Here is a 52,714-nt window from a genome sequence, read left to right as displayed (position 1 = left end):
TTAGAGCGCCGCCGTAGCCGCCTCACATAGCAAAAAGGCTGCATCATGAAGGTTATCACCTTCGGATGCAGCCTTTTCACTATCCTATATCGATTAGAAGTTGAAGTTATCCGGGTCCGGACCTACGCGCTCGTCGCGGTTCAGGCCGTCCAGCAGCGCCATGTCCTCGGCCGACAGCTCGAAGTCGAAGACGGAGCCGTTCTCGGCGATCCGGTGGTCTTTGACCGACTTCGGAATCGTCACGACTTCATTCTGCAGATCCCAGCGCAAAATAATTTGTGCAACCGATTTGCCGTATTTCTCCGCCAGCTTCACGATCGTCGGCTCGTCCAGCAGCTTGCCTTGCTTCAGCGGCGACCATGCCTCGAGAACGATGCCGTTCGCACGGCAGAATGCGCGAAGCTCCGGCTGTGCCAGATGCGGATGGTACTCGACTTGGTCGACCATCGGCTTAATTTCTGCATCGGCCATTACATCCTCCAGATGATGCACGTGGAAGTTGCTGACGCCGATTGCACGGACGCGGCCTTGCTTATACAGCGTCTCCAGGGCGCGCCAAGCTTCTTTGTACTTGCCTTTGACCGGCCAGTGGATCAGATACAGGTCCAAATAGTCCAGGCCGAGCTTCTCCATCGTCGCGTCGAATGCGGCGAGCGTTGGCTCATAGCCGAGATCCGCATTCCATACTTTCGACGTAATGAACAGGTCGGAGCGGTTCAGACCCGTCTCTGCAAGCGCCTCGCGGACGCCTTGGCCGACGCCGCGCTCGTTGCCGTAGATCGCTGCCGTATCGATACTGCGGTAGCCGAAGCGGATCGCCGATTTGACCGATTCAACGACCGATTCGCCTTCCGCTACTTGGAATACGCCGAGGCCGAGCCAAGGCATTGCGACGCCATTATGAAGAGTTGTAGTGGATTGTAAGTTCTGAGCCATATTCGAAATCCTCCTGATTGGTTAGGTTAGTTTCCTATGCTATACCGATGTTTCCTGATGCATCAAATTGCTAAAGATCATTGTACCTTTGCTGGATGCAGTTTTCCAGTTGAGCGGCTGTCCCGCATTTCCAGCGACCGCATCCAGGCGGTCAGAAGGACTGCGCCGAATACCATGACAGCACCTATCCATGGGGTATGGATGAGGCCCAGATGCTCTGCGACAAGGCCGCCCGTATAGGCGCCGACCGCGATGCCCGCATTGAATGCGGCGATGTTGACGGCTGACGCAAAATCTTTCGCCTGGGGCGCATACCGCTCCGCCAGGATGACGACATACACTTGCAAGCCTGGCACGTTCATGAATGCGAGCAGCCCCAACATGAACACCGTGACCAGCGCAAGCGCTTGGTACGGAGCGGTGAAGCTGAACATCAGCAGTACAATGGCCTGCAGGATGAACATAATGAGCAGCGCGTGCACAGGTTTGCGGTTGGCCGCCTTGCCGCCGATAATATTGCCGATCGCGATGGCGACGCCGTATAACAGAAGAATCAATGCCGTCGTTCCTTCCTTGAACCCGGATACGTCCTGCAGTAGTGGGGACAAATAAGTGAAGACGACGAATGTTCCGCCATAGCCGAGCGCGGTAATCGCGAATGCGAGCGGCAGCCGGCCGCGGGAGACGAGCTTCAACTGTTCTCCGAGACGGGCCGCCTGCCCGCGCCGCAAATTCGACGGGATGAGCGCCCAATGCGCCAGCAGCGAGATGACGCCGACGATGACAATCGCGATAAACGCGGTGCGCCAGCCCCATTGCTGTCCCATATAAGTGCCGATCGGCACGCCGGTAACCGTCGCAACGGTCAGCCCGGAGAACATGATCGAGATCGCGCTAGCTCTGCGGTTCTCAGGCACGAGATCGGCGGCAATGGTTGAGCCGATCGACATGAAGACGCCGTGTGCGAACGCCGAGATGACGCGTGCCGTCAGCAGAACGCCGATGCTGGAAGCGACGGCTGCCAACCCGTTGCCGATAATGAACGTCAGCATGACGGCAATTAGAAGCGTTTTGCGCGGAATGCGGGCGGTCAGTGACGTTAGAACGGGGGCTCCGACGGTTACGCCAAGCGCATAGAGCGTCACGGTTAGGCCGGATGTTGCGACAGATATATGCAGGTCTTCGGCGATCAAGGGCAGCAGCCCAACGCTGATAAACTCGGTCGTTCCGATGGCAAAGGCGCTAAGCGCAAGCATAAGAAGCGCCACGTTTGCTTGTCTTGGATTCATTAAGAACACCTTCTTATTCAGTTGAGATGGTGCCGACCGGTCGGTAAGTGCTATTATGAATGCATTGGAAGCAAATAAACAGTACGCACTTTCCCGTAATATAGATACTTGAAGGTTATATAGTAACCCAGAAGTAATATAGGTACTTAAAAGTACCTATAAACTTTTGAGCATGGAGAGGAGCAAGCAAGCCTATGGCAGTCAAAAAATATAACATTTCCGTTGAAGCGACGCTTGAGGTGATCGGCGGCAAGTGGAAGTGCGTTATTTTGTGCCATCTGACGCACGGGAAGAAACGGACGAGCGACTTGAAGCGGCTTATGCCGGGCATTACGCAGAAGATGCTGACGCAGCAGCTTCGGGAGCTGGAACAGGACGGCATTGTGAACCGGATCAGCTACAATCAGGTTCCGCCGAAGGTGGAGTACGAGCTGAGCGAATACGGTCTTAGTCTACGCTCGATTCTGGATGCGCTATGCAATTGGGGAGAGAAGCATATTATTAAGGAGTACGGAGACAAGTTCGCCGTATTGGAGGAGAATGTGCTGAATCCGAGATAGCAGGACGCTCTTAGGCGCGTTCTGCTATCAAGGTTGCTTGCTAAGCCGACGCTGCGAAGCTAGTCGGCCGCCGGGCGGTGGCCGACATTATGCGCGATGCAGATTTGCGCCGCATAGTAAGTCGTCATGATCAGAGCGCCGGAATACGACAACTCTTCGATAAACATATTCCACGAGAGAATCGAATCCGATGCCAGGAACAGCAGGCTGCCGATGATCGCCCAGCGCCGTCCGGTCATAATCGCAGACCAAGTCATCACTGCAATGACTGTAATATAGGCGATGACTGGTATGACGAGGTTCGATTTGTCCTGATCGTTCAACGCTTGCACGAGTTGGGTCCCCATATAAGCGGCATACAGCGCGATCGGGATAATGGCGGCGAACCGAACGGCAGAGAACCGCCATTGTTGGAAGAAGCCTGTCATATAGCAGAGATGGCCGATCAGAAAAGCCGACAAGCCGATGACGAACCATTCGAGCGTGGCGTCGCCGACCATACAGAAGAAGAGGCCGATGATCGTCGCCCAATGAAAGCGCTTGCCATCATGCGGAATGCGAGAGAATGCGTACACAATCATTAGCGCCATCGGGATTACTTTGAACAGCAGTTTGACCGCAAGCGGGTCATCGGGAATAACCGTAATGTAGAGGATGCCCATGATGACAATGAGCAGAGGAAGCCCGAACGTTCTCAACAAATAACCGCTCCTTCGAGATCTTGAATGATTTCCCATCCATTGTAGCATGAAATGCAGGACACAACATGATTTCCATAATGATGACTTTCCCAAGGAGGTCGGCGTTCCAGATGAGCAGTATAACAGCATTAATCGACCGGCAGCGGGCGTTTTTCACCGCGGAGCGGACGAAGCCGGTCGAGGAGCGGCGCAAACGGCTGCTTGCGTTACGCGATGCGGTCAAGCGGCATGAGTCTGCGCTGCTGGAAGCCGTGAAGCGCGATATGAACAAGTCGGAGTTCGAAGCGTTCACGACCGAGATCGGACTCGTATACAAAGAAATTACGCATACCTTGAAGCGGTTAAGCCGCTGGGTGAAGCCGAAGCGGGTGCGGACGCCGCTGACCCACTTCGGGAGCAGCAGCTATGTCATGCCGGAACCCTATGGCGTCACGCTCATTATTGCGCCGTGGAACTATCCGCTGCAGCTCGCACTGCTGCCGCTGGTAGGCGCAGTAGCGGCGGGCAACACAGTCGTGCTGAAGCCGTCGGAGCTGGCGCCGCATGTAGCGGATGCGATAGCAGACGTTGTGGCGGAGTCGTTCGAGCCGGAATGGGCTACGGCCGTTCTCGGCGGCGTCGAGACGAGCACCGAGCTGCTTGCGCAGAAGACGGACTATATCTTTTTTACCGGGAGTACGGCTGTCGGGAGAATCGTCATGACTGCGGCGGCAAAGCATCTGACGCCGGTTACGCTGGAGCTGGGCGGCAAGAGTCCTTGCATCGTTCACAGCGATGCCGATCTGAAGCTTGCCGCGCGGCGGATCGCCTTCGGGAAGTTCACGAACGCCGGGCAGACGTGCGTCGCCCCGGATTACGTCTATGTTCAGCGCGAGGTGAAGGAAGCGTTGATCGCGCATTTGGGCGAAGCGATTAAGGAGTTGTACGGGGCAGAGCCGCTCCGCAATCCGAGCTACACGCACATCATTAGCGACAGACATGTTGAGCGGCTTTCCGCTTTCATTAGCGGAAGCGGAACGGTACGAATCGGCGGACAGACGGACGCAGCGCAGCGTGCAGTCGCACCGACGGTGCTCGACGGGGTTGATTGGAGCTCGCCCGTGATGCAGGAGGAGATATTCGGACCGGTGCTGCCGGTACTCCCATACGTCAAGATTGAAGAAGTATTCGAAGCCGTGCTGGCACGGCCGAAGCCGCTGGCGCTTTACTTGTTCAGCGGCAGCCGGGAGCTGCAGCAGCACGTCGTCGATAGGCTGTCGTTCGGCGGCGGTTGCATCAATGATACGCTGATGCATTTTGCCTCGCCGTTTCTGCCTATTGGCGGCGTCGGCGAGAGCGGGATCGGAAGATACCACGGCGAGAGCACGTTCGATACGTTCTCGCACCGCAAGAGCGTGCTCCGGCAGACGACGTTATTCGATATTCCGCTGCGGTATCCTTCGGCTTCGTCGTTCGGGCTGAAGGTGATTCGGAAGCTGATGCGGTGAGGACGGGCGGCAGTTCCTTTTTAGGTTAGAAATTTTTTTCGCTAGACGGCTCGGATATCTTAACAAAATTAGTTGATAATGCCGAAATATGTACTAGTATAAATTTCTAATTAAAAGGGAGCGTTACGAAAATGAAGAAGAAGTTTTCAAAGTTGCTGCTCATTCCATTGGGTCTGAGCTTGCTTCTGCCCAGCGTAGTTGCCAATGCAGCGACAAAGACGTCGGCAGATTTTACAGATTTGGCGGGTATCGATGCGGCACTCAAGGCTAAGATCGATGCGTTGTTGGCGAAAGGCGTATTCGATGGCGTCAGCAATGGCCAATTCGATATCGACGGTAATATGACGCGTGCACAAATGGCTAAAATTATCGCCAAAATTTATGACATCAATGTCGACAATTCGGTAACGAGTTCTTCTTTCAGCGATGTGGCCGCCGATGGATGGGCCCTGCCTTATATCGAAGCAGTGCGGAAAGCGGGATTAATTAACGGCATGCCGGACGGTACGTTCGATCCAGCCGGCACTACGACGCTGGGGCAATTCGCTACCGCATTGGTGAAAGGGTTGGGTGTACAGGTTGACTTAACGGGCAAGCCTTGGTACAGCGATGCGATTAGTCAAGCGGTTAAGAACAAGCTTCTTCCGCAGGGAACCGACGGTAAAGCTCTGGCAACCCGCGCGGATCTTGTCGTAGGCGCATTCGGCGGACAACAAGCTCACGAAGAGTTGCTCAAAGCGGCGGAGGATAAGAAAAAGGAAGAAGCTAAGAAGGCGGAAGAAGAAGCTAAAAAAGCAGAGGAAGCTAAAAAAGCGGAAGAGGCGAAAAATGCATATCAACCGTCGACGTCATATCCGTCTTCCCCAGGAGACACGACCGCGCCGAGCATCACCGCAGCTGCGGTTAACGGCAAGAACGTCACGGTGACCGACGGTGTGTACGGTACGGTCAATCTGAGCGGCATCACTCATTTGACTGGCGGAACGATCAGCGTGAGCGAGAATTCCACTCTTACGATTACTTCCATCGAAGGCATTGATTTAACGGGCTTCTCTTCCTTGTCGTTCACGCAATCGCTGACGGCTGGATTGAATTCGCTTGATTTTATTGCGAAGCTTGCATCGCTCGATAAGAAGGGTGACGGCGTGTCGATCGATGCGCTAGCCAAGTTGGATTCCGGCCACAACGGGTTGGAAGTGAAGGGAACGCTTCAGGATGCTGCGGGCAATACCGCTGCAGTTAAGCTAACCTTTATCATTGGGTAAGCTATACCATTAAATCGTGTCTTATGACTAAAAGGGGGTCTTTGCTGTTATAGCAAAGGCCCCTTTTTGCGTAGGAGGAGTGAACAAAAAAGCAGCAAAGCCTGGGCGGGCCTTGCTGCTTTCTCCTTAATTGCATAAAGACTCGTTAAACTTGCGGAGCAGTTCGCCGAACCGTTCCAATTCTTCCTCGTTCCAATCTTTGAGCCGGTCGGATATTCTCGATAATCTGCGCTGTTTGTATGTTACGAGGGCTTCATTGCCAAGCTCGGAATTATGAAACAGATAGGCTCTGCGGTCCTGCGGATCGGGCGACTTGCGAACATAACCTTTCTGCTCGAGTGCCGCAGTCTGCCGGCTGACTGTCGAAATGTCGAGATGGAGCTGTTCGGCTAACGTCTTGATCCCGACAGTGCCGATCGAAGCAATATGTCCAAGCAGCAAATAAGCGGAGCGGTCCAAATCTCCCAGCTTCTTATTGGATGAGAAAGACGTAATGCGCCGGGCGAGCAGAGTGAGCTCCAGCTCAATCGATTCTATGGATGATTCGTGCATGTCTTGTCCTCCCACTGGGGTGTTAAGCCTATCGTAGCATATCCAATCCTAATTTAATATGTCCGCTTCAGAACAGGGGCAGTCCCGCTCGCCATCCGGCTGCTGGACTGCCCCTGTTCCTTATTTCTAATGTAGAGGTTTGGTTAAGAGGTCTTCTGCCGCTGCTGCCGGCGTTCCAGCGCCCGGAACGTCATGCGCAGCAGCGGCGGTACGGCGAAATAGATAAACCATGTCCGGAATATCTGATAGACCGTCACGATCGAGATGTCGGCGTTGATCTCGTTGGCGATAATGCCCATCTGGTCCATTCCGCCCGGAGCCAGGCTAAGGAACGAAGTGGCGGGCGACACGTCATGCAGCTTCGTCAACAGCATGCTGAGTCCCAGGGAGCCGACAATGAGCGTGAGGCCGCTGAGCAGTGCAAGTGTAATGATGCGCGCCTTGTTCTTCAACTGCTCCGGCTTCAGCAGCAACCCGACGTAGGTGCCGACCAGGTATTGCGCCGCATCCAGCACTTCCATCGGCAGCGCCGGACTGCTCACACTGGACAGATGAAGGGCGGCGGTCGAGATCATCGGTCCAAGCAGGAAGGCGGACGGGAACCGGATCTTATTCGCCAGCAGGGCGGCAGCTACGCAGATCACAGCGAACAGCAGGATGCTGGCATCCATATCGCCCCAGCGGGCTGATATGCCGCCCATCGCCTCTGCGGCAGCGGATCCAGCGCCGTCAGCGCCGAGCAGCGGACTGAACACGATGGCCGGAACGCAGAAAATAATCATCAACAGACGCGACACTTGCAGGAAGGTCACAACGGTTAAGTCGATGCCTTTCGTCTCCTCGGCCAGAACGACGATCTGAGTCAGCCCGCCCGGAATGCTGCCCATGAGCACTGTTGGAAACGGCAAGCCAGATACTTTCGTGATGATCCAGGCCATAAGGACACAGAACAACAGCAGCAGCATCGTCGCCATGACCATTGTCGGCAGCTGATGGCCCATTTGATGCAGCGTCTCTACCGTAAACGACAGGCCGATGGAGTAACCGAGCACGATGAGCGCCGAATCCCGAAGCTGTCTGGGCCATGATGGCTGAATCGTCCGGACGAACCGGGTGCCGATTAGAATGAAGGTCATCGGACCGAGCAGCCATGGGAGCGGGATATGCAGCAGCGTGAAGACAATGCCCCCAAGCAGTGAGATGAGACTTGTGAAAATAAGGCGTACCGCAGGGTGTGAATACAAGCTGGTTCGTTTCATGATCAAGGGCAAGGGCGCAAGCTATGCTTGTTCAGCAAGCTCGGCGATCCGCTTGTTCACATCCCTGCTGTATTGGCCGCCATGGTAGCAGATGACGTTATCGATCGGGTATGCGGCGAATTTCCGCAGCGACTCGTGCGCTTGCTGTAAATTCGGTGTGAACGGCGGATTCGGTCCGCTCAGTTCGCTGCCGTTCATGACCATCGCGTCGCCGGCGATGAGTGTCCGGCTTGCTTCGTGGTAGAGGCTAATATGTCCCGGCGTATGGCCGGGGGTATGGATCACTTTCAGTCCGCCGCCGAAAGGCAGCGTCTCGCCGTCCTCGACCGTATGCGTTACGTTGGCATTGTCGCCGGAGAAGAACGATCTGAACGTCTCGCGCATGGATTCGGGCATTGCCTCTATGAGGCCTGCCATTCGTTCCGGTGACACTTTGAGCAGCGGCTCATTGCCGTCGATGGCGTTCCGGTCGCCTTCGTGCGCATACACGTCAAGTCCAGCCGGCTTCGCAGCCGACAGCCAGAACGGCAGACTGCCGATATGGTCGATATCCTGATGGGTCAGAATAATGCCGCGCAGCTTGTCCGGTTCGAGCCCTGCTTGTACAATAAGGCCGATTATGCTGTCACGGCTGCCGGGCATGCCGGTATCAATCAGTACATAGCCGCTCTCGTCATAGATGACGGTCGGATGAAGGAGCGAGTCTCTGCCGGGCACGCTAAGTTCGAGCATTTCAACGCCTGGTGCTATTCTCATTGTGAAGCGCCAAAGCTTGCATTGAAGCTTCGGCTCACCTCCTTGGCAATAGAATGGAATCTTGTGAGTTCACTATATGCCTGTGATTGGGCAAAGTCAACCGCAGCACTCGGAATTACTAGAATGGTGCAAGAGGCTCTCCATCGAAGGGAGCAAACTAGCATTAACGGCGTCATCCGAACAGCCGGAACAGCTTGGACCGATGGCCTTGGATGGCCTTGATGACAAAGGCATGGAGAGTCCGGCAGACGGCAGGGAGCATGCTATCATTTAGCGTTATTTGTCATTCCGACGGAGTGACAATCTGGCTTATGGTCCGGAATAAAGGGAGTGCGGGCGCGAAAAGCACTCGCACTTATTCTATTTATATAAACGTTAGGACAATAGTCCCAATTAAATTTAGGCACAAAGTCTCGTCTTGCCCTTTATCAATTCCTCTATAATAGAAATTAATAGACTTCGACAAAAAATGAATAATTTTGACATATCAAACTGAAAAGGTGATGAGCAGGACGTGATTTCTCCTTTCTTCCGCAAGAAAGATTCGCCCGACAAGCAGTCGGATAACAATGTGAATAAGATGGCCGTACAGCAGGAGCAGCCTGCAGATCAGGCGGAGAATTTGCGCGATGCCGTCGCTTCCATGCAAGAGGAAGAAGCACAGTCGATTATGACGTCTGTTAGCAAGTCTCATATGGATAAACGCTCGCTCGATCTTATTTTTGCTGTCGAGCAGATTATTCAGTCGAGGCAGCATGCCGATCGAAGTCTTCATGAGCTTCAGGACCGTCTGACGCATTCGAACGGCCATGTGGACCGTTTGAACAAAGAAGTGAAAACGCTCAACAAAGTAATTAGCGACCGCGAAAAAAACATACTGGATTTAGAGCACAAGCTGACCGATAAAAATCTTAAGGTCGATCAAGTAATGGAGGATTACCGCGAGCTGCAGGGCGCGATGACATCCGAAATCGACGAGCTGAAAAGCGCGATCGATCTGGAGCAACAGAAGTATGCAGGTTTGCTGCAGAAGCATAACGAGGCGTTGGCGGAGAAAGTGAAGCTGATTAACGACTTCGAGGACCGTATTGGACGGCTTGAGGTGGAGAACTCCCATCTGAAGCAGAAGTACGAAGCGATGCGCCAAGAGAAGACTTATCTGGCCAACATGATCAGCGACTTTACGAACCGGATGTCGGCGCCGCTAGGACAGAACAAAAACAACAACTAAGACTAGACATCATCGCATCCTTGAGTACACTTGATGACCGCATAGGCACTGACGGGGGAAAGACGAGGACGATATGGAAACCGAGACCATTCAGATGATAGAGCTGTTGTCGCTCAAGCAGTTGTCTGCCCGTTGTCAGATTGAAATCGCCATTACTTATACGGATGGAACCGTAAACAATGATGCTATTGAAATTGACCACTACACGTACAATCAACTGTTAACGATTCAGGTAGGACAACAATCGCGTATCCGATTGTCGCTGTATCCCAAATGGGACCCTTATCAGAAGGGGTACTACAGCACGATCATTCGAACGAACGGCACATTTAGCGAGAAACTATACTTCGCTTGTACAGAAGCATATGTTCAGCAGATTAAGCAATTGAAACAGCGTCCGCAGGACGCACAGCCGGCGGAAGCCGCTGTGCAGCCGCTGCCTGCAGCAGCAAGCGGAGCGCTGAAAGAGAAGACAGCGAAGAAGAAGGCAGCAAGCCGCAGCTCTGCTGTGCGCCGAACAGTCTATTCTTCATCGCGTTGGAAGCGGCAATTGGCGTGGAAGGTGATGGCGCTCAGCACGGCATTGATTCTGCTTATGCTGTGCAGAGTCGATGTGCTGTTGTTCATCGATAAGGTGGACGCAGTCGGGCAGCGATCGGCCACTTCCGAATCGGAGAAGATCGAGTCGGCGAGCATTGCGGTGGCCATGGGCAGTCAGCCTTCATCGGACGATGAGAAGCAGACGGCGTCTGAACCATCCGATAAGCCGGCTGTTGAACTGGCGGCGGGCCAGCAACCCGACAAGCCGACTGCACCGGACAAGCCGGGCAAGACGGAGCAGCAGCCTGACGGGAACGTTGCGGCCGACAGGCTGCCGGCCAAGAGCGAGACGAAGGCAGAGGACAAGGAAGCGTCCGGCTATGAAGTGTTTGCCGCTTCATCGGATGAGTATACGTACAAGCTTCCAAACGGTTATGTTGCATTAACGTTCGACGACGGACCGTCTGCTTATACGAAGCAGATTGTCGATGTATTGAAGGATGAGGGAGTAGCAGGCACGTTCTTCTTCGTCGGCAAGAATGCGGACCGATTCGAGGAAGAAGTCGGCTATGCCGTCGAGCATGGCATGGCAGTCGGCAACCATTCCTGGGATCACAGCCAACTGACGGATCTGAGCATTGATGCGGGGATCAGCAACATTTTGAAGACGAACAAAGAACTGACGAGCGACGGCGTGAAGAAAGTGACGCTGTTCCGTCCGCCATACGGCTTGATCAACGACGAGTTGGAAGCGCAAGTCGAGAAGCAGCACATGAAGGTGATCATGTGGAACCGCGATCCGGAGGATTGGGACGCCGATACGCGGGATGAAATTATAGAGTATTTCAAGAAGATAGACCCGTCTGGCGGTATCTACGTTCTGCATGAGAAGAAACATACGGTGGAAGCACTGCCTGCAATCATTCAATACTTAAAGAAGCAAGATCTGAAATTCGTTATCTTCCAATAACGCTATTGAGAACCGTCGCATTCTGTGCGGCGGTTTTGTTTTGTTCAGCTGCTGGGACGGGCCGCTTACGATTCAGATGATAAGAGTCGGCTTACGTAGCTAGGCAACTGGAAACAGGAGCGAAATAATGGCGCGTTGATGTATTGGGTATGCTCGCACTGCAGGCGGGAGAGGTCCGCCTCGAGCGGGTCCCAACGTTTCGATGCGATGGTGAAGCTCCAGACGCCGCCTGGGAAGGAGGGAATAGCGCACAAGTAGACGCGAACAACGGGAAACAGCTTCTTCATGCTGCGAACGGTATTGCGGAGACTCGCGGTGTTGTAGTAAGGCGATCCCGACTGGATAACGGCGATGCCGTCCTCCTTCAGACTGTCATGCACGTATTGATAAAATACAGGCTTATACAGAGGCGTCGCTGGCCCATAGGAATCCGAGCGGTCAATCAGCAGCACGTCGAACGCTTTTTTGTGGCTTTGAATCCAGCGGAATCCGTCCGCATAGACAAGCCGGACGCGCTTGTCCGCTTCAACGGCGGCAGCATGCGGCATCCACGTTTTGCACACCTCGACGACACGCTTATCGATCTCGACGATGTCGGCTTGTTCGACCGTGTTGTAGCGGAGCGCTTCGCCGGCAGGTCCGCAATCTCCGCCGCCGATCATAGCGATTTTTCTCGGGGCAGGATGGGTCGTCATCGCGATATGAGTAATCATCTCGTTATAAATAAAGCCGTCCTTCGTCGTAACTTGCGGCGTTCCGTCCAGCACGAGCATTCGCCCGAAACCTTTCGTATCCACGATACTGATTTCCTGATATGCAGACTGCTCGTAATGAAGCACTGCTTCCGCTTTGTAGCCTACCTCCATCTCGAGCTGAGGAAGGTCGTCCCACAGCCATAACTCGCCGTTCGGCTCCCTCTGGAAACCGGTTAACGAACTTTTGTGATTCGCCAATTGCTAACCCACCACCTGTAAGAGATTAATATAAAATGGTCATAACCGACGAGTACCCGGTAGGCTAGTCCGAGTAAACGGAGCCCTTGAAGCTTTCTGGACCGAACATAACGGGAGTGCCTTTCTCAAGTGGAATCGTAATCGAGCCGACGAAACTGGCGTGCTGAGACGTCCTGAAATCAAGCAGTTTGGTCAATCGATCACCTCCTAGTCGTACGTATTGCTCCCACTATATGACGGAGGAGGCTAGTACGTGTGGACAATCTGCCACGATGCGGAGAAATATCAGCCGCTTCATTCGAATGGAGACCTCGGGCAAGAAAAGTTCGTGTTCTAACGAATCGTAGCGGCGTTATTTGACCCCATTTCCGTGGTTTGCTATTGTAACGAATCCAGGAAACGCTATTAGTGTAAAAGGGGCTTAAAATTGCAGGATACAGCTCGAATAGCGCTTCTACGATTCGTTAAAACTTCAAAAGTGCCGAATCACGGCAAATAAGGTCTCCTCGATTCGTTAGCCGATTAGCAGGGGAGCTAGCCAGCCTTACCGCTGCCGTCTTACGCAAAAAAAAACGCCAGCGGCATTCGCCGCTGGCGTTTCGTGTACTGCGTTATTAATGAGCAACAAGTGAGAACAATCCGTGAATGTGCGACAGGTAACGGATGTTGCTGGCTTCTTTCATCATCGATGCTGGGAAGCCTTTCAACTGCGTACCGTTGCCGCCGATTTGGCCTACGCCGTCTTTGCGGCCGAGGCTTGCAAGCGTACCGGAGAATACCGGGTTGAATTTGTCCATTGCGCCGCCTCTGAGCTGAGCAGCCAGGTTGTAGCCGACCAGTTCGCCCATTTGCCAAGCGAGCTGAGCTGTTGGCGGGTAAGGACGGTCGCCCCCCTCTGGGAATACAACTGCGCAGTCGCCTGCGAGGAATACTTCAGGGTGCGAAGTCGATTGCAGCGTCTGCGTAACCGTCGAACGGCCGCGGTCTTCTGCGAGTCCGCAGCTGCCTACGATCGGGTTGCCTTTAACGCCGCCCGTCCAGATGATCGTATTCGATTCAATCGTACGGCCGTCTTTGAGCGATACCGTATTCTTCGTTGCTTCCGTAATCGCTACGCCCGTAACGAACTTAATGCCGCGCTTCGTCAAGCTTTCAACCGAACGCTCGATGAGCGGCTTCGGCAGCATTGGCAGAATGTTCGGACCTGCTTCGACACAGTAGATGTCGAGGTCGTTGTAGTCGATGCCTTTGGCACGGCAAATTTCTGGCAGCTTGTCGGCGAATTCGCCCACGAGCTCGACGCCTGTCAGGCCGCCGCCGCCCACGACGATCGTCGCGTCCGCTTTGCTGCCCGATTTCTTGTACGCGTTGAGGCGATCCTCAACATGCGCACGGATTTTGTTCGCATCTGCGGCCGATTTCAGCACGAGGCTGTTCTCTTCGAGTCCTGGGATGCCGAAGTAGTTCGTTTCGCTGCCGAGGGCAACGACGAGCTGATCGTATTTGTGAACAGCGCCGCTTTCCAGAACGACTTGCTTCTCGTTAGGCTTGATGTCTTTGACCCCATCAACCACGATGTTAATGTCTTTGCTGCCCAGCAGCTTATTCAGTGGAAGCGCCACAGCTCCCTCTGCAATCGTGCCGCCAGCCAGACGGTGCAGCTCGGTGATGATTTGGTGCGTCGAATAGCGGTTCACGATCGTAATGCTAGCTTCCGCAGGCGTCAGATGCTTGCGTGCCGACATTGCTGCGAGAACGCCGCCGTAACCGGCGCCAAGGATCAAAATTTGTTTCGGCATGTCCATCCTCCATTCTTATTCAACGGGTTCTTATTCGCCCTATTATTGTTGTTTCCGTTCAGCCAGTACGTTCAGGAACGATTGCGCGAAGCGCAGCGTCTTCTGTACTTCTGGATCTTTCAGCATTTTGAGCATGCCGAACAGGCCGATCGTCGACGAAGTGTCGGCTTGGGCGCGCTCGCCAGCTTCCATAGCGGCCGAAGCGATGCCTTTTGCCGAATCAGCAACCGGTTTAACGAATTCACCGATACCTGCCGCGAAGTCGTTGATCAGCACCTTATCCGTTGCAAGGCCGTATGCGAAATCGTACGCTTTGGTCAGCGTCGTCACCATTTCGGCCAGTTTCGGCAGGTTATCCACCAATACAGTCAGGGATTGCTGAATTTCCGGCTTCGTCAATTGATCAAGCACGTCTAACGATTTGGCTTCTTGAGCGAGGCCAGCTGCCACTTCTTGTTGTACAGTTTGTGACATTAAGAACGTCCTCCTTTACGTTGAAGTAACCTAGGTTTGGGGTCTCGATTATGCCCATCACTAATGCAAAACTTACGTTACACATGGTTGTAACATTTTTCACAAAAGAAATCACGGCAACGGCGTTATTCTCAGGTGACGGGTAAAAGCTTTAGCGACAAAGAGCGAATCGGGTTTGGACCTATTGATTCTATTCTACACCTTTTTGGCCCGAAATAAAAAAAGAATTTAACTTTTTTAACTAAATAAAAGCGATTTCTTTAACTTTGGGGGAATGAAATTGGTGGAAACGTTCACAATAAAACGGGCAATTTCGATTGCACAACCAAATAGAAGCATAAGGAGCACGAACAATGATGTCAATGAGGTTTGTCAAAACGGCTGCTGCGGGCTTATTAGCCGTCATGCTAGTATTGCCGGCAACGGCTGCGGCCCATGCATCTGGCGCAGCACAAGCAGCCGCCGTCCCAAGCATGAGCGATACGAAGGCGCAGCCGGCAATGACGCATGAGTCGAACTGGTCGTCCTCGAAAGAAAAGTTCAACTTCGCGATGCGGAAGCTATGGATTGATCATACAGGCTGGACGTGGGTGTACATTATTAGTGCAATTGCAGGACTGGAGGATCAGCAGCAGGTGCTGGGGAGACTGCTCCGTAATCAGGTGGATATCGGTAATGCGATCAAGCCATACTATGGTGAAGAAGCGGGCAAAAAGCTGACCATGCTGCTGCAGGAGCACATTCTGTTGGCCGGCAAAGTGCTCGAAGCGGCCAAGGCGGGCAATCAGGCGGATCTGGCGAAGTACAATAAAGAGTGGTACCGTAACGCCGACGATATTGTCCGGTTCCTCAGCGCAGCGAATCCGAATTGGAACGAGAAGCAGCTCCGGGACATGTTCTACACCCATCTTCAGCTCATCACAGAACAAGTGGCCGCAAGACTGAAGAAAGACTGGGATGCGGACATTATGGCTGTCGACCGGAACGAGGATCATATGATTCATTTCGCGGATGTATTGTCCGAAGGCATTATTAAGCAGTTCCCGAAACAATTTCAGTCTTGATCGGGCTAAGCTCGGGTTCAGACTCGGGCTGCATAAGGAGATAAGGCTCGCGGGGATTTTTCAGCGTGAACTTATATAGTCAGAGGAAGTCTGCACACTGTGCAGGCTTTTTTTGTTTCCAGCGATTAGCTCTTATTTCAATAAGGCGGTCAGTCAAAATTCCTCTCCTTCTGCCATCCTCTTCTATGTGGAGCTCATCGGCGTAAGCCATTCGGCCAACTTCCCCGGATCATTCGTACAAGCAAGGGCTGCGTCTCTCGCATTTCTTATATCAGACTTGCAGACCGGATTCCGAGATTGCGAGAATCGGCTGCTTGCATACCGCTATCTAGGAGGACTGGATCGTTTGGTGAAAAATAAGAAAGCTGCTGCTGCCGGATATGGGCATAAACGCGCGCGGAAAAGCACGCCGGTCGTCGCGACGTTCACGACGGGCATTCTGCGCCGCAATCCGGGAACGAATTTCGCCGTCGTAGACGCTGTTAACTTGAGCAGGCTGAGCAGCCGCCGGGTTGCCGTACAAGTAATCGACTGGTCGAACGGAACGCCAGTAGCACTGCCGGTATCCCCGTGCAACAGGAATCGCTGCGTGGTGACGGTGCCGGTTAACATGTCCCGGTTCTTGTTCGCGGACGTATCGAACGTAGCGTTCACGTACGAGGTGCGCGTCACGCGCATCGTGGACCGCAATCTCGTTACGAATGTGTTCGGATTAAGCAATACGCCGCTCACGCCTCAGACGGGCAACAACGTGCTTGAGCGGGAATTGGTTCGTTTGCGCCGGATGAAATAACGATACGAGACATTTGTACCCTTGCAGGACGGAATAGCAAGAATGCTCCAGACCGATTCAATAAGACATAAGACGGATCCCCTCCGGGCAAGCTGGCGGGCCGGAAGCTCATCGCCGCGATGAGTGCCGGTACTGCCTGCCTCGGAGGGGATCTTTATTTGAAGAAGGAGCGTTAGTAGGTAGGCATGGCCTCATTGTTCTAACGTCCCTCGACTATCGGCCGCAGGTGCCGCTCCCATACCGACTGCGGATTATAGTCCCGCCGCACAGCGGTCTTGGCCCGCAGGACGGGATTGTCCGCCAATCGCTGTACGATCCGCGCCGCATGCTCCTGCAAGTAGGCCTGCTCGGAAGGATGGTAGTGTTCGGTCGTATCGAAACCGTAGCCGCGCGCGTCCCAACGCATGAAATACGCACCGAGCCGATCGCCGAGCTCTGCCAAGGCAGGCACCGCCTCGTTCAGCACAAGGAGATTGCCGCGGCTTGCCGCCTCGAGCACAATTAAGCCGAACGATTCGGAGTAAGAAGGACAGAGGAACAGATTGCTGAGTCCGAACAGCTCCATGACCGCTTGATGCGGGAAGCCGTCCGGCCAGCCGCAGTCGGAGGTGAAGACGAGTCCATCCTCTTCCAGTCCAAGAGCTGAGCCTGCGTGCCGAATCCGTTCCTTGTACTCGTCAGGCGCGATGTCCATCGACGGAAAATCACAGCACACAAGCTTGACCGACAGCCCGGATACGCTGCGGACTGCGCCGGCAAGCGCCGCCGCTTTCTCGAACTGCTTGCCGGTGGTCAATCGGCCGGGGTAGACGGCAAGAATATCCGGCGAGAGCAGATCGGTCGCTCCGGCAAGCGATTTCAGCGGGCCGGACGCTTCAGCGAGCAGGTTGATGCTGTTCGGAACAGCCCGGCAATCCGTTGTCGCGGCGCCATACTGGCGGGCCAATGCCGCCAGGCCGGAGCTGGTCGGATAGACATAAGTCGTGTTCGGCAGAGGCGTGTAGCGGGCGGAGAATGGCCATGATGCATAAGGGCAGCTTGCCGCCGGAAGCGAATGCGTATAAGCAACGAACCGGACATGAGGCAGTCCGGCCTGCGCCTGGCGCAGCGCGACATTGTGGACCAGGTGCCAGCCCTGGTACAAAATATCATGCAGCACGCACACCTCCACGTCCTGCAAGATCTCCTGCAGATGCCGGGCAATCGCGTCTGCTTCGCCGAAGAAGGCCGGATGCAATTGCCCCGTGGCATGCGAATAGTCGCGCCAATGAATCTGCTCCCCGGCGTAACGGTTCGTGACAGGTACCCATTGCAGCCGTTCATCCAAATAAATGCCGTACCGCTCGGAGTGCGGGCAATCCTCGCACACCAGCAGCTTGACGTCATGGCCGGCGTTCAGCAGCATGTGAAGTTGTTCTTCTACCACGCTGACGAGCGAATAGGTCTTAGACAAGCCGTTGAACATCGTCATGACGGCTACCCGCATCGGAATTTCCCTCCTCTTGGTTCTATCGCTCGCAGTTGCCCTGCTTCCAATGAATGTTGCGCTAATGTTTTTTATGCCCGCGATTCGCTCTCCGCCAGCCGTTCCGGCCGCTTGTTCCAACTAGGCAACTGGGCATAGTACCGTTCCGGTGCCGGAATAGAGTATGATGAGAGTAACGAGACGAGGAAGCGGAGGAACGATGAAGTGCAGCCGTTTACGCAGAGGGTAATCGAGATTGTGAAAGGAATACCGGAAGGCTCCGTTATGACCTATGGGCAGATTGCGGCGCTGGCTGGAAGCCCGAAAGGCGCGCGCCAGGTTGTGCGGCTGCTTCATTCGCTTAGTTTAAGTCATGGGCTGCCTTGGCACCGGATCATCAATGCGAAAGGCGAAGTCGCGATTCAAGATGGTGAAGGGCACAACACGCAGGTGTATCTGCTCCGCAAAGAGGGCGTCGAGGTCGACCCTGAGGGACGCGTTGATCTAAGTAAGTACCGTTATTGTCCGGACGGGCTGGAGGCGGACTTTTATTAGCCGGAAGCTGAGGGGAATTAACCCATTTGTATAAAAATGAAGCGTATTGCGCTGGATGTGCAGCTATGCTATGTTTAGCGCATTATTAAGGGGAGGTTAGCACAGTGAACCCATATATCGCGCAGAGGGACGGGGTAGTGCCATCCGTTTGTTCTCTTGATTGCCCCGACCAATGCGGGCTGTTAATCCATAAGAAGGACGGCAAAATCGTTAAAATAGAAGGCGATCCGGATCACCCGGTTACGCAGGGAAGCATCTGTAATAAAGTGCGCCATATGGCCGAGCGGCTGTACGATCCGAAGCGGCTTCAGCAGCCGATGAAGCGGGTTGGCGCCAAGGGCGAGGGCAAGTTCGAGCCGATCAGCTGGGAAGAAGCGGTCGATACGATCACGTCCCGGTGGAAGTCGCTGATCGCGGAATATGGACCGGAGAGCATCCTGCCCTACAGCTTTTATGGCAATATGGGTCTGTTGAATTCGGAAGGGATGGACCGGCGCTTCTTCAACCGGCTAGGCGCGAGCAAGCTGAACCAGGCGATCTGCTCGGCTGCCGGAGGCGTTGGATACGGCTATACGATGGGCAACAGCTACGGAACGGACCCGGAAGAGACGGTACATACGAAGCTGTTCATTATGTGGGGCATTAACGCTGTCAGCACGAACATGCATCAAGTGGTGCTCGCGGAGAAAGCGCGCAAGAACGGGGCGAAGATCGTCGTAATCGACGTCCACCAGAATCAGACGGGCCGCTGGGCGGATTGGTTCATTCCGATCAAGCCTGGTACGGACAGCGTGCTCGCTCTTGGACTCATGCATGTATTGTTCGCTGAAGGCCGGACGGACGAAGCTTTCATGCAGCAATATACCGTTGGTCATGAGCAGTTAAGAGAGCATGTACGCTCTTATGATCCTGCTACCGTATCGGCCATTACCGGCGTGCCGGCGGACGATATTATCAAGCTGGCGAGGATGTACGCAGAAGTGACGCCGGCCTTTATCCGCATCGGCAACGGACTTCAACATCACGATAACGGCGGCATGAACGTCCGCACGATTGCATGCTTGCCTGCGCTGACCGGGCAGTGGCTTGTGCGAGGAGGCGGAGCAATCAAGGGCAACGGCGGCTTCCTGGAGCATAACTTCGACGCTTTGCAGCGGCCGGATGTGCGGCCGAATTCGGACGCTCGGATCGTCAATATGAATCAGATCGGCTCTGCGCTGCTGGAGCTTGATCCGCCAATCCGCTCGATGCACGTCTATAGCTGCAATCCGGCGCTCGTTGCGCCGGAAGGCAATAAGGTGCGGCAAGGTCTTGCGCGCGACGATCTGTTCTTGGTTGTCCACGATTTGTTCCTGACGGAGACGGCCATGTACGCCGACATTGTGTTGCCGGCAACATCGTCGTATGAGAATACCGATTTTCTAGCTTCGTACTGGCATCACTTTATTCACTTGAAGCAGCCGATCATCGAACCGTTCGGCGAGAGCAAGTCGAATGTGGATGTTTTCCGGCTGCTTGCGAGCGGCATGGGATTCGAGGACAGCATGTTCAGCGATTCCGAGGCGGACATGATTCGCCAGGCGCTGGATAATCCGTCCAATCCGTATATTGCGAATATCGATTACGAGACGCTAGAGCGCGAACTGTACGTCAAAGCCGATGTCTCGCCGTCGTTCATCGAGAAGCTGCCGACGCCAAGCGGCAAGATCGAGCTCTACTCCGAGAGAATGGAAGCAGACGGCCACCCGCCGCTGCCGACGTATACGCCGCTTGCCGACGATGGCGATTATCCGTATCTGTTTGTGCCTGCGCCAAACCATAACTTCTTGAATACGACGTTCTCGAACAACGAGAAGCATGTGAAGATGGAGAAAGTTCCGCGCCTGTACATCAATGCGGCGGACGCGGAAGCGGCGGGCATCGCCAATGGCGAGACGGTGCGCATCTGGAACGACCGCGGCGAGTGCTTGCTGACCGCATCGGTCGGGGAGACGGTGCTGCGCGGCGTCCTTGTCAGCCAAGGGCTGTGGGCGGATATGCCGGGGTCGAAGCATAACGTCAATTCCCTGACGCCGGACCGCGAGGCAGACATGGGCGGCGGCGCTGTCTTCTTCTCCGGCAGAGTCAACATGGCACCTGTATCGTAGCAGAATAGGAAGGAACGGAACGAACCGCTGATCTTCGGGATCAGCGGTTTTTTTGTTTGAACTTTTTCCAGACACCGGACCAATAGTTAACGATTGGGCAAACCGTAACGATTTTGGACGAGGGGGAGTATGGGATGACAAGAAGAAATACATGGCTGACCGCCCTTATGGCAATAGGGCTGACAATGGTGTTGATTTCGTGCGGGGCGGAGCGGACGACGCCGCTTGATTACACGAAGAAAGTGAACGGTATCGATCTGAGCGGTGAGAACTGGAAGCTGTCCGATTGGGGCTTAACGGAACAGCAGGTTATAGAGGAGCGGGGGCAACCTCGGCGCAGGTCCGTCGTGAAGGACGGCACGGTTATTCTGGATTACGCGGACTATCAATACTCCCTGCTTGGCGGTCATGTCCAAGGGTACACGTTAATGCCGCAGCAGCCGACTGCTGGGGGAGTAAAGGTCGGCGATGCCAAAAGCAGGGTTATCGAAAAGTATGGAAAGGATTACTACACCCGCGAGCAGAATAACTATCAAATATTGGGTTACTTGGATAAAGAGAATGAGCTGGCGCTGGAGTTTGTATTGGACAGCGGCCGGGTAACGGTTATTCTCGTGTCGGAGTTCGCGATGTTTCAACCATCGTAACCGGATGAAAGATACCGGGCAAAAGAGAAGCATGCATACGGAGACGGAGGCAAGCGTGAGCGTGATGAACGACAATGAATTGCATCCATGGCTGCGCCGCATGATGGATGGGGATCCAGCCGCATTCCGGGAAGTGTACGCGGCGACCCAGCCCTTTGTGTACCGCACCGTTTATTATTTGTCAGGAAATAAAGACGATGTGAGCGATATCGTCAGCGAGGTTTACATCGCCCTTATCCAATCACTGCCCTCCTACCGGTTCGAACAGTCTTTCCGGTCGTGGCTGAATGGCATTACCGTTCGGCAAGTCAGCAATTGGCGCCGCAAGCTGTGGAGGATTATGAGGCTGAACCAACGAAACCGGCTGTTGACGGTGGACATGCCAGCCAGCCTGCCAGGCGAGCGGTTGTTCGAAGCGGAACGGGACAGTGAGTTGCTGCAGCAGGTGGAGTGTCTTCCTGCCAAGCTGCGGGAAGTAATTGTGCTGCGTTATTATCAGGAATGCTCGTACGAAGAGATTGCAGAGGCGCTGAACGTGCCTGAGGGAACGGTCAAGTCGAGGCTTCATTCGGCTATAGCCAAGCTGCGAAGCCAGATCAAGATCGGCGAGCACTCCGCTATCGGGCTGGAAGGAGGTGCGGAGCATGTCCATTCATGACCGGTTGACCGAAGCTTACAGGCAGAGCGCTTCAAGGATCGGGCCGGGGCAGGCGGCTAATCCCGACGCTCGGGTGTTAGCCGAATTCGAGAAGTATGCCGCTGGCAAACGAGGCATCCGCCCGAAGATCCGGTGGAAGCCGCAGTTGCTTCAACTAGCGGTCGTGGCGGTACTGATTGGTGTTCTATCCGGATTCGCTCATTACGTATCGGTGCGCATTCATGACGAAAGGGTTAGCATACGTTACGAAGAGGGGATTCATCAGGCTATGGATGCGTCGCTGCAAGCCGAAGTGCAGAGCTTAATGCAGCAAGTGCGCTCGCAGCTGGCGGAAAGTGAATCGGCCGTCATCTATTCGCCAAGCATAGGACAATTGTTCCCGGAGCTGGTTAAAATGCCGCTCATCAGCGTCAGCAAACCGGCGGTGACGAGCGATTGGACGCTGTGGCGGAAGATGCTGGCGCAGGAGGCCCCGTTCGCGGAGCTGCCGGACTTGTCGGGCAGCGGTCTGTCCTTCGACGGGGGAGAACGCGAACGGCTGATGGTGTTGTCGGAGGAAGACCGGTCTCTGCTGCCTGAGCTTCAACGCGAGGCGAAGGAACGCGCGGACGAAGGAAAACTGCCGGCCGCTTGGCGCATACGCCCGGTTAATTCGGCTGGCGGAGAGAGTGCGCCGGAGCTGTCCTTGCAGTATACGTCAATTTTTCGCGATGCTGCCCGGAATCAAGTCGAGATCGGCGTACGCCGTGTGAGCGAGCGGGCCGACGTATTGCTTAGCGTAGGCCGATCGGCATCGAGAGAGTCTACAAATCTGGACGGTGCGGAGGCGGTATACGTGAAGAATGAGCATTATATTGGAGCCGATTCAGTGACCGGACAATATCAGATGGTCCAGTGGCTGAGTACGCAACCGGACAGCACCTTGGTATACAGCGTCGGAAGTGAATCGCTAGCCGTAACGAAAGATGAGCTTGTACGTATTGCGAGGCAAATGATATCCGGGCTGAACCCATAAGCGTTCCGACTGTAGTGCAAATCAGCTTAGGAGGTATTTCGAAATGGCTCAGACGAATACAACATCAGCTAAGGCCATACAAGCGGATGCAAAGTCTAATAAGCATTCGGTTTCGCTCACTCGGCATTACATGACGATCGTGTTCGGAGCGTGGCTGATCGGCGGCATATTCGTCGACGGCTATGCGCATAATCACGGCGTCGTCGAGACGTTCTTTACGCCATGGCACGCCATCTTGTATTCCGGCTTTCTGGCATGCGCCTTATGGATGGGTTGGCAAGTGCTGCGCACGAAGCGGGCATCGGGACTGCCGTGGCGGAAATCCGTGCCTGACGGATACGGGCTTGGATTGGCGGGGGTCGGCGTGTTTCTGATCGGCGGTCTGTGTGACATGGCGTGGCATATTACGCTCGGTATCGAGAAGAATACGGCAGCGCTCCTTAGTCCGCCTCATCTGACGCTGCTGATCGGCGGCACTCTGATTCTATCCAGTCCGTTCCGTGCGGTGTGGAACGACTCGCCTGAATCGCCGGGCTGGCGGACGTTCGCCATGCCGCTTCTATCGGTTGTACTTGTAATGAGCGCCATTAGCTTCTTCCTCATGTATAACTGGACGTTCCGGTATAATCTGGCGTCCAAGCCTGTAACGGACTGGTACATGGGCACTTTCTACAGCGGCCATATCACGCAAGTGATCGAGGCCAGAGGGCTGACGGGCATCCTGTTCAATACGGTGCAAATAATGGCGCCGGTGCTGCTGCTCCTTCGCAGATGGCGGCTGCCGTTCGGAGCGCTGACGATTCTATTCGGCGGCGTGGCGCTCATGATGAATGCGCTCGACGGCTTCGTCTTCGCCGCCGCGATAGCGATCGCGGCCGGAGCCGGCTTGGCTGCCGACCTGCTCTACCTGTGGCTGAGGCCGGAGCCGTCCCGAATCGGTGCCGTCCGGTTGTTCGCTCTGCTTGTGCCGATCGTCTTGTGGGCAGTTTATTATGCATATCTGGGATTAACGAACGGCATCGGTTGGGAAATCGAGTTGTGGACCGGATCGATCGTCGAGGCGGCTCTGGCCTCGCTAGGGCTTAGTCTGCTGGCGGTGCCGCCTGCGCACCGTGTTCCGCCCGGTATAGAGGGATAGAGTATGAATAATAAACAGAGCTTGTTCCGGGGGCTGACCGCAGCAGCGGCAGCACTTCTAATTCTGCTGGCGGGTTGCTCGGGAACGGCCGGCAATGTGGATATCGACCCGCCAACGCGCGGAGTGCTTCATTACCTGCAGCAGCAAGGGATGGCGAATGTATCGGACAACGGCTACCAGGTACAAGTGAAGAGCATCGCGGAAGACCGGCCGCTGGCCAGCGGGACCGATACCGCATTAATGCTTCAAGTGCTGGACCGTGCAAGCATGCCGGTGAAGCAATTCACGGAAGACATGACGAAGTTGATGCATCTGATCGTCGTGAGCCGGGACTTGTCCTCCTTTCAGCATCTTCATCCTGATTATGCAGGAAGCGGGCAATTCGAGGTCGCGATGCGGTTCCCGTTCGGCGGCGATTACCTGCTGATTGAGGAATTCGTTCCGGACGATAAACCGGTTACCGTCGTGAAGCAGTGGGTGAAGGTTGCGGGCGAGCAGCCCCCGGCCGCAGAGCTTGCACTAGGCGGGACGCTGCGGCAGACGATCGGCGGGCTGACGGTTACGTTATCGATGATGCCGGACGCGCAATCGTTGAAGGCCGGACAGATGGTTATGCTCGATTACAATATCTCGGATGCCGCGACGGGAGAGAGTGTTCAACTGGAGCCGTATCTGGGGACGAAGGGGCACTGCGTCATTCTGGATGCGAAGGCGAATCAGTATGTGCATGTCCATGCTGCCGACGATATGAGACAGGGCTCGAACGTCATGTTTCATACGGAGTTTCCCGCCGCCGGCACTTACCGGGTTTGGGGGCAATTCCAATACAACGGACAGGTGATTGCGGCGCCTTTCGATGTGAAGGTGAATTAGAGATACATAAGCGCCGGCCAGCTAAATCAGTCCGAGGGCTTGTGCGGAATGATGAAACATTTATCGCACTCCATACGTTTGGTAGATAGCAACACAACTTCTATTACAACGATTAGGAGAGTGCATCATGAAGAAGACAATGATTTCGGCCGCTCTGGCCTTGGCTATTGCCGTTCCGTTTGCGGGCAATGCGTTCGCGGCGGGCCTGTTCAACGATATTGGCGGCAGCGCCGCGCAGTCCCAGATCGAAACGCTGCAATCGAATGGCATCGTGCACGGCGTGACAGCCGAACAGTTCCGTCCGGGCGAGTCGCTGACCGCTGCACAGGGCGTAACGTTAATCGTTCGCAGCATGCAGCTTAGTCTTGCGGCCATTTCTTTTAATACCGCTCCGACGGCGGAGGGGTACTTCGAGCATGTGAGCAACTCGGCTTGGTACGCGGACGACTTCGTCATTGCCAAGGCGAACGGTCTCGACATTCCGTCCGATATCGATCCGAAGCAGCCGCTGAAGCGCGAGCAATTCGTTCATTGGCTGGTTCAAGGTCTGGAGAAGACCGGACAATATCCGCTGATCAAAATGTACATCAACATCGCCGACGAAGCCGATCTGACGACGGAGTACCAAGGCACGGTTCAGCGCGCATTGCTGTATAAGCTGACGGCGCTGGATGCGGAAGGAAACTTCAAGCCGCAAGCAGTCGTCACTCGCGAAGAAGCGTCTGTCATGGTCTATAATGCGGTCCAATTCGTAGAAGCGCATCAAGAACCTGTTGTAGAGGGCGATCAGCCTGCAGCTGGCAGCGGCCAGCCTGTAACCGATGGCAGCGCCGAAGCGGCAGAGTAAGAGACGCCGGCAGCATCTCGTGACAGCTAAGACCCGCAAGCAGGTGCGAGTAGTTTATCGCACTCTCTTCGCGGGTCTTTTTGTACGCAACAAAATGGGTGAATTCCTCTAATTATCGAGAGAGTAGGGGCGTCTGACGCCGCCACAGGCGCTGCCGGCTGCGAAGAGCCAGTCAGCGCCTATTTGGTCTATTTGGTGGTGCTGCTGTCGGCAGTGCCCATAATCCGCGAGTCTTTCGGCAATAGAATGGCGAACAGGCCGAGCAGCGGTAAAAAGGCGCACAGTTTCACCATATATTCGACGCCGTGCGCATCGATCAAGGAGCCGATGACAACGGAGCCAAGGCCGCCGAGCCCGAAGGAAAGGCCGAAGAACAGGCCGGCTACGGTGCCGACGTGGCCAGGCAGCAGCTCCTGCGCATAGACGATAATGACGGAGAAGCCGGACATAAGAATCAATCCGATCGCCAAGCACAGCAGGAAGGCGCCGACGGGACTCGCGTACGGCAGAAGAAGCGAGAACGGTGCTGTGCCAAGAATCGAGAACCAGATGATGCGCTGCCGCCCGAACCGGTCGGACAGCGGTCCGCCGAGGAATGTGCCGGCCATGCCAGCGAATTGCAGTGCGAACAGGCAAAGCTGGGCGTTCGAGAGCGGCAGGTTGTATTTGTCCATGAAGTAGAACGAATAATAGCCGCTCATGCAGGCCAAGTATACGAATTTCGAGAAGAGCATCAGAATGAGAATGCCCAATACATAGGCGATGTACGGCTTGCTGAACGAATGGCCTCGGACAACCGTGCCGGAGCGCTGCCCCGCTGTCCCTCGCGGGCGAACGTTCTCCCGGTACCAGCGGCTGATTCGGTACTGCAGTGCGATGCCGGCAACAGCAAATAGTGTAAACCAGAGAAAGCCGTGCTGGCCGATCGGGCTGATGATATAGGCGACCAACAGCGGAGCGATCGCTTGTCCGGTGTTGCCGCCGACTTGGAAGATCGATTGTGCGAATCCCTTGGAGCCGCTGGAGGCGAGATGGGCGACGCGGGACGATTCCGGATGCAGCACGGAGGAGCCGACGCCGATCAGCGCAGCCGACAGCAGCAACATCGCGAGCGAAGGAGACAGCGCCAGACCGATCATGCCGAGCAGCGTGAACAGCATGCCGATTGGCAGAAGGATTGGCATCGGGCGCCGATCGGTGTAATATCCAATTAGCGGCTGAAGGACGGATGCGGTGGCGTTAAGCGTAAAAGCAACCCAGCCGATCTGTGCGAAGCTCAGATGCAAATTTTGTTGAAAGAGCGGGAACACGGCCGGGACGACCGACTGCATCAAATCGTTGAGCAGATGGGCCGCGCTAACGCCGAGCAGAACCGTCATTGCGGCATTGCGCGGCGCAGCTGCGGATAATGAGGTGCTGCGTGACATGGCGATCATTCCTTTCAGAAGCGATAGAGTTATTCCTATGCTAATGGAAGAGTGTGCTGGCGTCGTCGCGATTGTTGCGGCGTTCGCGAGCAATATTCACAATAGCTGGCTGTAGCGGGGTGAAGGGCGATGCAAGTACAGTTGAAGCTTCCGCAGTTGGAAGTGCATCGGATTATCAATACATTCGAGAACGTTCCGCATTCGCATGAGTCGGACTATCAGTTGACCATACCGACGCACGGAACGTGCCATTTTTCATATGAGAACAAACAAGTGGCGTTATCGCCCGGCGAAGGCATGCTGCTCCATCCGAGCGGCCGCCATAGCTTCCATATGAGCGAGCAGTCGGGCGTTATCATCGTTATCGTGAAGGATAAGCAGCTGCAGCCGATTGTCGGCGGGCGGCAGGACGAGGAAGCGATGAGGCGCCGGATCGAGCCGTCGGTCATTTCCGGCCATTTCCGCAGATGGATGTCGGCAGCGGCAGAGTTCAATCTGTTCGATTCACTGGCTGCAGAAGAAGCGGAGATGCAAGTGCTGAGCGATCTCAAGGGGATGCTGGCTGAACCAACGGGACAGCTTGTACGGAATGGGGCGGCGGTTGGCGCAGGAACCGGAGCCAGAGCCGGGGGCTCAACGGACGATGAGGCGGTATGGAGGGGCATGCCGGTTTGCGCCGATCCGCATATCGCCCGCGCGCTGGACTACGTTCACACGCATTATACGGAGCAATTGAGCGTGGATACGATGGCGGCGGTTGCGCTGCAGAGCCGGTACCACTTCATCCGCTCGTTTAAGTCGGCGGTGGGCCGGTCGCCGTACCAGTATGTGCTGCTGCTGCGGATTATGGAAGCGAAGCGGCAGCTGAGACGGACGGCGGCGACGGTGACCGAAATCAGCTACCGGCTCGGCTTCTCGAGCACGAGCCAGTTCTACCGGGCGTTCGAGCGAATGGTCGGTGCCACGCCTGAGCAGTACCGCAAGGATAGGTAGGAGTAGGAGCATTATGGCCAGCCGCGCAGAGCGCGGCTGGCTGTATTTGTGAGCGCCGGCATGCAGCAGTTGCAGATAACGTCGTTCGGAAGTGCGGTTGGTGCGATTACCCGCCGGTCGCCGGTCATTTGCTTCGCTTGGAGCAGAGACTAAGCCTGGCATTGGGGTGTTGATTGTAGTCTGTACAACGACGGGGATGGAGTTTTCCGGTGGAGGAGTGCACGAAGCTGCACTCGCAGATGTGATTGGTCAGACCTTAATGAGAATGAGTTAATCACGCGTCCGTATGGGAGTGAGCGCATAGAGAGCAGAATCGCTGCCTTCGGGAGAGACGATTATCGGGCTTTGGCGGTCGGACATCCGCAGCACGACGTATTCGCTTTCGACCGCTTCGATAAGATCGGCCATATATCGGGCGTTGCAACTGATGCTGATCGGCTCTCCGTGCAAGGATGCGACGTCGACTTCCTCTTGTACGTCGCCGATCTCGGCATGATAGGCGTTCAATGCCATCACTCCATCGGGCCTGCTATGCAGCCGGACGACGCTTCCGTCGCCTGATAACAGCGCGGTCCGTTCCAAGGCCTGCAACAGCCTGCGGGTCATAACCGTCATGGCCATGGAGCGTGACGGGTTGGGCGCAGATACAATTTTGTCTATTGGCGGGTATACCCCTTCCAGTACGACAGACTGCATAGCGAATCCGTTCGTCTCCATCATTACGCGGTGCGGGCTGAGCGTAATCGCCGTCGTTCCGTGCCCGTCGCCCATGGCTTTGGCGTAGTCGCTCAGATGTTTGGCCGGAATAATGACATGCGCCATGGCATCAGAGCTGGAAGCGGCTGACTGGCCAGCTGGCAGCGTGCTATCTGCATCCGTTGTTTCCGTCACATTCGGTTCCTGTCTGGTTGGAGGTGTTTGATGCCAAGACACCTTGTCCGTGTCCTTCTCCTCGTGCTGCGACAACGCAATCGTACGGGAGGCGAGGCGAATGCCGTCCGTTGACGTCATTCTGAGCTTCCCGCCCGTTAGCTGACAGAGAACCCCCGTTAAAATCGGCCTCGCCTCGGAGCAAGATGCGGCGAAAGCAACTTGTTGAACGGCCTTCCGCAGCTTGCTGCTCGGCAGCGCGAGCTGGACCGTCTCATCGGATTGCTCCATGCTCATCACGGGATACCCTTCCGGATTCATCCCGTTCAAATGGTAAACCGCTCTCCCGGCACTCATTCGCAGCCGCCAGCCTTCTAACACTTCCAGCGTGATGGTATCGCTAGCGGCGGTGTGCCGGACAATCTCCATCCAGTAGCGGGCCGGAATGACGATGCTGCCGCTGCGCAGGATTGCGGCTCGTTCCCCATCGAGCCGGCAGCGCAGCATCATGGAGTGGTTGGATGCGGTAAGCGTCAGGCCATCGCTATCAGCCTGCACATGGATGCCGGACAGCAGCGGAATGACAGGCTTCGCCGCAATGGCGCGTCCGATATGAAGAAGTGCAGGCCAGAGCGCGGACTGGTTTAGCCGAACAAGCATGATTCGATCACCACTTTTCTCTATTAGTCTACTTCCTTGCAAAGCGGCTGAGAGGGCCAGTATTCCTGCTGCTGAAACAGTAAGGCCATAGGCTCCGGGCAGCAGCACAAATGCTACTGCCGCTGTCGCTATTGAATGCTAGTGTCTCTACTGCTGCTATTGCTGCTATTGCTGCTACTGCTGTTATTGCTACTGCCGCTGCTTTTGCTATTATTGCTGCTGCTGCTGTTGTCCGAACCGCTGTCCTGCAGCCGGCGGTTGCTGTTTCTGCTGCTGTGGCGAAGGTATCGGATGCGGCGCCGTAAACTCATTCGAAGAGGCGGCTACAGCGTCCTCTATCATTCCTCTTAGCCATTCGGACCGGGAGCAGCCTTGTTGTTCGCATTGCCGGTCGATCTCCTGCCACAATTCAGGCGTTAGGGTGATTGACACTTTCCTCGTCTCGCCGACGGGTTTTCTTCCCGCCCCCATGCGTGCGCCGCCCCGCGTGAACGACATCGATACTTGTCCTTCCTGAGCCGGAACCTTTACCTTGAGCGGGTTGCTAGTTTGTCTGGCGTTGGGTGTATCCTCCACTGAAAACAGCCTTCTCTCCATATTTGATTCAAGTAACTCAATTCAAACAGCCTGCTGACTATACTCTATCACACTTGGAATAACATGACAATTGTTTGCAGATGTTGCAACCAACTGTCGAAGCTAGTCGTCTGGTAATAGACGTTCATATTTCCAACCTAAAAGGCTGACACTGTATAGGCGAAGATTAGAATGGGATGGTACTGAGAGAAGGAGAGAACGAGTATGAGAACAAAATTGGGTTTGTCCGCCTTGTTTCTAATACTGGCGGTATGCGTGTGGTTCGCGGCGGACGCTGCACGAGGCTCTACGACAAGCGGTGAACCGTCCAAGCCGGCATCTGCCAATGGCCAAGCAGAATTAGAAGCAGAGGCGGCGAAGCCGCAAGACGCTTCGTCAGAGACCACAGCGGACGGCCTGCGGGCTGTATTCGTTCGCGGCAATGCATTGTGGATCAAGAACGGCTCGGCGGAACAGCGGTTGACGGAAGCGCAGCAGTCAAATATTCGAATCCGGTATCCCAAATGGTCTTCCGACGACCATTCTATTGCATATACGAAAGAACTAAATAATAGCCGCGAGTTGCATATTATCGAAGCAGACGGCCGTAACGACCGCGTAGTCGGTCTGGCTGACGGCTATTTCGAGTGGTCGCCTGCTGCCAGCCAACTCGCTTTTGTTCACGACGGGCAGTTAAGCTGGGTCGAGGCTCAATCCCGGATAAGCCTCATTCGGCCGCGAAGGAGATCAGCAACTTCTCGTGGTTGCCGGACGGCAGCGGCTTCTTCGCCTCGACGCAGGCGAAGCCGACCGGCGAAGGCGGCGACCTTATGAATTGGACGCAGATCAAGCTGCTTCGCATTCCGCTGTCAGCGGCGGGCGATCCGGGCAGGTTCGAGACGGTCTATACGCTGCCGAAGCCTTCGGACCAACTGTTCGCAGTCGGCACAAGCCCGTTCCGGTGGTCGTCGGACGGCAAGTGGATCGCCTTCCTTGCGACGCCGACGGCATCGTTGTCGGCAGACGGAAACGCGCTCTGCATCTTATCTTCGGACGGCCGCGTTTTCCGCCAGGTGGATGAGATGGTCAACAATCCGGATTGGTTCGAATGGGCGCCGGAAGCCGAGACGCTGGCTTACATCGGGGGCGGGGGACGAATGGCAACCGACAATAAGCAGCTGCGGACAATCGCCGCTCCTTCGTTCGAGCCGAAGAGCTATACGCCGCAAGGGAAAGTCGACCAAGGCTTTACATGGGACGGATCCGAGCGGATGATTGTCTCCCGCGCAGCGGAGAGCGAATGGGAGAACGAACCGGAGAAACGGCCGTATGCAGCCTTATATGCCATCGATCTGACGACGGGCGAACAGCGTCCGTTGACGGAAGCCGCTAAGTCAGCCAAGCCTGCGGTTTATGGCGAATATGCTCCGGCGCTCTTGTCACGGGATCGGCTCGCATGGGTAGGATCGGACCGTGTTACGGCAGACGTAATATTGTCTCGCATCAATGGGGAACGTCCAGGTCTATGGATTCGCGGGATTGATCTCGGCGATAACTACTACGAGCAGTGGCGCTGGGATGCGGTGCTTGATTTCGACAGGCAATCGCAGGCAGACGCCAAGAAGTAGCTATTCCGCTGCGGCAGGCGATATAATGGAACCAAAAGGCCTGCAGTAAGTGCCAGTTGGGACTGCTGCGGGAAGTGCGGATGAAGGAGTGGAACGGATGAGTACGGCGAATCGCGGAATACCGGGGCCTCCCCGGTTCGGCATAGCAGTTCATGCATTGGCCTGGCTGGCGCAGAGCGGAGGCGTGCTGTCCAGCGCGGCAATTGCAGGCCAAGTCAATTCGCATGCGACGTTCCTTCGCCGCGTCCTGGTCAATCTGGTGCAGGCTGGCCTGGTCGAGGTGAAGGAAGGGCGCGACGGCGGTTATTGGCTGCGCAAGCAGAGCGAAGATATTACGTTGGCTGACGTGTATATGGCGGTTAGGAACGATTGCGGCGGAATGGAACAGCTCGAGGACGAAGGAACCGATTGCGGCGCAGCCGTCCAGCAGTTGAACCGGGCGCTGGAGTCGATCATGAACGAGGCGGAGCGCAATACGATTGAATATCTCCGGCAGTTCACGATGGACGATGTGATGCGGAAGATTGATTTTACAGCCCAACCGACATCATAATTACGAAAAAATATCCGCTTGCCAAAAGTAAGTGCCACCCTCTATAATGTGCTTGAAGCGGTTGCAGTCACGAAAGAGACTGCTTTTATTTTAGATAATACTGTGCCTTTTATAAGTGCAGTAAAACAAGTATTATTTTAAGGGGGATTAGGTAATGGATATCGTATCGATCATTATTCAAGCACTGCTCGGATTGATGTTCGTCATGGCTGGCATAATGAAAATTGCGGGTGTGAAGATGCATGTCGACAATTTCGACAAGTGGGGCTTGCCGCAATGGTTCCGCGTCGTGACGGGGCTGGTCGAGCTGGTTGCGGCGGCCTTGTTGATCGTCGGCATTTGGAAGGACAGCTGGGCGGCGCTCGGCGGTCTGCTGCTCGGCGTGACGATGCTTGGCGGCGTGCTCGTCCACGTCCGTGCCAAGGAGCCGTTCAAGGCGTCGGCGCCGGCTTTGGTCATGTGCATTCTAGCGGTCGTTGTGCTACTCTTGAATGCAGGATCATTGAGTGATTGGCCGCAGTAATAACAAGGATATCGGGCCGCTTATGGCCTGATCGTCACATAGATAGGAGTGTATACATTATGCAAATCGAAGTGTGGTCGGATTTTGCTTGCCCGTTCTGCTATATCGGCAAACGCCGTCTAGAGGAGGCGGTCGCTCAGTTCGAGAACCGTGATCATATCGACATTCAATACCGGAGCTTCGAGCTGGACCCGAATGCGCAGAAGGAATATCCGCATGACGTGCACGAGATGCTGTCTTCGAAGTACGGCATGACGCGCGACAAAGCGATCGAGATGAACCAAAATGTCGGCCGTTCGGCGGCGGAAGCCGGGCTGGACTTTCAATTCGATCAAATCAAGCTGACGAATACATTCGATGCGCACCGTCTGTCTCATTTCGGCGCGCATCACGGCAAGCGGACCGAGCTGACGGAGCTGCTGCTCAAAGGTTATTTTACCGACGGGAAGCATCTGAGCGACCGGGAGACGCTGCTGGACATTGCGGCGGAAGCGGGACTTGACCGGGACGAAGCAGCGGAGGCGCTGTCGAGCGGACGGTTCGCAGACAACGTGCGAGACGAGGAGCAAGAGGCAAGCCAACTGGGAGTACGCGGCGTACCTTTCTACGTCATTAACCGCAAGTACGCGGTGTCTGGCGCACAGCCGACGGAAGTGTTCTTGAACGCGCTGGAACAAGCGTGGCATGACGAGAACCCGGTTAAACTCGTTGACGTAGGCAGCGAAGCGGCTGGTGTATGTACGGACGAATCTTGCGATATTCCAACCGATAAGTAATCATCTAGGGAGAGAACAGGGAGTGAGCAGTTATGCGCACCTTGGGCTCTCTTTTCTTATTGGCAACAAGCCGCACACATAATTCTCGGCATACGGGACAACGTACTCGTAACGAATGCTTGAGGAGGTGTCATGGAACTGATGAGCAGAAGAAACCGGAACCGGCTGCTCGTGCCGGAGGCGAGGCAAGGTATGAACATGTTCAAGGCGGATGTGATGCGGCAGGAAGGCTATGCGGTTAATCCGGCCCGTCCGGATGATGTTAAATACGAGGTCGCGAAGTCGCTCGGTGTCCCGCTGCAGGAAGGCGACAACGGCAACTTGTCGACGGAGGACGCGGGCCGAGTAGGCGGCGCGATCGGCGGCTCCATGGTACGCGAAATGATACGTCTTGCCCAGCAGCGTCTTGCGCAGCGGGAAGGGGAGTAACGGGATCAAATAATAGATACGTAAAAGGTTGCTCACTGCGCTGTCTTGTTAAGCGAAGTGAGCTATTTTTTTGGTGTCAACATCGGTTTATCAGGAAAATTGCATTATGTCAGCACATTTAGCACATAAATATGGTTCTTATATGCTGGTTGCGGATATAAGATGATGTGACTTTAGAGGCAAGAGATCGAGAGGGCAGATCAGATATTCCTAAATATATATAAAAATACAAAATTTTATGTAATTTTAAGTGGATTCTAATTCCATTTTAAGGTAATGTGGAAAGCGAAGTTGATGTGCGCACATTTGACTCCATTATTATGATCGCTCGGGAGGACAGTTTGTGAATAAGAAAATGGTCGTATCAGCAGTTTTAGCTCTTTCTATTTTATCAGGAGGATCGGTGTTGGCCTCTGCCAACGCAACCCCTCCAAAACTCAAAGACACCCGGCAAATTAATACGGCGGTTGCCGTCGCACCAAGAGGAATTCCAACGCTCGCGGCAGTAAAAGCCGTGGCAAACGTAGCAACTAAAGCAGGTAGCGCCGTAGCGAGTGCTGCAACGAAAGCAACTTCCTACGTAACAAGTGCTGCAACAGCAGGTTACAAGTCTGCTACGACAGCTTATCAGCAAATAAGCGCAATTGACCGGCAAGCAGTGACTGACGCTGCAACAGATGCATTATTCGGAATCATAAACTATAGCAATAAAACGAAAGACTCTGAAATTGATGTTGTATTCGATTAATCTGTTACGACAGATTTAGGATAGATCTAACTGGTGCGGTTGTGGATTTCGTACGTAATCAATCGCACCAGGGGATCTATGAATTTAGTATTTCATTATTCGGGGACGTGATCAACCATGAAAAAGTCTTATAAAACGGACTCTTTGCCGCACCCAATCATATATATTGGTGCCTTCGCATTAATAATGGGTATAGTGATTCATTTTATTTTAACAATGCTCAATGTTGTTCCCTTTAATCCTGTTTCAAGACGGCTGCAACCAGTTCTGCAATTGCACTCATCCCTCTTATTCGCTCAAGACTGGCATTTATTTGCCCCGACTCCAATTAAAGAAAATCAAATCCTATATATGCAAGTAAAAATGAAGTCCTCCAATTCTGAGGATGTAATTACGTCAGAATGGATCGACATTACAACACCGCTTGTGTATGGAAACCAGTCCAACTTTTTTTCTCCCTTTAACAGAATGGCACGCATTCCGCAGGGTATTATACAGCATGTCTTTCATAGCGACGAGGTTAGTGAGTCCTATCTGAACCTCCATAAGAATGGAGAGCTCTCAGAGGAAATATCAAAAAATATGTCGGCTATTCAGCAAGCAGGATTGGCGAATCTGTATCGCTATACTTCATCCTATGCTAAGTACCTATATCCTAGTGGAAATATTATTGAGGTCCATCCTAAGCTTGTTATTGAAGAAGTTGTTCCATTCTCGAAGCGTTATGATAAAAATGTAACGAAAAAGCTGTCATATCTGGACTTCGAGTGGAAACCATTCGATCCGAACGTAATCTCAATTTACTGAAGCAAATGGAGGAGTTAGCGGAATGTTAGGTATAGAGAGGTCGATAAGGAGGCATAAAGTAATACCGTTTCAATCATTCATAGCCGATTTATGCTTGCCTCGCTATTTTGTGGGGGCAAGTTTAGCAAGAATCGGATTTGGTCTTATATTGTTATATAACTACTTAATCCATTATTCGCAGCGTTACTACTTATGGAGTAACTTCGGATATCAGACCAAGACTGCGAGCATATCTTTATATAATTTAGACTTAAACTTAGGCCTGTTTGATATCATATATCATTTAGGTATTGTTTTCACTCTTTTGTATATAGTTGGTTTTAAAGGGCGATTTACATCTATTATTCATTTTGTCCTTACTTACTCCTTTATTGAGAAGAGTTTGTACTTATCAGACGGGGGAGACAATTTATTAAGAATCGTATTATTTTATTTATTGTTTGCGAATGTAACGGCACATTTCTCTATTGACTCGCATCGCAAAAAGCAATTGATTCATCGCAATCCAGTTGTCATACAATTCAGAAATCTACTTCACAATTTGGCGGTCTTATGCTGTATCATTCAACTGGCCATTTTATATTTAACATCGGGTCTATACCAAGTAATGGGGGAAAATTGGGAAAACGGAACGGCCGTGTATTATATTATGCAAGTCGATCTTTTTTCAAATCCGGCACTTAGAAACCTTATTATACATAATGATTACATGATTGTACTTGCCACTTACTTTTCCGTTTTTATAAAGATAGCATTCCCTTTCCTGTTATTTAATAAAAAGACCAAGTATCTAATCGTCTCTTGTGTTGTGCTCCTTCATTTAGGAATAGGCATAATGATGGGACTTATCACCTTTTCTCTTGTCATGATCGTGATGGATCTTTTGCTTCTATCGGATAACGAATATTTTTCCATTGTCCAGAAGTCGAAGAGACTATGTCGTAAAGCAAAAGTGTCCTATTTGTTGCGTATTCGCAATCAGAGGGCAACAGCCTCGCAGTTTTTAGTTTTTTATGATGGAAGCTGCCCGTTGTGCCGGGAATCGGTTAGAAAACTAAATGTAATCAATATGAATAGGTTAGTCAGATATGTTTCTTTCAGAGACCCTTCTATTCTAACCCGCTATGGTATCGATCCGAGTAAAGCGGAGGCCCGAATGTTAGGATTGAACTTGTCAAATAACAAAATGTATGAGGGTATATACACCTTCGCACAGATTTTCAAAAAAAACCGTTTGTTAATTCCTATGTGGATATTTCTATATATTTTAGGTAAAATTGGTGTTGGCCAATCGATATATGATTACATAGCTCGAAGAAGATTTGTTGTTCCGATCGGTAAATGTGATTCCAATTGTCCTATTCGATAACGGAGGAAACTATGCGAATATTGAACGGAATGAAGCTGGTCATGAAATGGTTTCTTTCTATTCTTCTTTATATTGAGCCGGATATACCGCCTGCAAATGATGAAGAACGTAATCCGATAACGAGGTTACGCATCATACCGATCGTTGTTATTTTTCTATTAGCGGCGCTTGTACTATATATCAGGCTATGGAAGAATCATTAGTAATACTCTAAAGATAAGGTGTTGAATCCGATTGAGTTTTGTCATGCTTATCGCCAATGAATGTATGAAAATACATAGTCGCCGGTTTTTTTGGATGATCAGTCTCGTGCTCTTATGTATTGTCATTATGAGTGCATTGTTCGGTGATTATGAAGGTAGTGAAACGGGATTTGGTGATATGTTGATCGCAAACACGAATATTAATATCTTAATCACCTTTTTTATGGTTATCGAAGCAAGTAGAATAGTTGCTGCGGAATTTTCAACTGGAACGATCCGAATGCTGCTTATCCGACCAGTTAGCCGTACGAAAATTATGTATGCGAAATTCTTTGCTATATGCTTATTAACAGCTGCATTAATGGTAGGACTGTTGCTAACCTCATTTATATCTGGTTACTTCATATTGCCCTTGGGGTCTATTCGCGGTCCGGAATTGCTTAGCAGTTATCTATTAAATTACGTATTTGCATTTATCGCAATTTCCTTAGCTTTTATGATGTCAGCGGTCTCCAGAAGCTCTGCGACAGCAACCGCATTATCGATTGCATTGACATTCGGTTCGTTTATTGGAAACGCTTTGTTCATGTTCGGGGGCAATAACATTGCAAAATATTTCTGGCTGATTAATGCTGATCTCTCGCCCTACTTTGGTGATAATGAGCCCATACTTGACGGGATGACCCTTTCGTTTTCTATTACGGTGGATTTGATTTATCTTCTGTTGTTCCATGCTGTCGCATGGGGTGTATTTGTGAGAAGAGATGTTTAATTATAAGATATAAAGTAACAAAAGGGTCTGCTCCAAGCCGAATGGCGAGGAACAGACCCTTTATAATATCGGTCTATTTCACAAGGTTTTTCAGAACGTCATCAATCGTCTGCGTGTTGGCGATAGCGCCGCTGTACAGCCAACTGCTCGATGCCGGCAGCTCGTACAGATGGCCAGCCTTCACGGCAGGGAGGTTCTTCCACGTGTTATCGTTCAATACGCTGTCAGCCGCTGCCTTGTCGCTGTTGATAAGGAAAATGTGATCCGCATCAAGCTCAGCGAGCTTCTCGAGCGATATTTTGTTCCAGTTGGCCTTCTGGTCAGCCGGCAGCTCCGCAACAATGTTCGGCTGCTTCAGCCCGAGGTCCTTGTACAGCACTTCGCCGCTTGCGCGCGTCTCGTCAACGATGTAGAAAGTGTTCCCTACGAGCCACAACGCGGCTGCCGATTGGCCGTTTGCCGCTTGCTCCAGCTTCGCTTTCGCCTCCGCAGCTTTCGCCTCGTAAGCTTCCAGCGCTTTCGCTGTCTCATCCGATTTGCCCAACAGGTCGCCGATTTGCTTGAACGCTGCGCGCCAGTCGTGGGCAACCGCATCGCCGATTACGTAGGTTGGAGCGATTTTCGTCAGTTGATCGTATTTGTCCTTCGCGACTTCGGATTCCGATGCCACGATGATCAAATCCGGGGCGAAGCTCATCACCTGCTCGATCGGCAGATCGTAGCCGACCGTCGGCACGCCTTCCAGACCGCTTGCTTGCAGGTAGTCTTGAATGCCGTTCGGTACGGACCATTGCGCAGCCGGTTTCACGCCGAGCGCTGCCAGATGGTCTTCCAAGTACGATGCGATAATGCGACTGCCGTCTCTTCCTTCGCCATGCCTGCGTTGTCTGTGCTTTCGGCGTCCTTGTCTTTGCTGCTGCATGCCGACAGGAACATGGCGAGAATAAGGATGCTCATGAATACGATGCTGAGTTTGCTTTGTTTGTTCATTGCTGACATTAGCCTCCTGGGTTGTCCGTATATGCTCGAGTTGCCTTATTACCGGCTCGATATGTTGAGTCGTACGTAACGTTGTTATTTTATAACTCATCATAATGATAATAGTTATCATTATTAACGACGGGAGTTAGGCATGGGACGAATATAAAGCTGCAGCCCGGCGGTCAGCCAAACATGCAGCTTCATGGCATGGGCTGCATAAAAGGGCTAGACCGGACCGGGTATGGGCTAGCGCGCCAGCCTTTTCCGTATTTGAACGGACACTTCCTCGAATACGGAATGGTGAACCGGCTGAGCATCCATGCGTAGGCCGTCCTCCAACCGCAGCCATGTGCGGAAAGGCCGTCCGTCCTCGAACAGCTCGATGACTCTTGCTCCGCGCGGCATGTCGGCATGCCCGTATGCGTTGAATCCGGTTGCCCGGCCGTAGCACAACCGGATGCCGTGATGAGTGCCCCAATAGTCGTTCACGTGGTCATGGCCGACGAACACGCCAGCGATATCGCCCCGCTCGATCATGGCGGCGAACATGCCGGAATTGATGCGGGAGCAGCCGACGCCTTCGAAATTGTAGCCATAGCAGGTGCGGAAATCCCACATCTCCTGAAATTCGGGCAGCGGAATGTGGAAGAAAGCAAGCGCAGGCAGCGGCTTGCCGCCGTTAGCCGCTTCGTATCGGCGCGATTGTCCGATGTACCAGTCGATCTGTTCGCGCTTGATCCAAGCAGCGGCGCCGACCGAAGCCGGGGCGTAGCTGCCGGAATCGAGCAGGTACAGAACGGCGGCGGCGCTGCTGCTGCTTCTGCTTCTGTCATGGCTGTTGCGGCGGGCGATCGGCAGCGTATAGTTGCCGATTCCGCATGGCTCCTGCTCAGGCGGAACGACGCATCCCGGAAGCTCGCGTGCGAGCGCGGTCATTTCCTCGCGGGTGATGCCTTCCTCGGCATCGTGATTGCCGAACACGAACGCCCACGGAAGGCGCTGGTCCGCTGCCGCTGCGACGGCTTGCCGAAAGGCGGCTCTCCGGTCCCGGGCAAGTTCGCAATGAATCATGTCGCCGGTGAAGACGACGAGATCGGGCTGTTCCTCTTCGATGATGCGGTCCATAAGCAAGCGGCTTTGCCTATCTTCGGGATCGTTATTTTGCCAATGAAGATCGGTAATTTGAACGATACGGAACGTTCCGTCCGCGCGAAACGACAGTTGGGTGGTCATCGGACTCTCTCCTTAAGGGGGCTGATAATGGTTAAAAGCAGATGTTGTCGAACGATAAATAACGTTGGCACTTTTGATTGTTAATGCTGATTCGACGACCGGAAATAAATTCCTTCCTCAGAGGAAGAGAATCTGGAATTGGAAGGTTGAGAGGGACGGACGAAGGAACGAGATGCATGAGCAGTTGAAATAGGCAGGGAGGACGGCTCAACGCACAGGCGGACAGCTGCAGCGGCGCATATGGTAGCACGGGGTGAGCATAGATGTACACCAAGACGTACAAGAGCGCTGCAATATGGGGAAAGCATAAGGTGGTCCGCTATTTAAGCGCGGATGCCGAGCTTAAGCCGCTCGTTCCCGAGACCCTTACGCTGACAGCGGACCATTTGCGCACCATGAGCGAGCGGTTCGCTGCGTTATATATTAAACCGGATATCGGATCTCATGGGATCGGCATTCACAAGCTTGAGCGTACGGAGGAAGGCTACACGCTCTATTCCGTTCATGCCAAGCGGCAGAAGCAGCTGAAATTCGCGGCGTTAGACGAAGCATACCGGAGCATCCACAGACGAAAATGCGGCATGATCATTCAAGAAGCTGTTGCGATAGACCGGATCGACGAGCAGCCGTATGACATTCGGGCTATGGTGCAGCGCAAGCCGGGAGGCAGTTGGACCTGCACGGGCTATATGGTTAAGGTCGGGCAGAAGCAGCGGATCGTGACGAATTTTTATCAAGGCGGCCAAATATGGACGCTGAACCAGCTGTGGACCGCCAAAGCGTGCGCAGAAGAGCAGAGCCTGGAGCTCAGCGGGCAGCTGCAAGAGACGGCGCTGCGGATCGCGCGCAGACTGAGCAGCCAGAAGAACGGCATGCGGGAGATGGGAATCGATTTCGCATTCGACCAGGAAGGCAAGTTGTGGGTGCTGGAAGTGAACTCGAACCATCCGCAGTTTCATCCGCTTAAGAAGCTCGATCCCGCCGCCTATGCGCGCATGCTCGCTTTCGCCAGGGCGTACGGCCGCAAGACCGCGAAATAAATGTTAGGCCGTTGCCGAAACCGGGAACGGCTTTCTTCGTGCTGCCGGCTGGCGGCGCGGGCTCGAGGCAACGCTGCGATATCCGGCCTTTTCAACCGGAACGGCTGTGCTACAATAGGGACATCATGAAGAGGAACAGGTGCGGATGCGGAATGAGCAACGAGAAAGAATCGAATGCATACATAAGCGCGGATGAGATAGCCCAAGGTCTGGCCGTTATGGAGCGGGAGCTGCTGTACGCAGGATTAAACGGTTGCCGGGTCGAACGCGTTCAGATCGGACCGGACAGAACGGTCGTGTGCAAAATAACGCCTGATCTCGCACAGGCCGCCCGGGAGGCGCGCCTTTATGCGGATGTGCTGCCGAAGCTTCCGGACCTGTATCCGGCGCTGCTGGATTATGCCGAGACGGCGGACGCGGATGGAAGCAGACTCGCGTGGCTCGTATTCGAGGACGCGGGGGTGGTAACCCATACGTTCAACGAGCAAGCGATGGCCGAGTTGATCGGCTATATGGCGCAGTGGCATGCTGTGCCGACGGAAGGAGTGCTGCTCGGTTCCGAGCGCGGACAGAAGCCGGATTACGAGGAAATCGTGGCCGATCTGCTGACGGAGCTTGGCTGGAATTGGCGCGGCGGACCGACTGCAGGGGCTATGGAGAGGGAAGCTGGAGCGCATAGATCCGCAGTTGCAGGAGCCGCAGCCTCAGTAACGAACCGGCCTGGTACCAATGTTGCGGATGCATCGGAACCTGCTGGTGAAGCTCGCGGGGACGGATATTCTGAACCGCTCGTATTCGGATTGCCGGAGCATCTCGTCCTTCGCGTATACGGTCAGATGAAGCAGCAGCCGCCGGTTATCGTCTATCGGCTGTCGCATGGCGATCTGCATGCCGGCAATTTCGGAACGGCGGATGACGGCACACTCAAAGTGCTGGATTGGGAGCATGTACACCGGAACAGTCCCTATTGGGACTTGTATCATGCACTCGATATGTCGCATCCGATGTTTCCACGGACGATTGAGGATGAGGCGCGGGAGCGGCTGTTGGCTGCCTATTGGGAACAGGCGAAAGCAGGGAGCGTTCCGGCGGACCGGGAAGCGTTCATGCGCGAGTACAGCTTGTTCTCGGCTGTATTCTCGCTATGGATGCTGCGTCTAATCGCCAGCGATCTTGAAGGAGACGGCGGCCCTTGGCCGCGGGAGCGCTTGCTGCGCCAGCAGGAAGAGACGCGGGCCGCCTTCCTTCGCTGTGCGAAGCGGTTGCAGCAGGGATGAACGGCACGCCAGCGGCTCGGAGTGTAATTTTACATAAAATGTAATGCCGTGAGGGACGATACAATCGGATACAGCGGCTGCAGGAAGAGAGGTGACCGGATGGGAATATCGGAGCTCGTACACTATTGGTCGAATGAACAGCATTTGCTGGAGCTGCTTGACCGCTACCGGTCGTTAGGCCCGTTGCCTGGCGTCGCGCTGACGTTTATGAAATCGTTCGTCCCGCCGCTTCCGACGCTCGTCATCGTCGGGGTGAACGCGGCCGTATACGGCCTATGGCTCGGCTTTCTATACTCCTGGATTGGCCTCGTCGCGGGCTGCCTCGCTACTTTCTTGATCGTGAGACGGGTTGCGGGCCATCCATGGCTTGAGAAATATGCGCAGCGCCGCAAAGTGCAGCGAGGGCTTCAGTGGGTGAGACGCAATGCGTTCAGTTACGTGTTTATTTTAAGCATTTTCCCGGTCGGACCTTTCGTCGTGGTGAACGTGGCGGCGGCCATTGCCAAGATGCGGCTGCGTTCGTTCCTTCTTGCAGTCGGGGCAGGCAAAGTCGTGATGGTGTTCTCCGTTTCGCTGGTCGGTCACGACGTCGGCCGTTATTACCGCAATCCTGCTCTGCTGCTCTATGTTGTGTTGTTCGTCGCACTGTCGCTCATCATTATGAAGCGGATTGAACGGCGTTACTTGCGAGGCGGCGGGGTAGAACGGGATGCCGTCTTGGATACTGCGGCAGAGGCGGAAGCGAAGTAGAAGCGGGCGAGCGGCCTCACGACGAGGGAAGCATTATGCAGGCAGGGGGATCAGTATGGAGGCGTCAGAGCGGCAGAGGTTGGACCGGGTGACGGAAGTGTGCTTGTTGGCAGGCAAAATCATGATGCAGAGCGGCGGCGAGACGTACCGCGTGGAAGACACGATGATGAGAATCGCAGCCGCATACGGCATGCAGGACTCGCAGAGCTTCGTTACGCCGACAGGCATACTATTCGCCGTGGACGGGGCTTCGCCTGCGACACGGCTTGTCCGCATATTGGAGCGGTCTACCGATCTGAATAAGGTGACGCTCGTCAACGATATTTCCCGCCGGATCAGCAGGGGGGAGCTATCACCCGATGAAGCGTGCCGTCTGCTGCAACAAGTTGAGGAGGAAACAGCCGCTTACCGGCCTTCGCTGCAGATCGCGGCAGCTGCGCTGGCAAGCGGCTGTTTCCTCCTCATGTTCCAAGGCCGGATAGCCGATATCATCCCTGCAGTACTGGCGGGAGGACTCGGTTTCGCGGCGCTTATCTGGTTCCACCGGCTTGTGCCGGTCAAGCTGTTCGCCGAGTTCGTCGCTTCCGTCGTCGTCGGCTCGCTGTCGGTTCTGCTCGTGCAGACCGGCTTCGGCCATGACCTGGACCGGATCATTATCGGCTCCGTCATGCCGCTCGTGCCGGGGCTGCTGCTGACGAACGCAGTGCGCGACCTTATCGCCGGCCATCTTGTATCCGGCTTATCCAAGGGCGCGGAAGCGTTCCTGACCGCGTTCGCGATTGGAACGGGCATTGCCTTCGTATTGTCAGTGGGGTCCGGCGTTCCGTTGACCGTATACCGAGACCCGGCGCTGCCATGGGCGGGACATGCCGCTGCGAGCTTTATCGCGTCCGCTGCATTCGGCATCCTGTTCCATGCGCCAAGGCGCTCGCTTATCCAATGCGGGCTGTCCGGAATGCTCGGCTGGATCCTTTACGTGCAGTTGGCGGAGCGCATAGACGCCGTTCCGGCGACGCTGGCTGCCGCGCTGCTCGTCACCGTCGTCGCGCAGCTGTTCGCCAGACTGTACCGGACGCCGGTCATCATCTTCAGCGTCGCGGGCATTATCCCGCTCGTGCCGGGCGGCGTCGCTTACGATGCGATGCGCAGCGTCGTCGAGAACCGGTACGACGAATCGCTGCCGCTCGCCGCGAAAGCGTTCATGCTGTCTGGCGCGATCGCAATCGGGCTTGTGCTGTCCGAGGTCGTCAATCCGCTGCTGACGAGGCTCAGTGCAAGGAGAAGGCCGAATCTGCAGTAAAGTAGAGCGTGGTCGTCTCTTTTTGCGGCGATTTAGGACAAGCTTTTTTAAAAAATGTGACGTAAACGCTATTTCGTCCATTGACACCATTTTCTTGCGATGGTAAAGTTGCAGAAGGATTTTATTAATCGAAAGGAGGATTACCGCAATGATTAACGATGTTGTTACTAACGTTGGATTTACAGGACTTGGAACATTGATGCGTAATCCATCCGATCGCAGCTAACCCGGAATCTTTCTGACAACTGCGGCGCATGGTTACGCTACGTAATCGTGCGCCTTTTTTGCACCGCTCAACTCGAACATATGTTCTGAACGGGCGGAGAGAAGGCGTGCGGCCCGCTAGGGGCAGCGCGCCTTCGTGTGTTTCTCGGGCATAATACGGATCGGATGGATAGGCTAGGAAAGGACGGAATTATTCCTATGTTAACTGTATTGCAAAAGCTCGGATGGTTTTTCAAGCAGTACCGGAAGCGGTACACCGTAGCCATCATTTTACTTACACTTGTCGGCTTCTTGGAGGTTATACCACCTAGGCTGCTCGGCTATGCGATTGACGGCATTCAGCAAGGAGGGATCGGTGACGAAAGGTTCTACCTCGTGATCGGGACCTGGTTCGGACTGACGGCGGTCTGTTATGTCTTGACCTATGTATGGATGTATAAGCTGTTCGGAGGGGCCATCGTGCTGGAACGGCTGCTTCGGACGAGACTGATGAGACATTTTCTGCGCATGACGCCGACGTTCTATGAGCGCAACCGGACGGGCGACCTGATGGCGCGCGCAACGAACGATCTCGGGGCGGTCTCGACGACGGCCGGGTTCGGTATATTGACGCTAGTCGATTCCACAGTGTGGATGCTGACTCTCTTGTTCATGATGGCGGTGTTGATCAGCTGGAAGTTGACCCTGGCGGCGCTGCTGCCGCTGCCGCTGCTCGCACTGGCGCTCAAATATTTCGGAAGCCGCATTCACGACCGGTTCATGAAAGCGCAGGATGCGTTCGGCGAACTGAATGACCAGGTGCTGGAGTCGGTTGCCGGCATTCGCGTCGTCCGCGCTTATGTGCAGGAAGAGGCGGACCGGAGCCGGTTCCAGGCGAAGACGGAGGAAGTGCTGGGCCGCAATATCGAGGTGGCGCGCGTCGATGCGATGTTCGAACCGACGAACAAAATTTTGATCGGACTCAGTTACTTAATCGGGTTATGCTATGGCGCATACTTAGTGTTTCACAGTGAGATCACGCTGGGCGATCTCGTCTCGTTCAACTTTTTCCTTGGGATGCTCATCTGGCCGATGTTCGCGATCGGCGAACTGATCAACGTCATGCAGCGGGGGAATGCGTCGCTCGACCGCGTAACCGAGACTTTGTCTTACAAGCCGGACGTGGCGGATGGCGAATCGCTCGATATGGTGAGCACGCCGGATTCCATTGAGTTCCGCAATGTGACGTTCCGTTATCCGTCTTCGGCGGTCGACAATCTTGTAGACATGTCGATGAAGCTGAAGCGGGGCGAGACGCTTGGTATCGTCGGCCGAACCGGCAGCGGCAAGACGACGATACTCCGTCAGCTGCTCCGCGAATATCCGCTCGGCCAAGGCGCGATAACCGTGTCCGATACGCCGCTGGAACGGATCGCAGTCGATGAAATGTTGGGCTGGGTCGGCTATGTGCCGCAGCAGCCGATTCTGTTCTCCCGCACGATTCGCGAGAACATTCTGTTCGGATTGGAAGAGGCGACAGAGGATGATCTGCAGCGTGCGCTTGCCCGCGCTTCGTTCGCGAAGGATGTCGCGTTCCTGCCAGACGGTCTGGAAACGCTCGTCGGAGAGAAAGGCGTGGCGTTGTCCGGCGGCCAGAAGCAGCGGGTCAGCATTGCCCGGGCTCTTATTGCGAATCCGGAGATATTAATGCTGGACGATGCACTGTCGGCAGTCGACGCTCGTACCGAAGCAGAGATTATTGACGGCATTCGGACGGAGCGCGCCGGCAAAACCACGCTTATTACGACGCACCGTCTGTCGGCTGTGCAGCATGCGGACTGGATCATCGTGATGGAGGACGGACGCATTGCGGAAGAAGGCACGCACGAGCAGTTGCTCGCGCATGGCGGATGGTATAAGGAACAATACGAACGGCAGCAGTTGGAAGCGCTCGCTGAAGCTTAACCGCTGCGAGTCTCGCACAATCGATGAATAACGTTCCGGGCCGCGGGGCGGTTCGGATTGACTAAGGATACGGAAACGAAGGTGTTTACTTTGACTTCAACATTGACGAACTTGGAGCAGCCGGGGCGCAGCGGACCTAAGCCGCAGACCGCGAAGAGGCTGTTCCGTTATGCGATGCTGTATAAGCGTCCCATCATTATGGCGCTCATCCTGCTTGCATTAGCCGTCTGCGCAGAGCTGATCGGTCCGCTTGTCGCGCAGCGGATGATCGACCAGAACATACTGAGCATCGAGAAGCGGTGGCAGGAGGTGCCGGCCGGCACGAGCGGCGCAGCTGTCTATGGCGGCAAGAGCTATAAGCGCGAAGACCGGTTGACGGATGCCGAGCGGGGCGGAGCGACGGTCCGTGTGCTTCAATCGGGCAAGGACTATTATTTTATCGCAGGTGACGTGCAGCAGACCGAGGGCACTCGGCGTGTGGAGAACGGACAGCTGACGATTGCGTCCGGCACTGGCGAAGAGGCGAGCTATCCGGCGGCGAAGCTGACGAAGAGCGAGCTGTACCGGTTCTACAAGCCGGAACTGCCAAGGGTGCTGAAGATGGCGGGCGCTTATTTCGGACTGCTCGTCGTAGCGGCAGGTTTCACGTACGGCCAGCGGCTGCTGTTGCTGACGGCCGCCAACCGGATCGTGCAGAAGATGCGGGAGGACGTATTCGCCCATATTCAGCGGCTGCCGGTGTATTACTTCGACAACTTGCCGGCGGGCAAGGTCGTCTCCCGTATTACGAACGATACAGAGGCGGTGCGGGAGCTGTTCGTAGCGGTGCTTGCGAACTTCTTCTCCGGCATTGTATATATGACGGCGATATACGGCGGCCTATTCCTGCTTGATCCGCGGCTGGCGCTGATCGCGCTTCCGCTCGTGCCGATTCTGATTGTCTGGATCATCGTGTACCGGCGGTTCGCAGGACGCATTAACGAAGCGATCCGCAGCAAGCTGAGCGATATTAACGGCATGATCAACGAGTCGATTCAAGGGATGCCGATCATCCAAGCGTTCCGCCGCCAGAACAAGACGATGGAAGAATTCGACGAGATGAACAAGGATTTGTTCAACAACGCGAACAAGCTGCTGAGCTTGAACGCGCTCACGTCGCATAACTTGGTCAACGTCATCCGCAACGTGTTGTTCGCGACGGTGCTGTGGGTATTCTGGGGTGGCTCGCTCAGTTCTTATATTACGGTCGGCGTGCTGTATGCCTTCTTCGACTACATGAACCGGATGTTCCAGCCGATCGTCGGCATTGTGAACCAGCTGTCGAACCTGGAGACGGCGCGCGTATCGGCGGGCCGGGTATTCGCACTGCTGGACGAAGAGGGGACGGATGTCGTCACCGGCACGCAGCCGCGTACGAAAGGCGATGTGACGTTCGATAACGTATCGTTCGCCTACAAGGAAGAGGAATACGTGCTGCGCAACATTTCGTTCCACGCACGTCAGGGCGAGACGGTTGCGCTCGTCGGGCATACCGGCTCCGGCAAAAGCTCGATCCTGAACCTGTTGTTCCGGTTCTATGACGTCGAGCGCAGCAAGGGCAATATTAAAGTCGACGGCGTGGATGTACGCGATGTGCCGAAGCAGCTGCTCCGCCAGCATATGGGCATCGTGCTGCAGGATCCGTTCCTGTTCACAGGCACGATCGCTTCGAACGTCAGCCTCGGCAATCCGTCGATCAGCCGGGAGCGGATCGAACAGGCGCTGCGCGACGTCGGCGCCTACGACATGTTCATGCAGCTGCCTGGCGGCATTGATGAGCCGGTCGTAGAGAAAGGCGCGACGCTGTCCGCCGGCCAACGCCAGCTGATCTCCTTCGCCCGGGCGCTTGCTTACGATCCAGCGATCCTCATTCTCGACGAGGCGACGGCGAGCATCGATACGGAAACGGAGGCGATCATTCAAGCTGCGCTCGATGTGCTGAAGAAGGGGCGCACGACGTTCGTCATCGCGCACCGGCTGTCGACGATTCGCCAAGCAGATCAAATTCTCGTCCTCGACCGCGGCCGTATCGTCGAGCGCGGCAACCACGACGAGCTGATGGCGCAAGGCGGGAAGTACTACGATATGTACCAGCTTCAGCAAGGCGCTGGAGCAGCAGAATCGGCTGTTCGAATCGGCTGATGAATGCACACAGCAAAGCCCGGTCTTCTCAGAGGGAGAGGACCGGGCTTTGCTGTAGTTTATACGGCTTTGCTTAAGTTGTCGCCATTATCGCGCTTCCGGTTCGGCAGTACGATTACCGCGCGCGTGCCTTGGCCGACTGCGCTCTGGAATTGGAGCGTGCCTTGGTGCTGGGCGATGATCTGCTGACAGACCATTAAGCCAAGACCGTGGCCGTCCGCCTTGCGGGTGAAGAAAGGCTCTCCGAGACGGGCAAGATCGGCGGGCGGAATGCCGCAGCCTTGGTCCGCGATCTCGATGCGGATAGCGCCGGTTGTGCTGGTGACCGAATCCGGACCGTTGCTGATGCGGATGCTTAGACTGACGCCACCTGGCGAGGCTTGGATGCCGTTCTTAATGAGGTTCAGGAACACCTGCCGGAGCTGGTTCGGCTCGCAATACAGGTTCGCTAAGGCTGGCTCAAGGGTTACGTCGAACGTGATGCCGCCCGCCGCTGCCTCTGACTCCAGCAGCACGAGCGTATCCCTCATCACTTGATTGACATCGGCATGAACGTACCGGATCTTCTGCGGCTTCGACAGAATAAGAAATTCGCTGACGATCATATTGATCCGGTCGAGCTCGGCGAGCATGATGCTGATATGATCCGGATTGATCGTGCCCCGGCTGCTGCCGAGCTGAATGAAGCCGCGAAGGGTCGTGAGAGGATTGCGGATTTCGTGCGCAACGCCTGCCGCCAGCTGGCCGACGACGGACAGCTTCTCCGAACGGAGAAGTCGTTCTTCCGTCTTCTTGCGGCTCGTAATATCGCGGGAGATGCAGGCGATGGCGATAATCCGGCCGTCTTGGTCGTGAATCGGCGAAGCGGTAATGCTGACATCGATCAGTTGACCGCTTTTCGTATACCGTTCCGTCTCGAAGTTCGAAATCGGCTCCCCTTGCGAGATGACGTCGAGAAACAATTGCTTCTCTTGGATCCGCTCGGCGGGGACATTGTTGAGCGGTTTCCCGGCCGCTTCTTGAACGGACCAGCCGTACATATTTTCGAATGCATGGTTGCCCTGGACGACGTTGCGGTCCATATCGATGACATGAATGGCGTCGGACGTATGATCGATGAACGATTCCAAATACCCTTTGGTCGATCGAAGCTCCTCCATCGCGGACTCCAACTCGCTGGTATGCCGGATGAGGCTGGCCCCCAAGTTGTTGACGTCAGCGGCGAGCTGCCCGAGCTCGTCCTTGCTGTGCTGCGGGATAGGAGTCGAGAAGTCGCCCTTCGCCATATTGTTCACTTTGCGGAGGATGAGCTGCATCGGCCGCATGAGGGCGCCGGCCAGCCGGTAGCTGAACGCAAGCGTCAGCAGCAGCAATCCAAGCGAAATGGCAGCGAGCAAGAACACTTGCCGGATGAGCGAATGAGCAATGACGGCCATGTCGAATTGAACGCCGATAATGTAGGGATGTTCGTCTTGGACCGGGTATAACACTTTGAGCACGTGTTTGCCCTCTACCGTCGTCTTCATTGTGACCGGTTGTCCAGAATCTAGTGCCTGTCCAACCAGGGAGACATCGGCTCCATCTTTCAGCGTATACTGCCCGAATATGATCGCCCGGACGTCGAGATTGTGAACGAGCTCGCCCTGCTTGAACTTCAGAATCGGATCTTTCCCGAAGAAGCGGGGATCGAAGCCGGTAATATCGAGAAGCTCAGGGTAGTCAGCCCTTAACTGGCGAATGACCGCTTCCGTACCGTTCTGCTCGTCGAAGCTGATCAGCGACTTGGCATCAATGAAAGGGTTGATCATATAATTCGTCGTTCCGTCGTAATAGTAGCCCCACTTGTTGATGTGAGAAGGGTTCGATTTGGCGAAATTGATCGGTCCCGACCAGAAATGATCGAGTCTCTGTCCCTCTTGTACGGTCGTATTGCGATTGGCGAACAACTGCCGGAAAGCATCATAAAAGTAATCCATTGATTTCGAGCTCAAGCCGAGCTCTTCCGGATTGGATGATTTCACAATGACGATGTCGTCGTCCGTCTGGCGCCACAACGAAATATCGTTCACGTCCAGCTCTCGGCTTAGCTTCACGAGCTGTTCGCTGCTTATATTCGCAATGTCGGGGTCGAGTTGGCTCTTGGCCGCTATTGCAGCCGCGCGAAGCTTCTCGGCGAGCGATTGTTCGATCCGGCTCTGCGCCGCTTCGGATGATTCGACCGAGACACGGATCTGGTTGGCGATATGGAGCAGGTTCTGTTCGGCTGTCTTCTGCAAATGATTATTGGCAGCGGCATAATAGATGACGACATTCAATGTCAAAATGACGGCTACAACGGCGGATATCGCTAGCGACAGCTTTGCCTTAATCGACATGACAGATGCCCTCCAATCTGTATTCGTGCGTATATGCATGAGCATGTCGGATGCGGATAACGGTCCAGCGAAGACATGAATCACGTACAAATCGAATAAATGTCTATTCGACATTCTTCGACATAATCCTCCTTTTGAGGGCGATGGAGGATATTGCTGTTTCTGCCGCGCTTGGTAGCGTTAGCTAGAGGCTGGCTGCTCTAACGCAAGTACCGGCTGCGCAGCGATTCGATCATCGCTTGCAGCTCGTCCTGCTGCGGGAGCTGCAAGCGGGCGGCTGAAGCGGCGAGCGCATCCGGCTGCTGCCGCGAACGAACGACCGTCTTGATGCGTTCGGCGAATGCCGCCGCTGCGCCGGGTCCGATGGCGGTCAGTTCTTCAAGCGAGGCGGTGCTTCCGGGCACAACGCGCGGATAGGCGGTGCTTGGTTCGGCGCCGGCCGCCGCTTGATCATAGAAAGCGCGGATGGCTGCCGCGCGCATGCTTCCAGAGCCTTCGGCGACGATGAATGCTTGAATAATGAACGCCTTAGCCTGCCGCCGCTGCGCGATGCCGCAAAACTTGCGGCCGGCAATACTGAGATCGTAGTCGCCGGGACAATATGCGCCTTCGACCTCTCCCTTGTCTACGCGGGCACCGGCCGGGGCCAGCGCTTCAGCGATTAATTCGTACATTCGTTCGAAGTCCCGGTTGAACCGAGCTCCCGCGCCGCTGCTTGCCATCGGCAGAATAAGCGAGACGTTGACGACGCCGTCGTCAAGCGGAACGGCTGCGCCGCCTGAGCTGCGCACCGCCGTCTTGTAATGCTGCGCTTCCAGCGCAAGTAACGCCTCTGCCGCATGCGGCAGTCTTGCATCGCGCTGACCAAGGATGAAGGCGCCTGAATGCCGCCATATATGGCAGACCGGAGGGCCGCCTTCGCCTGTCCGTCTGCACAGCAGCTCGTCCAGTGCGAAAGCGTGCAGCGGATCATTAGCCCCGCGCAAATGGTCGTTCATCCGGTCGAGAATGAGCATGCCTGCGTATTCGTCCGGCGGGATTGTCGTATACTCGCTGCTCGATGTTTCCAATAGGCGCACCCCTCTCGTTTATTTCCTATT

General features: G+C 54.6%; 51 protein-coding genes and 1 pseudogene. 33 read left to right on the top strand and 19 right to left on the bottom strand.

Features of this window, described 5'->3' with window-relative positions:
• Positions 1-93: 93 nt before the first annotated feature.
• Both PKO01S_RS10665 and PKO01S_RS10660 read right to left on the bottom strand, forming a co-directional pair.
• Positions 94-936 (bottom strand): aldo/keto reductase, encoded by an 843-nt coding sequence (locus PKO01S_RS10665; RefSeq protein ID WP_127531319.1) that lies wholly within the window; start codon positions 934-936, stop codon positions 94-96.
• 77 nt (positions 937-1,013) lie between these two features.
• Positions 1,014-2,225: an MFS transporter gene (locus PKO01S_RS10660; protein ID WP_127531318.1), complete on the bottom strand. Its 1,212-nt coding sequence runs from the start codon at positions 2,223-2,225 to the stop codon at positions 1,014-1,016.
• Between the two features lie 194 nt (positions 2,226-2,419).
• Here PKO01S_RS10660 and PKO01S_RS10655 point away from each other — a divergent pair, with 194 nt between their 5' ends.
• Complete coding sequence (locus tag PKO01S_RS10655) at positions 2,420-2,785, top strand: winged helix-turn-helix transcriptional regulator (RefSeq protein ID WP_127531317.1); 366 nt, start codon at positions 2,420-2,422, stop codon at positions 2,783-2,785.
• A gap of 59 nt (positions 2,786-2,844) precedes the next feature.
• On the opposite strand, the gene PKO01S_RS10650 is transcribed toward PKO01S_RS10655, so the two are convergent.
• On the bottom strand, positions 2,845-3,483 hold the full coding sequence (locus tag PKO01S_RS10650) for a lysoplasmalogenase (RefSeq protein WP_246070531.1): 639 nt from the start codon (positions 3,481-3,483) through the stop codon (positions 2,845-2,847).
• A 113-nt stretch (positions 3,484-3,596) separates the two neighbouring features.
• Here PKO01S_RS10650 and PKO01S_RS10645 point away from each other — a divergent pair, with 113 nt between their 5' ends.
• Together PKO01S_RS10645 and PKO01S_RS10640 are read left to right on the top strand one after the other, a co-directional pair.
• Positions 3,597-4,973, top strand: coding sequence for an aldehyde dehydrogenase (locus PKO01S_RS10645; RefSeq protein WP_127531316.1), 1,377 nt, complete (start codon positions 3,597-3,599; stop codon positions 4,971-4,973).
• A gap of 131 nt (positions 4,974-5,104) precedes the next feature.
• Positions 5,105-6,238, top strand: a complete 1,134-nt coding sequence (locus tag PKO01S_RS10640; RefSeq protein WP_127531315.1) for an S-layer homology domain-containing protein — start codon at positions 5,105-5,107, stop codon at positions 6,236-6,238.
• 126 nt (positions 6,239-6,364) lie between these two features.
• On the opposite strand, the gene PKO01S_RS10635 is transcribed toward PKO01S_RS10640, so the two are convergent.
• The 3 genes from PKO01S_RS10635 to PKO01S_RS10625 form a co-directional block, all read right to left on the bottom strand.
• Positions 6,365-6,790 (bottom strand): MarR family winged helix-turn-helix transcriptional regulator, encoded by a 426-nt coding sequence (locus PKO01S_RS10635; protein ID WP_127531314.1) that lies wholly within the window; start codon positions 6,788-6,790, stop codon positions 6,365-6,367.
• A gap of 143 nt (positions 6,791-6,933) precedes the next feature.
• Positions 6,934-8,034: an AbrB family transcriptional regulator gene (locus PKO01S_RS10630; protein ID WP_246070530.1), complete on the bottom strand. Its 1,101-nt coding sequence runs from the start codon at positions 8,032-8,034 to the stop codon at positions 6,934-6,936.
• Positions 8,035-8,070: 36 nt separating this feature from the next.
• On the bottom strand, positions 8,071-8,805 hold the full coding sequence (locus PKO01S_RS10625) for an MBL fold metallo-hydrolase (protein WP_127531313.1): 735 nt from the start codon (positions 8,803-8,805) through the stop codon (positions 8,071-8,073).
• Between the two features lie 514 nt (positions 8,806-9,319).
• Here PKO01S_RS10625 and PKO01S_RS10620 point away from each other — a divergent pair.
• Both PKO01S_RS10620 and PKO01S_RS10615 read left to right on the top strand, forming a co-directional pair.
• Positions 9,320-10,036 (top strand): hypothetical protein, encoded by a 717-nt coding sequence (locus tag PKO01S_RS10620; protein WP_127531312.1) that lies wholly within the window; start codon positions 9,320-9,322, stop codon positions 10,034-10,036.
• A gap of 73 nt (positions 10,037-10,109) precedes the next feature.
• Positions 10,110-11,546 carry a polysaccharide deacetylase family protein gene (locus tag PKO01S_RS10615; protein ID WP_127531311.1) on the top strand — a complete coding sequence of 479 codons (1,437 nt, stop codon included), beginning with the start codon at positions 10,110-10,112 and terminating at the stop codon, positions 11,544-11,546.
• A 65-nt stretch (positions 11,547-11,611) separates the two neighbouring features.
• On the opposite strand, the gene speE is transcribed toward PKO01S_RS10615, so the two are convergent.
• From speE to PKO01S_RS10600, 4 genes are all read right to left on the bottom strand, one after another.
• Entirely contained in the window at positions 11,612-12,499 is an 888-nt protein-coding gene (gene speE / locus PKO01S_RS10610; RefSeq protein ID WP_246070529.1) for a polyamine aminopropyltransferase, read from the bottom strand.
• A 64-nt stretch (positions 12,500-12,563) separates the two neighbouring features.
• Complete coding sequence (locus tag PKO01S_RS29610; protein WP_281278842.1) at positions 12,564-12,695, bottom strand: hypothetical protein; 132 nt, start codon at positions 12,693-12,695, stop codon at positions 12,564-12,566.
• 418 nt (positions 12,696-13,113) lie between these two features.
• On the bottom strand, positions 13,114-14,298 hold the full coding sequence (locus PKO01S_RS10605; protein WP_127531310.1) for an NAD(P)/FAD-dependent oxidoreductase: 1,185 nt from the start codon (positions 14,296-14,298) through the stop codon (positions 13,114-13,116).
• A gap of 42 nt (positions 14,299-14,340) precedes the next feature.
• Positions 14,341-14,772: a DUF1641 domain-containing protein gene (locus PKO01S_RS10600; RefSeq protein WP_127531309.1), complete on the bottom strand. Its 432-nt coding sequence runs from the start codon at positions 14,770-14,772 to the stop codon at positions 14,341-14,343.
• A gap of 353 nt (positions 14,773-15,125) precedes the next feature.
• Between PKO01S_RS10600 and PKO01S_RS10595 the strand changes: the two genes are divergently transcribed.
• Positions 15,126-15,836, top strand: a complete 711-nt coding sequence (locus PKO01S_RS10595; RefSeq protein ID WP_246070528.1) for a glycosyltransferase — start codon at positions 15,126-15,128, stop codon at positions 15,834-15,836.
• A gap of 349 nt (positions 15,837-16,185) precedes the next feature.
• A complete protein-coding gene (locus PKO01S_RS10590; protein ID WP_246070527.1) occupies positions 16,186-16,629 on the top strand; it encodes a hypothetical protein in 444 nt (147 codons plus the stop codon).
• A gap of 199 nt (positions 16,630-16,828) precedes the next feature.
• On the opposite strand, the gene PKO01S_RS10585 is transcribed toward PKO01S_RS10590, so the two are convergent.
• Entirely contained in the window at positions 16,829-18,115 is a 1,287-nt protein-coding gene (locus PKO01S_RS10585) for a glycosyltransferase (RefSeq protein ID WP_127531308.1), read from the bottom strand.
• A gap of 204 nt (positions 18,116-18,319) precedes the next feature.
• Here PKO01S_RS10585 and PKO01S_RS10580 point away from each other — a divergent pair, with 204 nt between their 5' ends.
• The 8 genes from PKO01S_RS10580 (at position 18,320) to PKO01S_RS10545 (ending at position 25,974) form a co-directional block, all read left to right on the top strand.
• On the top strand, positions 18,320-18,649 hold the full coding sequence (locus PKO01S_RS10580; protein ID WP_127531307.1) for an MGMT family protein: 330 nt from the start codon (positions 18,320-18,322) through the stop codon (positions 18,647-18,649).
• Between the two features lie 104 nt (positions 18,650-18,753).
• On the top strand, positions 18,754-20,796 hold the full coding sequence (locus PKO01S_RS10575; RefSeq protein WP_127531306.1) for a molybdopterin-dependent oxidoreductase: 2,043 nt from the start codon (positions 18,754-18,756) through the stop codon (positions 20,794-20,796).
• A gap of 134 nt (positions 20,797-20,930) precedes the next feature.
• Entirely contained in the window at positions 20,931-21,443 is a 513-nt protein-coding gene (locus PKO01S_RS10570; RefSeq protein WP_127531305.1) for a hypothetical protein, read from the top strand.
• A 64-nt stretch (positions 21,444-21,507) separates the two neighbouring features.
• Positions 21,508-22,101 (top strand): sigma-70 family RNA polymerase sigma factor, encoded by a 594-nt coding sequence (locus tag PKO01S_RS10565; protein ID WP_246070533.1) that lies wholly within the window; start codon positions 21,508-21,510, stop codon positions 22,099-22,101.
• On the top strand, positions 22,088-23,116 hold the full coding sequence (locus PKO01S_RS10560; protein WP_127531303.1) for a hypothetical protein: 1,029 nt from the start codon (positions 22,088-22,090) through the stop codon (positions 23,114-23,116). Before PKO01S_RS10565 ends, PKO01S_RS10560 begins: the two co-directional genes overlap by 14 nt.
• A 43-nt stretch (positions 23,117-23,159) precedes the next feature.
• Positions 23,160-24,254, top strand: a complete 1,095-nt coding sequence (locus PKO01S_RS10555) for a hypothetical protein (RefSeq protein WP_127531302.1) — start codon at positions 23,160-23,162, stop codon at positions 24,252-24,254.
• 3 nt (positions 24,255-24,257) lie between these two features.
• Positions 24,258-25,127 carry a hypothetical protein gene (locus PKO01S_RS10550; RefSeq protein WP_127531301.1) on the top strand — a complete coding sequence of 290 codons (870 nt, stop codon included), beginning with the start codon at positions 24,258-24,260 and terminating at the stop codon, positions 25,125-25,127.
• A 127-nt stretch (positions 25,128-25,254) separates the two neighbouring features.
• Entirely contained in the window at positions 25,255-25,974 is a 720-nt protein-coding gene (locus tag PKO01S_RS10545) for an S-layer homology domain-containing protein (RefSeq protein WP_246070526.1), read from the top strand.
• A 188-nt stretch (positions 25,975-26,162) separates the two neighbouring features.
• On the opposite strand, the gene PKO01S_RS10540 is transcribed toward PKO01S_RS10545, so the two are convergent.
• Positions 26,163-27,401, bottom strand: coding sequence for an MFS transporter (locus PKO01S_RS10540; RefSeq protein ID WP_127531299.1), 1,239 nt, complete (start codon positions 27,399-27,401; stop codon positions 26,163-26,165).
• 129 nt (positions 27,402-27,530) lie between these two features.
• Between PKO01S_RS10540 and PKO01S_RS10535 the strand changes: the two genes are divergently transcribed.
• Positions 27,531-28,394 carry an AraC family transcriptional regulator gene (locus PKO01S_RS10535; protein WP_127531298.1) on the top strand — a complete coding sequence of 288 codons (864 nt, stop codon included), beginning with the start codon at positions 27,531-27,533 and terminating at the stop codon, positions 28,392-28,394.
• A 270-nt stretch (positions 28,395-28,664) separates the two neighbouring features.
• Here the strand turns inward: PKO01S_RS10535 and PKO01S_RS10530 are convergent, their stop codons facing one another.
• Positions 28,665-29,924, bottom strand: coding sequence for a DNA polymerase III subunit beta (locus tag PKO01S_RS10530; RefSeq protein WP_127531297.1), 1,260 nt, complete (start codon positions 29,922-29,924; stop codon positions 28,665-28,667).
• A 210-nt stretch (positions 29,925-30,134) separates the two neighbouring features.
• Positions 30,135-30,500, bottom strand: coding sequence for a ribbon-helix-helix domain-containing protein (locus PKO01S_RS10520; RefSeq protein ID WP_174818563.1), 366 nt, complete (start codon positions 30,498-30,500; stop codon positions 30,135-30,137).
• 225 nt (positions 30,501-30,725) lie between these two features.
• Here PKO01S_RS10520 and PKO01S_RS10515 point away from each other — a divergent pair, with 225 nt between their 5' ends.
• From PKO01S_RS10515 to PKO01S_RS10470, 10 genes are all read left to right on the top strand, one after another.
• Positions 30,726-31,334, top strand: coding sequence for a hypothetical protein (locus PKO01S_RS10515; protein WP_127531295.1), 609 nt, complete (start codon positions 30,726-30,728; stop codon positions 31,332-31,334).
• Complete coding sequence (locus PKO01S_RS10510) at positions 31,265-32,128, top strand: TolB-like translocation protein (RefSeq protein WP_164779560.1); 864 nt, start codon at positions 31,265-31,267, stop codon at positions 32,126-32,128. The genes PKO01S_RS10515 and PKO01S_RS10510 overlap by 70 nt, the downstream gene beginning before the upstream one ends.
• Before the next feature lie 97 nt (positions 32,129-32,225).
• Entirely contained in the window at positions 32,226-32,681 is a 456-nt protein-coding gene (locus tag PKO01S_RS10505) for an Rrf2 family transcriptional regulator (RefSeq protein ID WP_127531293.1), read from the top strand.
• A 154-nt stretch (positions 32,682-32,835) separates the two neighbouring features.
• On the top strand, positions 32,836-33,204 hold the full coding sequence (locus PKO01S_RS10500) for a DoxX family protein (protein ID WP_127531292.1): 369 nt from the start codon (positions 32,836-32,838) through the stop codon (positions 33,202-33,204).
• Between the two features lie 59 nt (positions 33,205-33,263).
• The gene (locus PKO01S_RS10495) at positions 33,264-33,980 is read left to right on the top strand and encodes a DsbA family oxidoreductase (RefSeq protein WP_127531291.1); all 717 of its coding nucleotides are present in this window, start codon (positions 33,264-33,266) and stop codon (positions 33,978-33,980) included.
• Between the two features lie 141 nt (positions 33,981-34,121).
• Positions 34,122-34,409: an alpha/beta-type small acid-soluble spore protein gene (locus tag PKO01S_RS10490; RefSeq protein ID WP_127531290.1), complete on the top strand. Its 288-nt coding sequence runs from the start codon at positions 34,122-34,124 to the stop codon at positions 34,407-34,409.
• A gap of 343 nt (positions 34,410-34,752) precedes the next feature.
• Complete coding sequence (locus tag PKO01S_RS10485) at positions 34,753-35,157, top strand: hypothetical protein (protein ID WP_127531289.1); 405 nt, start codon at positions 34,753-34,755, stop codon at positions 35,155-35,157.
• Between the two features lie 117 nt (positions 35,158-35,274).
• The gene (locus tag PKO01S_RS10480; protein WP_127531288.1) at positions 35,275-35,964 is read left to right on the top strand and encodes a DUF5819 family protein; all 690 of its coding nucleotides are present in this window, start codon (positions 35,275-35,277) and stop codon (positions 35,962-35,964) included.
• 22 nt (positions 35,965-35,986) lie between these two features.
• On the top strand, positions 35,987-37,333 hold the full coding sequence (locus PKO01S_RS10475) for a DCC1-like thiol-disulfide oxidoreductase family protein (RefSeq protein WP_127531287.1): 1,347 nt from the start codon (positions 35,987-35,989) through the stop codon (positions 37,331-37,333).
• A 234-nt stretch (positions 37,334-37,567) separates the two neighbouring features.
• Positions 37,568-38,308 carry an ABC transporter permease gene (locus tag PKO01S_RS10470; RefSeq protein ID WP_127531286.1) on the top strand — a complete coding sequence of 247 codons (741 nt, stop codon included), beginning with the start codon at positions 37,568-37,570 and terminating at the stop codon, positions 38,306-38,308.
• Between the two features lie 73 nt (positions 38,309-38,381).
• On the opposite strand, the gene PKO01S_RS10465 is transcribed toward PKO01S_RS10470, so the two are convergent.
• From PKO01S_RS10465 to PKO01S_RS10460, 3 genes are all read right to left on the bottom strand, one after another.
• Positions 38,382-39,116, bottom strand: a complete 735-nt coding sequence (locus PKO01S_RS10465) for an ABC transporter substrate-binding protein (RefSeq protein ID WP_246070525.1) — start codon at positions 39,114-39,116, stop codon at positions 38,382-38,384.
• The gene (locus PKO01S_RS29335) at positions 39,113-39,298 is read right to left on the bottom strand and encodes a hypothetical protein (protein ID WP_246070524.1); all 186 of its coding nucleotides are present in this window, start codon (positions 39,296-39,298) and stop codon (positions 39,113-39,115) included. Before PKO01S_RS29335 ends, PKO01S_RS10465 begins: the two co-directional genes overlap by 4 nt.
• 237 nt (positions 39,299-39,535) lie before the next feature.
• A complete protein-coding gene (locus PKO01S_RS10460; RefSeq protein WP_127531285.1) occupies positions 39,536-40,522 on the bottom strand; it encodes a metallophosphoesterase family protein in 987 nt (328 codons plus the stop codon).
• 263 nt (positions 40,523-40,785) lie between these two features.
• On the opposite strand from PKO01S_RS10460, the gene PKO01S_RS10455 reads away from it, so the two are divergent.
• The 7 genes and pseudogenes from PKO01S_RS10455 (at position 40,786) to PKO01S_RS10430 (ending at position 49,239) form a co-directional block, all read left to right on the top strand.
• On the top strand, positions 40,786-41,562 hold the full coding sequence (locus PKO01S_RS10455; RefSeq protein WP_127531284.1) for a YheC/YheD family protein: 777 nt from the start codon (positions 40,786-40,788) through the stop codon (positions 41,560-41,562).
• 152 nt (positions 41,563-41,714) lie between these two features.
• Entirely contained in the window at positions 41,715-42,839 is a 1,125-nt protein-coding gene (locus tag PKO01S_RS10450) for a phosphotransferase family protein (protein WP_164779559.1), read from the top strand.
• A 99-nt stretch (positions 42,840-42,938) separates the two neighbouring features.
• A complete protein-coding gene (locus PKO01S_RS10445) occupies positions 42,939-43,589 on the top strand; it encodes a TVP38/TMEM64 family protein (RefSeq protein ID WP_127531282.1) in 651 nt (216 codons plus the stop codon).
• A gap of 55 nt (positions 43,590-43,644) precedes the next feature.
• Positions 43,645-44,400 (top strand): annotated as a pseudogene (locus PKO01S_RS29330) (threonine/serine exporter family protein); the annotation flags it as partial.
• Positions 44,398-44,889 (top strand): threonine/serine exporter family protein, encoded by a 492-nt coding sequence (locus PKO01S_RS29325; protein WP_246070532.1) that lies wholly within the window; start codon positions 44,398-44,400, stop codon positions 44,887-44,889. The pseudogene PKO01S_RS29330 and the gene PKO01S_RS29325, both read left to right, overlap by 3 nt.
• Before the next feature lie 423 nt (positions 44,890-45,312).
• On the top strand, positions 45,313-47,058 hold the full coding sequence (locus PKO01S_RS10435; protein ID WP_127531280.1) for an ABC transporter ATP-binding protein: 1,746 nt from the start codon (positions 45,313-45,315) through the stop codon (positions 47,056-47,058).
• 174 nt (positions 47,059-47,232) lie between these two features.
• Positions 47,233-49,239 carry an ABC transporter ATP-binding protein gene (locus PKO01S_RS10430; RefSeq protein WP_127531324.1) on the top strand — a complete coding sequence of 669 codons (2,007 nt, stop codon included), beginning with the start codon at positions 47,233-47,235 and terminating at the stop codon, positions 49,237-49,239.
• A gap of 59 nt (positions 49,240-49,298) precedes the next feature.
• Here PKO01S_RS10430 and PKO01S_RS10425 read toward each other — a convergent pair whose 3' ends face one another.
• Positions 49,299-51,728 (bottom strand): ATP-binding protein, encoded by a 2,430-nt coding sequence (locus PKO01S_RS10425; RefSeq protein WP_246070523.1) that lies wholly within the window; start codon positions 51,726-51,728, stop codon positions 49,299-49,301.
• A gap of 86 nt (positions 51,729-51,814) precedes the next feature.
• Positions 51,815-52,684: a lipoate--protein ligase family protein gene (locus PKO01S_RS10420; RefSeq protein ID WP_246070522.1), complete on the bottom strand. Its 870-nt coding sequence runs from the start codon at positions 52,682-52,684 to the stop codon at positions 51,815-51,817.
• Positions 52,685-52,714 lie beyond the last annotated feature (30 nt).

It is taken from the genome of Paenibacillus kobensis NBRC 15729, assembly GCF_004000825.1.
In the GTDB taxonomy this organism is placed as follows: domain Bacteria; phylum Bacillota; class Bacilli; order Paenibacillales; family Paenibacillaceae; genus Paenibacillus_T; species Paenibacillus_T kobensis.
The sequence above is the reverse complement of the archived record's forward strand: the minus strand, read 5'-3'. Positions and strand labels throughout refer to the sequence as shown.

Bases quoted from the DNA above. Each gene is read 5' to 3' on its own strand.
- PKO01S_RS10665 (WP_127531319.1), bottom strand. From the start codon at position 936: ATGGCTCAGAACTTACAATCCACTACAACTCTTCATAATGGCGTCGCA.
- PKO01S_RS10660 (WP_127531318.1), bottom strand. From the start codon at position 2,225: ATGAATCCAAGACAAGCAAACGTGGCGCTTCTTATGCTTGCGCTTAGC.
- PKO01S_RS10655 (WP_127531317.1), top strand. From the start codon at position 2,420: ATGGCAGTCAAAAAATATAACATTTCCGTTGAAGCGACGCTTGAGGTG.
- PKO01S_RS10645 (WP_127531316.1), top strand. From the start codon at position 3,597: ATGAGCAGTATAACAGCATTAATCGACCGGCAGCGGGCGTTTTTCACC.
- PKO01S_RS10640 (WP_127531315.1), top strand. From the start codon at position 5,105: ATGAAGAAGAAGTTTTCAAAGTTGCTGCTCATTCCATTGGGTCTGAGC.
- PKO01S_RS10635 (WP_127531314.1), bottom strand. From the start codon at position 6,790: ATGCACGAATCATCCATAGAATCGATTGAGCTGGAGCTCACTCTGCTC.
- PKO01S_RS10625 (WP_127531313.1), bottom strand. From the start codon at position 8,805: ATGAGAATAGCACCAGGCGTTGAAATGCTCGAACTTAGCGTGCCCGGC.
- PKO01S_RS10615 (WP_127531311.1), top strand. From the start codon at position 10,110: ATGGAAACCGAGACCATTCAGATGATAGAGCTGTTGTCGCTCAAGCAG.
- PKO01S_RS10605 (WP_127531310.1), bottom strand. From the start codon at position 14,298: ATGCCGAAACAAATTTTGATCCTTGGCGCCGGTTACGGCGGCGTTCTC.
- PKO01S_RS10600 (WP_127531309.1), bottom strand. From the start codon at position 14,772: ATGTCACAAACTGTACAACAAGAAGTGGCAGCTGGCCTCGCTCAAGAA.
- PKO01S_RS10595 (WP_246070528.1), top strand. From the start codon at position 15,126: ATGATGTCAATGAGGTTTGTCAAAACGGCTGCTGCGGGCTTATTAGCC.
- PKO01S_RS10585 (WP_127531308.1), bottom strand. From the start codon at position 18,115: ATGCGGGTAGCCGTCATGACGATGTTCAACGGCTTGTCTAAGACCTAT.
- PKO01S_RS10570 (WP_127531305.1), top strand. From the start codon at position 20,931: ATGACAAGAAGAAATACATGGCTGACCGCCCTTATGGCAATAGGGCTG.
- PKO01S_RS10565 (WP_246070533.1), top strand. From the start codon at position 21,508: ATGAACGACAATGAATTGCATCCATGGCTGCGCCGCATGATGGATGGG.
- PKO01S_RS10560 (WP_127531303.1), top strand. From the start codon at position 22,088: ATGTCCATTCATGACCGGTTGACCGAAGCTTACAGGCAGAGCGCTTCA.
- PKO01S_RS10555 (WP_127531302.1), top strand. From the start codon at position 23,160: ATGGCTCAGACGAATACAACATCAGCTAAGGCCATACAAGCGGATGCA.
- PKO01S_RS10550 (WP_127531301.1), top strand. From the start codon at position 24,258: ATGAATAATAAACAGAGCTTGTTCCGGGGGCTGACCGCAGCAGCGGCA.
- PKO01S_RS10545 (WP_246070526.1), top strand. From the start codon at position 25,255: ATGAAGAAGACAATGATTTCGGCCGCTCTGGCCTTGGCTATTGCCGTT.
- PKO01S_RS10540 (WP_127531299.1), bottom strand. From the start codon at position 27,401: ATGTCACGCAGCACCTCATTATCCGCAGCTGCGCCGCGCAATGCCGCA.
- PKO01S_RS10535 (WP_127531298.1), top strand. From the start codon at position 27,531: ATGCAAGTACAGTTGAAGCTTCCGCAGTTGGAAGTGCATCGGATTATC.
- PKO01S_RS10530 (WP_127531297.1), bottom strand. From the start codon at position 29,924: ATGCTTGTTCGGCTAAACCAGTCCGCGCTCTGGCCTGCACTTCTTCAT.
- PKO01S_RS10515 (WP_127531295.1), top strand. From the start codon at position 30,726: ATGAGAACAAAATTGGGTTTGTCCGCCTTGTTTCTAATACTGGCGGTA.
- PKO01S_RS10505 (WP_127531293.1), top strand. From the start codon at position 32,226: ATGAGTACGGCGAATCGCGGAATACCGGGGCCTCCCCGGTTCGGCATA.
- PKO01S_RS10500 (WP_127531292.1), top strand. From the start codon at position 32,836: ATGGATATCGTATCGATCATTATTCAAGCACTGCTCGGATTGATGTTC.
- PKO01S_RS10495 (WP_127531291.1), top strand. From the start codon at position 33,264: ATGCAAATCGAAGTGTGGTCGGATTTTGCTTGCCCGTTCTGCTATATC.
- PKO01S_RS10490 (WP_127531290.1), top strand. From the start codon at position 34,122: ATGAGCAGAAGAAACCGGAACCGGCTGCTCGTGCCGGAGGCGAGGCAA.
- PKO01S_RS10480 (WP_127531288.1), top strand. From the start codon at position 35,275: ATGAAAAAGTCTTATAAAACGGACTCTTTGCCGCACCCAATCATATAT.
- PKO01S_RS10475 (WP_127531287.1), top strand. From the start codon at position 35,987: ATGTTAGGTATAGAGAGGTCGATAAGGAGGCATAAAGTAATACCGTTT.
- PKO01S_RS29335 (WP_246070524.1), bottom strand. From the start codon at position 39,298: ATGAACAAACAAAGCAAACTCAGCATCGTATTCATGAGCATCCTTATT.
- PKO01S_RS10460 (WP_127531285.1), bottom strand. From the start codon at position 40,522: ATGACCACCCAACTGTCGTTTCGCGCGGACGGAACGTTCCGTATCGTT.
- PKO01S_RS10455 (WP_127531284.1), top strand. From the start codon at position 40,786: ATGTACACCAAGACGTACAAGAGCGCTGCAATATGGGGAAAGCATAAG.
- PKO01S_RS10450 (WP_164779559.1), top strand. From the start codon at position 41,715: ATGAGCAACGAGAAAGAATCGAATGCATACATAAGCGCGGATGAGATA.
- PKO01S_RS10445 (WP_127531282.1), top strand. From the start codon at position 42,939: ATGGGAATATCGGAGCTCGTACACTATTGGTCGAATGAACAGCATTTG.
- PKO01S_RS10435 (WP_127531280.1), top strand. From the start codon at position 45,313: ATGTTAACTGTATTGCAAAAGCTCGGATGGTTTTTCAAGCAGTACCGG.
- PKO01S_RS10430 (WP_127531324.1), top strand. From the start codon at position 47,233: ATGCTGTATAAGCGTCCCATCATTATGGCGCTCATCCTGCTTGCATTA.
- PKO01S_RS10425 (WP_246070523.1), bottom strand. From the start codon at position 51,728: ATGTCGAATAGACATTTATTCGATTTGTACGTGATTCATGTCTTCGCT.